The organism is Caulobacter sp. 10L414 (assembly GCF_056395525.1).
Genome location: NZ_JBFTJR010000002.1, coordinates 109465 through 151057, shown reverse-complemented (window position 1 = coordinate 151057; position 41593 = coordinate 109465). Strand labels below are relative to the sequence as shown.

At 69.7% G+C, this 41593-nt stretch carries 40 protein-coding genes, 2 tRNA genes and 1 pseudogene (1 of these 43 cut by a window edge); 16 read left to right on the top strand and 27 right to left on the bottom strand.

The genetic code is table 11. From position 1 onward, the window contains the following. Positions 1 to 46: 46 nt before the first annotated feature. Together AC1DCG_RS01515 and AC1DCG_RS01510 are read right to left on the bottom strand one after the other, a co-directional pair. Positions 47 to 478 carry an acyl-CoA thioesterase gene (locus AC1DCG_RS01515; protein WP_477028305.1) on the bottom strand — a complete coding sequence of 144 codons (432 nt, stop codon included), beginning with the start codon at positions 476 to 478 and terminating at the stop codon, positions 47 to 49. A gap of 15 nt (positions 479 to 493) precedes the next feature. Beyond that, positions 494 to 775, bottom strand: a complete 282-nt coding sequence (locus AC1DCG_RS01510; RefSeq protein ID WP_165261635.1) for a zinc-finger domain-containing protein — start codon at positions 773 to 775, stop codon at positions 494 to 496. A gap of 144 nt (positions 776 to 919) precedes the next feature. On the opposite strand from AC1DCG_RS01510, the gene AC1DCG_RS01505 reads away from it, so the two are divergent. After that, positions 920 to 1882 carry an ABC transporter ATP-binding protein gene (locus AC1DCG_RS01505; protein ID WP_165261633.1) on the top strand — a complete coding sequence of 321 codons (963 nt, stop codon included), beginning with the start codon at positions 920 to 922 and terminating at the stop codon, positions 1880 to 1882. A gap of 67 nt (positions 1883 to 1949) precedes the next feature. Here AC1DCG_RS01505 and AC1DCG_RS01500 read toward each other — a convergent pair whose 3' ends face one another. After that, a complete protein-coding gene (locus AC1DCG_RS01500) occupies positions 1950 to 2855 on the bottom strand; it encodes a 5'-methylthioadenosine/S-adenosylhomocysteine nucleosidase (protein ID WP_477028306.1) in 906 nt (301 codons plus the stop codon). Between the two features lie 138 nt (positions 2856 to 2993). On the opposite strand from AC1DCG_RS01500, the gene AC1DCG_RS01495 reads away from it, so the two are divergent. The 4 genes from AC1DCG_RS01495 (at position 2994) to AC1DCG_RS01480 (ending at position 5605) form a co-directional block, all read left to right on the top strand. Beyond that, positions 2994 to 4052: a purine nucleoside permease gene (locus AC1DCG_RS01495; RefSeq protein ID WP_477028307.1), complete on the top strand. Its 1059-nt coding sequence runs from the start codon at positions 2994 to 2996 to the stop codon at positions 4050 to 4052. Between the two features lie 3 nt (positions 4053 to 4055). Next, positions 4056 to 5372, top strand: a complete 1317-nt coding sequence (locus AC1DCG_RS01490; protein ID WP_477037157.1) for an NCS2 family permease — start codon at positions 4056 to 4058, stop codon at positions 5370 to 5372. Between the two features lie 58 nt (positions 5373 to 5430). Then, positions 5431 to 5507 (top strand) — tRNA-Arg (locus tag AC1DCG_RS01485). Between the two features lie 21 nt (positions 5508 to 5528). Further along, positions 5529 to 5605, top strand: a tRNA-Arg gene (locus tag AC1DCG_RS01480). A 131-nt stretch (positions 5606 to 5736) separates the two neighbouring features. Here AC1DCG_RS01480 and AC1DCG_RS01475 read toward each other — a convergent pair. Beyond that, on the bottom strand, positions 5737 to 6171 hold the full coding sequence (locus AC1DCG_RS01475) for a hypothetical protein (protein ID WP_165261625.1): 435 nt from the start codon (positions 6169 to 6171) through the stop codon (positions 5737 to 5739). A 57-nt stretch (positions 6172 to 6228) separates the two neighbouring features. Continuing rightward, on the bottom strand, positions 6229 to 7221 hold the full coding sequence (locus AC1DCG_RS01470) for a hypothetical protein (protein WP_477037158.1): 993 nt from the start codon (positions 7219 to 7221) through the stop codon (positions 6229 to 6231). Positions 7222 to 7350: 129 nt separating this feature from the next. Here AC1DCG_RS01470 and AC1DCG_RS01465 point away from each other — a divergent pair, with 129 nt between their 5' ends. Further along, complete coding sequence (locus AC1DCG_RS01465; protein ID WP_165261621.1) at positions 7351 to 8148, top strand: Stf0 family sulfotransferase; 798 nt, start codon at positions 7351 to 7353, stop codon at positions 8146 to 8148. Between the two features lie 40 nt (positions 8149 to 8188). Here AC1DCG_RS01465 and AC1DCG_RS01460 read toward each other — a convergent pair whose 3' ends face one another. The 7 genes from AC1DCG_RS01460 to AC1DCG_RS01430 all read right to left on the bottom strand — a co-directional run bounded on the left by AC1DCG_RS01460 (position 8189) and on the right by AC1DCG_RS01430 (position 17275). Next, a complete protein-coding gene (locus AC1DCG_RS01460) occupies positions 8189 to 9406 on the bottom strand; it encodes a DUF6817 domain-containing protein (protein ID WP_165261619.1) in 1218 nt (405 codons plus the stop codon). A 55-nt stretch (positions 9407 to 9461) separates the two neighbouring features. Next, positions 9462 to 9992: a DUF6932 family protein gene (locus AC1DCG_RS01455; protein ID WP_477028311.1), complete on the bottom strand. Its 531-nt coding sequence runs from the start codon at positions 9990 to 9992 to the stop codon at positions 9462 to 9464. Between the two features lie 118 nt (positions 9993 to 10110). Continuing rightward, positions 10111 to 10974: a Fic family protein gene (locus AC1DCG_RS01450; protein WP_477028312.1), complete on the bottom strand. Its 864-nt coding sequence runs from the start codon at positions 10972 to 10974 to the stop codon at positions 10111 to 10113. A 2-nt stretch (positions 10975 to 10976) separates the two neighbouring features. Beyond that, the gene (locus tag AC1DCG_RS01445; protein ID WP_477028313.1) at positions 10977 to 12404 is read right to left on the bottom strand and encodes a TolC family outer membrane protein; all 1428 of its coding nucleotides are present in this window, start codon (positions 12402 to 12404) and stop codon (positions 10977 to 10979) included. A 50-nt stretch (positions 12405 to 12454) separates the two neighbouring features. Then, the gene (locus tag AC1DCG_RS01440; RefSeq protein ID WP_165261611.1) at positions 12455 to 14590 is read right to left on the bottom strand and encodes a peptidase domain-containing ABC transporter; all 2136 of its coding nucleotides are present in this window, start codon (positions 14588 to 14590) and stop codon (positions 12455 to 12457) included. Positions 14591 to 14592: 2 nt separating this feature from the next. Next, the gene (locus AC1DCG_RS01435) at positions 14593 to 15879 is read right to left on the bottom strand and encodes an HlyD family secretion protein (RefSeq protein ID WP_477028314.1); all 1287 of its coding nucleotides are present in this window, start codon (positions 15877 to 15879) and stop codon (positions 14593 to 14595) included. A gap of 211 nt (positions 15880 to 16090) precedes the next feature. Next, complete coding sequence (locus AC1DCG_RS01430; RefSeq protein ID WP_477028315.1) at positions 16091 to 17275, bottom strand: glycosyltransferase family protein; 1185 nt, start codon at positions 17273 to 17275, stop codon at positions 16091 to 16093. Between the two features lie 215 nt (positions 17276 to 17490). On the opposite strand from AC1DCG_RS01430, the gene AC1DCG_RS01425 reads away from it, so the two are divergent. The 3 genes from AC1DCG_RS01425 to AC1DCG_RS01415 all read left to right on the top strand — a co-directional run bounded on the left by AC1DCG_RS01425 (position 17491) and on the right by AC1DCG_RS01415 (position 19605). After that, positions 17491 to 18147 carry a hypothetical protein gene (locus tag AC1DCG_RS01425; protein WP_165261383.1) on the top strand — a complete coding sequence of 219 codons (657 nt, stop codon included), beginning with the start codon at positions 17491 to 17493 and terminating at the stop codon, positions 18145 to 18147. A gap of 196 nt (positions 18148 to 18343) precedes the next feature. Continuing rightward, entirely contained in the window at positions 18344 to 19006 is a 663-nt protein-coding gene (locus tag AC1DCG_RS01420; protein WP_165261381.1) for a hypothetical protein, read from the top strand. 137 nt (positions 19007 to 19143) lie between these two features. Further along, on the top strand, positions 19144 to 19605 hold the full coding sequence (locus AC1DCG_RS01415) for a low molecular weight protein-tyrosine-phosphatase (protein ID WP_477028317.1): 462 nt from the start codon (positions 19144 to 19146) through the stop codon (positions 19603 to 19605). A 106-nt stretch (positions 19606 to 19711) separates the two neighbouring features. Here the strand turns inward: AC1DCG_RS01415 and AC1DCG_RS01410 are convergent, their stop codons facing one another. Beyond that, a complete protein-coding gene (locus AC1DCG_RS01410; RefSeq protein WP_477028318.1) occupies positions 19712 to 20353 on the bottom strand; it encodes a TetR/AcrR family transcriptional regulator in 642 nt (213 codons plus the stop codon). A gap of 168 nt (positions 20354 to 20521) precedes the next feature. On the opposite strand from AC1DCG_RS01410, the gene AC1DCG_RS01405 reads away from it, so the two are divergent. The 5 genes from AC1DCG_RS01405 to AC1DCG_RS01385 all read left to right on the top strand — a co-directional run bounded on the left by AC1DCG_RS01405 (position 20522) and on the right by AC1DCG_RS01385 (position 27656). After that, positions 20522 to 20698 (top strand): hypothetical protein, encoded by a 177-nt coding sequence (locus AC1DCG_RS01405; protein ID WP_477028319.1) that lies wholly within the window; start codon positions 20522 to 20524, stop codon positions 20696 to 20698. 62 nt (positions 20699 to 20760) lie between these two features. Beyond that, complete coding sequence (locus AC1DCG_RS01400; protein WP_477036746.1) at positions 20761 to 21936, top strand: efflux RND transporter periplasmic adaptor subunit; 1176 nt, start codon at positions 20761 to 20763, stop codon at positions 21934 to 21936. 187 nt (positions 21937 to 22123) lie between these two features. Next, positions 22124 to 25309, top strand: a complete 3186-nt coding sequence (locus AC1DCG_RS01395; protein WP_477028321.1) for an efflux RND transporter permease subunit — start codon at positions 22124 to 22126, stop codon at positions 25307 to 25309. Between the two features lie 76 nt (positions 25310 to 25385). Beyond that, entirely contained in the window at positions 25386 to 26783 is a 1398-nt protein-coding gene (locus AC1DCG_RS01390) for an efflux transporter outer membrane subunit (protein WP_477028322.1), read from the top strand. 222 nt (positions 26784 to 27005) lie between these two features. Beyond that, entirely contained in the window at positions 27006 to 27656 is a 651-nt protein-coding gene (locus AC1DCG_RS01385) for a flavin reductase family protein (protein ID WP_477028323.1), read from the top strand. Here AC1DCG_RS01385 and AC1DCG_RS01380 read toward each other — a convergent pair. From AC1DCG_RS01380 to dnaN, 9 genes are all read right to left on the bottom strand, one after another. Next, positions 27653 to 28504, bottom strand: a complete 852-nt coding sequence (locus tag AC1DCG_RS01380; RefSeq protein WP_477028324.1) for a hypothetical protein — start codon at positions 28502 to 28504, stop codon at positions 27653 to 27655. The genes AC1DCG_RS01385 and AC1DCG_RS01380 overlap by 4 nt on opposite strands. Positions 28505 to 28577: 73 nt before the next feature. Beyond that, complete coding sequence (gyrB, locus tag AC1DCG_RS01375; RefSeq protein WP_165261587.1) at positions 28578 to 31028, bottom strand: DNA topoisomerase (ATP-hydrolyzing) subunit B; 2451 nt, start codon at positions 31026 to 31028, stop codon at positions 28578 to 28580. Further along, positions 31025 to 32203, bottom strand: coding sequence for a DNA replication/repair protein RecF (recF, locus tag AC1DCG_RS01370; protein ID WP_477041345.1), 1179 nt, complete (start codon positions 32201 to 32203; stop codon positions 31025 to 31027). The genes gyrB and recF overlap by 4 nt, the downstream gene beginning before the upstream one ends. A 54-nt stretch (positions 32204 to 32257) precedes the next feature. After that, positions 32258 to 32407, bottom strand: coding sequence for a hypothetical protein (locus AC1DCG_RS01365; protein ID WP_165261583.1), 150 nt, complete (start codon positions 32405 to 32407; stop codon positions 32258 to 32260). 283 nt (positions 32408 to 32690) lie between these two features. Then, a complete protein-coding gene (locus tag AC1DCG_RS01360) occupies positions 32691 to 33068 on the bottom strand; it encodes a VOC family protein (protein WP_165261581.1) in 378 nt (125 codons plus the stop codon). Positions 33069 to 33163: 95 nt separating this feature from the next. Next, positions 33164 to 33526: a hypothetical protein gene (locus AC1DCG_RS01355; protein ID WP_477028326.1), complete on the bottom strand. Its 363-nt coding sequence runs from the start codon at positions 33524 to 33526 to the stop codon at positions 33164 to 33166. Then, on the bottom strand, positions 33523 to 35481 hold the full coding sequence (locus AC1DCG_RS01350) for a S9 family peptidase (protein WP_477028327.1): 1959 nt from the start codon (positions 35479 to 35481) through the stop codon (positions 33523 to 33525). Before AC1DCG_RS01350 ends, AC1DCG_RS01355 begins: the two co-directional genes overlap by 4 nt. Before the next feature lie 19 nt (positions 35482 to 35500). Next, on the bottom strand, positions 35501 to 35788 hold the full coding sequence (locus AC1DCG_RS01345) for a GIY-YIG nuclease family protein (protein ID WP_477028328.1): 288 nt from the start codon (positions 35786 to 35788) through the stop codon (positions 35501 to 35503). Between the two features lie 139 nt (positions 35789 to 35927). Next, entirely contained in the window at positions 35928 to 37046 is a 1119-nt protein-coding gene (gene dnaN / locus AC1DCG_RS01340; RefSeq protein WP_101716762.1) for a DNA polymerase III subunit beta, read from the bottom strand. Between the two features lie 223 nt (positions 37047 to 37269). Between dnaN and AC1DCG_RS01335 the strand changes: the two are divergent. Then, a pseudogene (locus AC1DCG_RS01335) lies at positions 37270 to 37437 on the top strand (DUF2061 domain-containing protein); the annotation flags it as partial. 206 nt (positions 37438 to 37643) lie between these two features. Here AC1DCG_RS01335 and grpE read toward each other — a convergent pair. Together grpE and hrcA are read right to left on the bottom strand one after the other, a co-directional pair. Beyond that, positions 37644 to 38264, bottom strand: a complete 621-nt coding sequence (grpE, locus tag AC1DCG_RS01330) for a nucleotide exchange factor GrpE (RefSeq protein ID WP_165261573.1) — start codon at positions 38262 to 38264, stop codon at positions 37644 to 37646. Positions 38265 to 38276: 12 nt separating this feature from the next. Continuing rightward, a complete protein-coding gene (gene hrcA / locus AC1DCG_RS01325; RefSeq protein WP_165261571.1) occupies positions 38277 to 39353 on the bottom strand; it encodes a heat-inducible transcriptional repressor HrcA in 1077 nt (358 codons plus the stop codon). A 138-nt stretch (positions 39354 to 39491) separates the two neighbouring features. On the opposite strand from hrcA, the gene rph reads away from it, so the two are divergent. Next, complete coding sequence (gene rph, locus AC1DCG_RS01320; protein WP_165261569.1) at positions 39492 to 40208, top strand: ribonuclease PH; 717 nt, start codon at positions 39492 to 39494, stop codon at positions 40206 to 40208. 220 nt (positions 40209 to 40428) lie between these two features. Here the strand turns inward: rph and AC1DCG_RS01315 are convergent, their stop codons facing one another. The 3 genes in view from AC1DCG_RS01315 to AC1DCG_RS01305 are tightly spaced (at most 53 nt apart) and all read right to left on the bottom strand, a layout consistent with a single transcriptional unit that may run on beyond the window. Then, a complete protein-coding gene (locus tag AC1DCG_RS01315; RefSeq protein WP_477028329.1) occupies positions 40429 to 40752 on the bottom strand; it encodes a hypothetical protein in 324 nt (107 codons plus the stop codon). A gap of 8 nt (positions 40753 to 40760) precedes the next feature. Then, positions 40761 to 41108, bottom strand: coding sequence for a RidA family protein (locus AC1DCG_RS01310; RefSeq protein ID WP_477028330.1), 348 nt, complete (start codon positions 41106 to 41108; stop codon positions 40761 to 40763). A gap of 53 nt (positions 41109 to 41161) precedes the next feature. Next, a protein-coding gene (locus AC1DCG_RS01305; RefSeq protein ID WP_477036742.1) for an FAD-binding oxidoreductase crosses the window boundary here: on the bottom strand, positions 41162 to 41593 show its final stretch. The gene runs 1035 nt beyond the window's last position; the window shows 432 of its 1467 coding nt (coding positions 1036–1467); the start codon falls outside the window, past its right edge; its stop codon occupies positions 41162 to 41164.

The window sequence follows — 41593 nt, the reverse complement described above, 5'->3', positions numbered from 1 at the left end:
CCCCTCAGTCGCTCCGCGACAGCTCCCCCAGAGGGGGAGCATCTTCCTACGGCAACGGCCTTGGCTTGCGGTCTTCGCCGATGGCGACGAAGGTGAACACGCCTTGGGTCACCTTGTGGGCCTTCTCGCCGTCGCGGCGGCGGCGCCAGGCCTCGACCTCGACCTTCAGCGAGGTGCGCCCGGTGTGGATGATGCGGGCGAAAAGGCTGACCTCGTCGCCGACGAACACCGGGCTGATGAACACCATGCCGTCGACGGCGATCGTGGCGCAGCGGCCGGCCGCCCGGTGAAAGGCGATCGAGGCCGCGGCCAGGTCCATCTGCGACAGCAGCCAGCCGCCGAAGATATCGCCTTCGGGGTTGGTGTCGGACGGCATGGCGATGGCCCGCAGCACCGGCGGGTCGTGCGGCCATTCGGCGGCTTCCCACGCCTTGGCGAGGGTCTCGGCGCGGGGGCCGGAGAGCGAGGAATCGTCCATCTCGGCTAGTCGGCCTTAGTGGCCGCTCGGGCCTTCATAGACGCCGGGAGCCAGGCGTTCGTCCTCGTCGTGGCCGGCATGCTCGGCGGCGATGAAGCGACGGTCGCAGTAGGGGCAGTCGACCGAGCCGGCCGCGCCCATCTCCAGCCACACGCGCGGATGGCCCAGCGCGCCGCCGACGCCGTCGCAGGCGATGCGGTGCGAATGGACATGGACGATCTCGGGCGCCGGGCCGGCGACGGCGGCGACGTCCATGGCGGTGGGGGCGGTCGGAGCTTCGGACTTGGCCTTGGCCATGGGGGAACTACCTTCGAATTCTGAGCGCGGCCTTGGCTAGGCGGCGAACGAGGCATACCTATGCGACGCGTCGGTGCCGCGTCAATTCGACGAAGCCGCGCACGCCTCTGTTTTCAAAGCCTTCGGCCCCCGATTGGACGCTTCATGGACCTGCCTGCCTACGCGATCGAAGCCGAGGGCCTGTTCAAGACCTACCCCGCCACCAAGACCGCGCCCGAAAAGCGCGCGCTGAACGGCATCGACCTGAAGGTGCCGCGCGGCTCGATCTTCGGGCTCCTTGGTCCCAACGGGGCTGGAAAGTCGACCTTCATCAACATCCTGGCCGGCCTGACCCGCAAGTCGAGCGGCACGGTCAGGATCTGGGGCCGCGACATCGACGAGCGCCCGCGCGACGCCCGCGCCGCCATCGGCGTGGTGCCGCAGGAGCTGGCCGCCGACGTCTTCTTCACCCCGCGCGAGTCGCTCGAGGTGCAGGCCGGCTATTACGGCGTGCCCAAGAACGAGCGCCGCACCGACGAGCTGCTCAATGCGCTGGGCCTGGGCGACAAAGCCAACGCCTATGTCCGCCAGCTGTCGGGCGGCATGAAGCGGCGCCTGATGGTGGCCAAGGCCATGGTCCACCAGCCGCCGGTGCTGATCCTCGACGAGCCGACCGCCGGCGTCGACGTCGAGCTGCGCCGCCAGCTTTGGGAATATGTGAAGGGCCTGCACGAGCTGGGCGTGACCATCGTGCTGACCACCCACTACCTGGAAGAGGCCCAGGAGCTGTGCGACCAGATCGCCATCGTCAACCGCGGCGAGGTGGTGGTGTGCGAGCCGACCCCGACGCTCCTGGGTCGGATGGACATCCGCAACGTGGTGGTGACGCCGGAGAGCCCGCTGGCGACGCCCCCGGCGCTGGAAGGCTTCGAGACCAAGGGCCGCGCGGGCGGCGCCTTCTCGGTCAGCTACCGCACCGGCCAGTCCAGCGTCGAGCACGTGCTGGCCGCCGTGCGCGGCGCCGGCGTGTCGATCAAGGACATCGCGACGGAAGATCCGGACCTGGAGGACGTCTTCGTGTCGCTAACCTACGGCGATCCGAACGCCAAGGATCCGCTGAAGACGTAAGGTCGCCTCCCCCGGGAAACCTCTCCCATGGGGAGAGGCGGATCTGGGGCTGGGAGAGGCCTGCCTCTTAAGGCAGCGCCTTCACGAACGCCCGCACCACCGTCGCCGAGTTGTCCGCCGCCAGGCGCAGGAACACCGGGAACTGGTTGGTGGCCGGGTCGCCGCCGGCCAGGTCCGACAGGCTGCGGAAGGCGATGAACGGGGTCTTGTTCACATAGGCCACCTGCGCCACGGCGGCGCTTTCCATGTCGAGCACGCGGGCGCCGAAGGTCTTGTGGGCGTAGTCGCGGAAGGCGGCGTTGTCGACGAACACCGGGCCCGAGCCGCCGGCCCCGCCGACCACCACCTTGGGCGGCTTGGTCAGGCACTGGTCGGCCGCGCAGCGCTTCAAGGCCAGGCCCTCGACGCTCTTGCGCGCCAGGGCGATCAGCGCCGGATCGGCGGCGAACGACAGCCGGTCCTCAGGCTTGGCCGGGTCCTGCGTCACCGTCACCGCGCGCGGATGCATCATGCCGAAATTGGGCAGGTCGCTGACCAGGCCCGGCGTGGGGGCGAAGCCCCCCGGAACCTCGCGGGCATAGGCCATCTCCGAAGTCTGGGCCCAGGTCTCCGGCGCCACCACGTCGCCGACCTCGAGGTCGGGATCGGCCCCGCCGGCCACGCCCGAGAACACGATGCGGGTGACGTGGAAACGGTCGAGGGCCGCCTGGGTGGTCATGGCCGCGTTGACCATGCTGATCCCCGACAGGAACAACACCACCGGCTTGCCCTCCAGCGTGCCGGTGACGAAACGCGCGCCGGCCGCCGTGAACTCCTGCTTGCCCGAGGTCGCCGCCTCCAGCGCCGCCATCTCCGGCGGGAAGGCGCTGACCACGGCCGTGCGCGGCGCGGCGTCCAGCCGTTCGGCGGCGCTGGCGGCAAGGGGCGACAGCAGGACGGCCCAGGTCAGGGCGAGGGGCGCGGCGATACGCATGGGCGGAGGCTTCCGATGATCGATTCGGCGGCACCCTAGCCTCGGGCGCGCCATGGCCGGAAGGGCCGACGGCCAGGCTGTTGCATCGCCGGCCGCTTCCGACGATTTTCGCGCCGTTTTTAAGTGAGCGGGGCAGGCATGAGGGCTTGGATTCTAAGAACATTGGTCGTTTTGGCGGCCCTTCTGGGCGCGAGCGCTCCGGGGCTGGCCCAGGCCGCCTCCAAGCCGATCCCGATCAAGGTGGTGGTCGTCACCACCTTCGAGATCGGGGCGGATGCCGGCGACGTGGCCGGCGAGTTCCAGCCCTGGGTCGAGGGCTGGCCGCTGAAGCAAGAGATCAAGGTGCCGGGCATCCGCCACGTGGCCCGCTATTCCGACGACGGCGTGCTGGCCATCGTCAGCGACATGCGCGGCCGCACCCGTGAAAGCGTGGCGGCCCTGATCCTGTCGAACCAGTTCGACCTCACGAAAGCCTATTGGATCGTCAGCGGCATCGCCGGCGTCGATCCCGCCTCGGCCTCGGTCGGCAGCGCCGCCTGGGCCCGCTACGTCGTCGACGCCGACCCGATCTACGAGGTCGACGACCGCGAGATCCCGGCCGACTGGCCCTACGGCCTCTATTCCAACGACGCCGACCGCCCGAACGTGAAGGGCAAGGCCGAGGGTTCCAGCGCCATGGTCTGGACGCTGGACCGCGGCCTCGTCGACTGGGCCTACGACCTGACCAAGGGCTTGAAGCTGCCCGACAACCCCGACCTTGCGAAGCTGCGCGCCGGCTATGTGAAGGAGCCGCAGGCCCTGCGCCCGCCGTTCGTGCTGCAGGGCGACGCCCTGGGCGCGGTGCGCTTCTGGCATGGGACGCACCGCACCCAGTGGGCCCGCGACTGGGTCAAGCTCTGGACCGACGGCGCGGGGACCTTCACCATGAGCGACTGCGAAGACCAGGGGATCCTCGACGTGCTCGACGCCCACGCCGACAGCGGCCGCATCGACCGGCGCCGGGTCCTGGTGCTGCGCACGGCCAGCAACTACACCCGCCCGCCGCTGGGCGAGCCGACCTTCCCGCGCGTGCTGCACGACGACGGCGCCAAGGCCGCCTTCGAAGCCGAATTCCTGGTCGGGGGCGTCGTCGCCCGCGATCTCGTCAAGAACTGGGACCGCCACGCGCTGGCCCTGCCCCAGGTTGGAGCCCGATAAGCCATGCTCGAACGCCTCTTCAAGCTGCAGGCCCAGGGGACCAACGTCCGCACCGAGGTGCTGGCCGGCTTCACCACCTTCATGACCATGGCCTACATCGTCGTGGTCAACCCGGCGATCCTGGGCGAGACCGGCATGCCGATCGCCGCCGTCGCCGCCGCCACCTGCCTGGCCGCCGGCCTCGGCTCGATCCTGATGGGCCTGATCGCCAACTACCCGCTGGCCCTGGCCCCCGGCATGGGCCTCAACGCCTACTTCACCTACACCGTGGTCAAGGGCATGGGCGTGCCGTGGGAGACCGCGCTGGGCTGCGTGTTCATCTCGGGCGTGGCCTTCCTGATCCTGACCGTGGCCGGCATCCGCCAGATGATCGTGGCGGCCATCCCCCGGCCGCTGTTCTCGGCGGTCGCCGCGGGCGTCGGCCTGTTCATCGCCTTCATCGGTCTGAAAAGCGCCGGCGTCATCGTCGCCAACCCCGCCACCGCCGTGGCCCTGGGCGACCTGACCACGCCGTCGGCCGCCCTGGCCCTGATCGGCCTCGTGCTCATCGCCGCCCTGCAGGCCTGGCGAGTGAAGGGCGCGATCCTGATCGGCATCCTGCTGGCCGCCGTCGCCGGCTGGCTCCTGGGCCTGTCGAAGTTCACGCCCGGCGCCTACAGCCTGTCGGACCTGTCGGCGACCTTCTTCAAGATGGACGTCGGCGCGGCCCTGCACCTGCAGGGCGGCATGGGCATCGCCCTGCTCGAGATCATCTTCGTCTTCCTGTTCGTCGACCTGTTCGACAATGTCGGCACCCTGGTGGCCGTCACCAAGAAGGCGGGCCTGGTGGAGCCCGACGGCACGATCCCGCGCCTCAACCCCATCCTCACCGCCGACTCCGCCGCCACCATGATCGGCGCCGCGGCCGGCACCAGCACCGTCTGCAGCTACATCGAGAGCGCATCGGGCGTCACCGCCGGCGGCCGCACGGGCCTGACCGCCGTGGTGGTCGGGATCCTGTTCCTGATCACCCTGTTCTTCGCCCCGCTGGTGCAGGCCATCCCGGCCGCCGCCACCGCCCCGGCCCTCGTGCTGGTGGGCGCGCTGATGATCGGTTCGCTGGCCGAGGTCGACTGGGCCGATCCCACGGTGGCCATTCCGGCCTTCCTGACGGTGATCACGATCCCGCTGACCTTCTCGATCGCCAACGGCCTGGCGTTCGGCATCACCAGCTACGCCGTGCTCAAGGCCGTGACCGGCAAGCTGCGCAAGGGCGACTGGCTGCTCGTCATCCTCGCGGCGCTGTTCGTGATCCGCTTCGTCTATCTGGCGAAAGGCTGACCAAAACCCTTTGCGCGAGCGCGGCTTTCGGCTAAGACCGCGCTTCCGCAAGGCGGATGCACCCGTAGCTCAGCTGGATAGAGCGTTGCCCTCCGAAGGCAAAGGTCACACGTTCGAATCGTGTCGGGTGCGCCAGTCCTACTTGCCGAAAAATGCGCGCCCGTAGCTCAGCTGGATAGAGCATCAGACTACGAATCTGAGGGTCGGACGTTCGAATCGTTCCGGGCGCGCCACTTCGGTCTTGGACCGTAAATTCCCACGACAAGCCCAGTCACCGCGATCGTCGACCGCGGCGCCGTCATGCCCTGGGCTATCCGAACATCCCTTCCCCGCCCCTTGCCGCATGTCGGCAGGCAGGCCGCGCCTAGCGGTAGGAGAAGCCCTCGGCCGTGCCCTTCTGGCCGCCTCGGTCGGTCAGCTTGCCCTGGCCGTCGACGTCGAAGGCGTGGACGTCGAAGGACAGCGCGCCGTCGGCCGTGCCCGAGACGCGGTTCAGCTTGACGTGGAAGGCGCCGCCCCGGTCGCAGACGGCCGCAAAACGGTAGGCCGAGCGGTCGGCCGACAGGAACGCCAGGGCCGCCGGCGGCAGGGCGACGTTCTGGCCGTCGAGCTTCAGCAGGGGGGCGTCCGAGGTCGGGCGGCGGGCGCCGGCGCCCTGCAGCGCGAGGGTTCGGCCTTCGCACCGCGCCTCGAAGCCGGCGCTGAGAAGCTCGGGCGGGCGGGGCTCGGTGATCGTCAGCAGCGGGGGCTCGGCCTGGGCCGGGGCGAGCAGAGCGATCAGGGCGACGAGACTGGTCATGGACGGTGCTTTCCTCTCTCAAACACGGCGTGACTTGGGCGAACGGGCCCTCGGCGCTCAGGGCGCGGCGGGCGGTGCGAAGGCCTTCCGCGGCGCCAGACCGACCTGGCCGGCCTTGGCGTCGTACAGCACGGCGAAATCGTAGAACGGCAGGACCCCCGCGTTCAGCCCTTCCCACGGCAGGCTCGCCGGCGGCGTGGAGAACTGCAGGCGTGCGCCCGCCCCCCGGCCGATGACGAAGTCCTGGGAAGGCCCCGGCGCGTCCGGCGGCCCGAACGTCAGGCCCGCCTCGGCCCCCGCCGGCCAGTCGGAAGGCGTCTGCGGCGCGCGGGACACGAAGTTCAGGGTGGGGCCGCCGCTGTCGAGCAGGGTCGGGGCGCACAGGCGCGCCGCGCCGCTGGTCAGGCAGGCGGGAATGGCGTTGTCGGCCCAGTGGCCGCGCCCGCGCGGATCCTTCTGCAGGGAAAAGAGCGTGAACTTCGCACGCTCCTCGGGGCTGGGGTTGAGGATCAGCCTGCCCGGCGCGGCCTCGCCCGGCCGCGGCAGCAGCACGATCCAGGCCTGGTCGCGGGCGTGCGTCAGCGGGTTCTCGGCGTCGCTGGCGCGCAGGCCCGCGCCGAGGATGCCCTCGAAGCCGTTGGTGGGGCCGGACCCGCCGATCCTGAACCGCTCCGGCGGCAGGCCCGCGGCGGGACAGCTGGGGCGATCGGGCGCGCAGCCGACCGTGGCGGTCGCGCTGACGTCGGCCTCGGTCTCGAAACCGCCGATCGCCAGCCTGGTCCGCACCACCTGTCCCTCGAGCACCACGCCGTTGCGGTAGGCGTAGCGCTGGGCGCGCTGGCCCTTGCCGGCCGGCGCGGCCGTCGGCAGCAGGCGCAGGCCCGTCGAGCCGGTGTCGAGCATTACGTCGACCGGGGCGCGCCCCTCGATGGAGACCGGAACCGAGTATCGTATCGGCCCGCCCTCGAAGCGGTTCTGCCGGATTTCAATCTCCACCCGCCCCTCGGGCTGGGCGGACGCCAACGCGGCGATCAGAAGAAAAAGCGGCACGCTTCACAACTCGACCGTGAACAGGGCCAGTGCAGCCTAAGCGGTCTTTACTCAAAATACCACCTTGAGAAACAGGCCCGTTCTCGACGACCCTGGAGCTTCGAACCGTCCGAAAGACCCGCGTCCGACATGCCCGATCTTCACGACCTCTACGACGCCGCCCACGACTTTCCCCGCCGCGACGGCGCCCCTCGCCTGAGCTACGTCATCGCCAGCACGCCGCGCAGCGGAAGCACGCACCTGGCCGCCTGCCTCTGGCGCGCCGGCGACCTGGGCGCGCCGCTCGAATATCTCAATCCGCTGCACATCGAGCAGATGTCGCCGCGGCTGGGCGCAGCCGGCCGTCCCGACTACTGGCGCGCCCTGTGGGCGCTGCGCACCTCGCCCAACGGGGTCTTCGGCCACAAGCTGTTTCAGCCCTACTACGTGATGGCGGCCCGCGAGGAGCCCGGTTTCATGCCGATGCTGGCGGCCGACCTGACCGTGCACCTCTATCGTCGCGACAAGGTGGCCCAGGCCGTATCCCTGGCCCGGGCCCAGCAGACCCAGGCCTGGGCGTCGTGGGGCCAGGAGAACGGGCCGCCCGGCTACGACCGCGACCTCATCGGCCGCTGCCTGACCAGCATCGCGCGGCAGGAGCAGTGGTGGGCGACGGTCTTCGCCCTGGTCGGCGCGCCCAGCATCTCGATCGCCTACGAGGACTGCGTGGGCCGTGAGGACGAGGTGGCCGGCCAGATCAGGGCGGCGCTGGGCCTGCCCGAACGCGCCGACTGCCCTCCGGTGCGGATCCAGCCGCTGGCCCGCCAGGCCGACCAGACCAGCGCCGAATGGATCGAACGCTTCCGCGCCGAGGTGAACCAGCGCCTCGACGCCGCGGGCCGGCGCCGCGACCTCTCCGCGCTGGCCCGCGCCATCGCGCCGCCCTGAGGCCTTCGGAAGGCGGCCAGGCCGCCTTCCCCTTCCCCGCCTACAGCAGGCTGGGACCGTCGTGGGCCTTGCGGGCGCGCGACTTGAACACCAGCACGGTGCGCAGCGCGGGGCAGTCGCGGCTGGGCGTGCGGGCGGCGTGCGGGATGTCGCCCGGGAACACCGCCAGCCGGCCGGGGATCGGAAAGACCGAGCGGATCACGTCTCGGCCGCCCTGGTCGAAGAAGACCGTCTCGCCGCCCCAGTTGGCCTCCCACTGGGGGTGGGCGTAGTAGATGGTGGTGAAGTAGTCGGGCTGGGCGCTGTCGGTGTGCATGTGACCGTCGCCCCCGAACGTGTGGCCGTTGGCGTAGACCCGCACCGGCACGTGGTCGCCCACCACCTGGTCGCAGATCAGCTTCCACAGCGCGATCACCGGCGTGATCAGCGGGCGACCCAGAAGCTCCTTCTCGCAGTTGTCGAGGCTGTTCTCGTCGCCGCCGCCGAAGTGCGAGTGCCAGAAGCTGTGATTGACCTGGGTCGAGTTGGCCCGCCAGCCGTAACGCCAGATGTTCCGGTCCATCAGCCCCGAAAGCTGCAGCTGCAGGTCGGTCGGGACGATGCCCTCCAGCGTGCGGATCTCGCCGGCCCGCGGCGCGCCGATCGGCCCGCGCACGACGCGGGACGACGCATCGAAGCCGTAGGTGTCCGACAGCGCCTTGTGGCCGGCCTCGTCGAGCCAGGCCAGCAACCCGCGCAGGCGGGGCCCGGCGTCGGCCCGCTGGCGCGGCTGCATGCGGGGAAACTGTTCCAGCCAGTTGGCGGTGAAGATGTGCGCCAGGTCCTTCAGGTCGCTGCGCGCCACGGGCTCCTGGCGACCGTCCTGCAGCGTCAGCATGCCTGGGCCGCGCGGCGCCAGGGCCAGCATGAAGCTGCGCTTGGTCATGGCCCCGAACAGGTAGGCCAGCCGCTCGGCCCGCTCGCCGATCACCGCGGCCACGTCGCCGCGGCGGTCCAGCGTGAGGATGGCGCGCTGGAAGCTCTCTGTGCCGTAGACCGAATGGAACAGGCCCGCATCGCGCACCGCCTCGTCCACGCCCCAGGCTTCCAGCAGGGCCGCGGTGCCCTTCAGGTGGTCGAGCAGGACATGGCCGGAATGCCCCACGCCGCCAGCCCCGAACTGGCTGAGGAACTGCAGCTTGGCCTCGAAGGACGGCTCGGAGGGGGCGGCTTCCGGCGCGGGACGATCCAGAAGCGAGACGTCGGAAAGATCGCTCATTGGCTTACTCGGTTTGGGCGGGAGAAAGGGGGGAGGTCGGCCGACGCCGCGCGCGTCATGACAGGCAGTCGACCAGGACGAGGCCGCGGATGATCGTCCGCTCGCCCTCGTTCTTGCTGTAGAGCATGCTGAAGAACGACACCGTCTTGATCAGCAGCAGCGGATCGCCGTCCACCGGCAGCAGCCTCAGGTCCAGGCCGCGCGCCTTGGCCGATCTCTGCAGGCGCGCCAGGGCCGCGACGTCGGCGGTTCCGGCGCTCCATCGATAGAACAGCGCGCAGTCGAGATCGCCGGGATTGGGCTTGGGTCCGATCGCGCTGCCGCCGAGCAGGGCCGCGACGCCCTGCCCGCCGGCGTCGGAAAGCTCATCCAGGGTGACGGCCAGCTCGTCGATGAAGCGCTTGCGACGGGCCAGAGCCTGCCCCGCGACCAGGGCCGAGAGACTGACCAGATAGGGGGTGGCGTTGACCGGCGTGCTCTGCCGCTCGGTGGTCACGAAGGGCGGGAAATCAAGCGCCTCGGCCTGCCTGAAGCAGGACTCCATCACCTCGCGGAAGGTTTGCGGCGCCGCCGCCAGGCCGGTCACTTCGACGCCTCTGCGACAGGTCGAAGCTGAAGAAACAAGCTCGCTGACACGCCCCGCGGATCCTACGCCTGACGCCGCGCTCACCCGTGCGAGGTCGTCGATCAACGCCACTCTAGGTTTAATCTTGAATCGCGCGCAAGACGCCAAAAGGCAATTCTGAGTTGATTTCCACAGGCGCCGCCGAAAGGGGCCTTTCCGGCCGAAGATCGCCGGTCATGAGGAAGAGGCAGCGCTCGACGAAGCGGAACAGCGGCGCCCAGCGACCGTGCACCTCGGCCTCGCGCAGGGCCAGCGTCAGGCTGCCCCCCGAGAGGGTCGTCAGCTCGTGCAGGGGCGCATAGAAGGCCGGCCGGCCATAGGCGCGCCGGACCACCGCGCTGAACAGCATGCGCGCGGTGCGGCCGTTGCCGTCCTCGAAAGGGTGGCAGTTGGAGATCGCCGCCATGCCCACCGCCGCCCGGTAGAGGGCCGGAACGGTTGCCTCGCCCAGCCGGCCATGAACCAGCGCCAGGCGCTCGGCGATCTGCTCGGCCGGCGGAAAGGCGATCTGCTCGCCCTCGAGGTCGCGCTGCGTGCCCACCAGCCTGCGGCGGGGGCAGACCCGCCGCCCCAGCCCGTGGCTGGCCAGGGTGGCCAGGCCGCGCGTGAAGTCGTGGGGATCGTCGGCGACGATCGCATCGGCCAGGCGCTCGCCGAACTGGTCGAGCACCCGCCGCTCCCGCAGCGAGCGGCCGTCCTCGACGGGCCGGGGCGCGAGCCGGGCCGAGAAGCGCTCGGCCAGCGGATGGGAAAGGCCGAGCTCGGCCGGATAGCCGGCGCCGGTCGCCAGCGGCCTGGTCGCCAGCCACGCCTCGGTCCTGGCTTCCATCTCGGGCGGGGCGGCGTTCAGATGCTGCTCGCCCAGCCGCACCAGGGCGATGGTCTCGTCCGACGCCGCGCGCCACTCGGGCCAGGCAAACAGCGAACGCCGGCGCAGGCCCACGTTCAGGGCCCGTCCTGCGACGCCGGCGGCAAGGCCAGCGACCGGTCCGGCCGCCCCCCGGACCGGGCGACGACCGTCTCGATCGGCGCGGGATCCGAAGCGCCGATCGAGTCCACCTTGTCGAGCACATGGACCCAGGGCGCATGGAAGGCGCGCCGCCGCGTGGGCGAGATCTCCTGCAGCCCCGGCACGAAGTCAATGAACCGCAGCTCGCCCATCGCCGCCAGCAGCGCGGTCGAGGCGACGTATTCCTGATAGGTGGTCTCGACCAGGCCGAACTTGGCGTCGCGCAGCTCCTGCTCGGCGTTCAGCACCTCCAGCACGGTGCGGAGGCCCAGCCGCTGCTCTTCCTTGACGCTGTCATAGGCCGTCTGCTGGGCCCGGATCTCCAGCCGGCGCGCCGAGACCGTGGCGCGGGCCGCCGCCAGCTGGTTCCAGGCCTGCGACACGCTGCGGATCGCCTGACGCCGGGCGTCGTCGATCAGCAGCTCGTCGCGCTGGCCCTGGGCCTCGGCCGCGACGATCCGTGATCGGACAGCCCCGTTCGGGAAGGGCTGACGAAAGACCAGGCCGGCCGTCGTGGCCCGCACGCTGTCGACCGGATTGAAGCTGTTGAGCGGCGACTCGGCGTTCTGCACCTGCAGCGACACCGTCGGCCGGGCCTGGGCCTTGGCCATCTCCAGTCGAGCCTGCGTCTCCTGCAGGGTGTAGACGGCGATGCGCAGGTTGCGATTGTTGCGCTCGGCCCGGCTCAGGGCGTCGTCGATGGTCGCCGGCAGGTTGGGCGTCACCGGCGGCGGCGCCAGTTCGCCGGGGTTCTGGCCGACCACCGCCAGATAGTCGCCGCGGCTCTGGGCCAGCTGCCCTTCCCGGGCCAGCAGGCGCGCGCGCGCCGCGGCCAGGCGCGCCTCGGCCTGCGAGCGATCGGTGATCGTCACCTCGTAGAGCGCGAACTTGGCCTCGGTCTCGCTCAGCTGCTGTTCGAGCACCTGGACGTTCTCGCGGGCGATGGCCACGCCCTCCTCGTCGCGCCGGACCGCCGAGAACGCGACGACCAGGGCCTGCAGGATCTGCTGCTCCGATTGCAGCAGCGCCTCGCGGCCCGAGGCGGCCTGCGCCAGGGCCAGCTTCAGGCTGGCATGGCCCGCGCCGCCCAGATAGAGCGGCTGCTCGAGCGAGAACTGGTCGGAAGCATAGCTCGCCTCGACGTCCAGGTCGGGAACGTCGGTGCGCGTCCTTGAGAACCGCGCCGACGCGGTGGGCGCAAACGCGCCGAGCGCCTGGTGGTAGGCCTCCTGCACCGCGCGCAGCTGGGCGCGCTGGGCCAGGAGCTGGGGGTTGCCCTCGTAGACCAGCGAGGCGGCCTCGGCCAGGGTCTCGGCCCCTGCCCCGCCGGCCACGCCCAGCAGGCCGCTGGTGATGACGCCCAACAGCCACCCTCGCGCGAAGGGTCTGCGCCTTGCGGTCTTGCCCATGCCGATCAAGCCGCGTTCACGGGGGGCTGCTCGCCCTCGGCCGGGCCGGTCGACGACACCCGCGTCATGCGCCGGTCGGCGATCGCCGTGCCGTCCTGGATCATGATCACCCGATCGGCCGCCGCGATGGTCTCGGGCCTGTGCGCGACGACCAGGCGCGTGATCTTCAGGTTCGACAGCGAGGTGTTGACCAGCCGCTCGCGCGCCACGTCCAGGTGCGAGGTGGCCTCGTCCAGGATCAGGATGCTGGGCTGGCGATAGAGGGCGCGGGCCAGCAGGACGCGCTGCTTCTGCCCGCCCGACAGCGACGAGCCCATGTCGCCGACGAAGGTCTCTGTCCGCATCGGCATGCGGTTGACGTCTTCCTCAAGCCCGGCCAGCCGCAGGCACTCGTTGACGCGGTCGATGTCGACCACCTCGTCGAAGAAGGTCACGTTGTCGGCGATCGACCCCGAGAGCAGTTCGTCGTCCTGCAGCACCACGCCGATGTTCCGGCGCACGCCGCGCGGCCCCCAGGCGCTGAGGGGCATGTCGTCGATGCACACCTGCCCGTAGGTCGCCGGATAGAGGCCGCACAGCACCTTCATCAAGGTCGACTTGCCCGAGCCGGAGGGGCCGACGACGGCTACGAACTCGCCGGGCTCGATGGTGAAGGTCAGGTTGCGCAGCACCGCCGGCTCGTGCGGGGCGTAGGTGAACCCGACCCCTTCCAGGCTGACCTTGCCCTTCATCTCGGGCAGGCCGCTGGTCGACTTCTCGATGTCGGCCTCGGTCGGGGTCAGCACGATGTCGGCCAGGCGGAAGGTGTAAAGGTCGAGCATCTTCCAGGCCACGCCCTGCTCGATCAGGTTGGCGCCGCGGTCGAGGAACTGGGTGTGGTAGGCCATGAAGGCGTACAGCACGCCGATCGACATCTGGTCGGTCATGATCATGCGCGCGGCCAGATAGATGACCGCGATGCTGGCCAGCCCCCGGATCAGCCGCTGCACGCCGTTGATCCCGACATTGGCGAAGGCCGAAAGCTGGCTGGCGCGAATGCTGTCGGCCATGCGGTTGGACCAGTCGGCCTGGCGCTCGGGCTCGGCGCCCATGACCTTGATGGTCTGGATGGCGCGCAGGGTCTCGATGCGCTTGCCGTTCTCGGCGATGCTGGAGGTCAGCGCCTTGGCCGCATAGTTCATGGTCAGCGGGATCGAGATCAGCCGCACGACGAGATAGAGCAGCAGGCAGGCCACCGTGACCCCGGCCAGCACCGGCGCGAACACGAACATCATCACCGCCGTGGCCACCGAGAGCACGCCGTCGAGCATCACCGCGATCAGGCCGCCGGCGATCAGGTTGCGGATCGGGTCCAGTGCCTGGAAGCGCATCAGGGCGTCGGCCAGCCGCCGGCGCTGGAACCACGGCAGCGGCAGCCGGATCAGGTGGTGGAACAGCCGCTGGGTCATGTCCCAGTTCATCAGCGCCGACAGCTTCTGGGTGGCGAAGCCGCGGAGCGTCTCGGCCCCGACGTTGAAGATCGCGAACACGCCGAACCCGATGGCCAGGCCCGTCAGCAGGTCGAAGTCGCCTTTGAGGACGGCGTCGTCGACGACGAACTGCATGTAGAACGGGCTGACCAGGATGTAGGCCTGCAGCACCAGCGACAGCACCACCACCTGGCCCAGCCCGCTGCCCAGGCCCGGGGCCCAGCGCACCACGCTCCACATGTTCAGGGGCGAGCGCTCGCGGCGGCGCTGGAAGGCCGGCGTCGGCGACAGCTCCAGGGCCGCGCCGGTGAACTTCTTGTCCAGGTCCTTGAGGCTCACCTTCACGTGGCCGCGGCGAGGATCGAAGATCTTGGCGGAGTCGCGCTTGACGCTGATCAGCACGACGAAGTGCGACAGCCCCCAGTGCAGGATGGCGGGGCACTTCACGTCGACCAGTTCGTGCGGATCGCAGCGCAGGGGCCTAGCCGACATGTTCATCGAGCCGGCCAGGTCGATGATGTCCTTGAAGGACATGCCGCGCGACGACATGGGGAAGCGCTTACGCAGGGTCGCCAGGTCGGTCTCGTCGCCGAAGATCTGCGACACCGCCGCCAGGCACGACAGGCCGCACTCCGCCGCCTCGGTCTGCTGCAGTCTGTAGTCGGGTGTCATGGCTACTGGGCTTTCGAACGCGCGCGCATGGCCAGGATGGGATCGAACAGCGCATCGATGAGCGAGTGGCGATCCAGGACGATCTCCGCCTGCAGCCGCATGCCGGGCATCAGCGGCCATTCGCGGCCGTAGGCGGCGACGCTCTGGCGATCCAGCTTGGCGACGATCCGGTACAGGGCCTCCTTCGACTCCGGCCCGGCCACGCCGGCGGGCTGGTCGGCGGGCGCGACCGGCGCGTCTGAGATCTCGGTTATGGTCGCGCCGCCCACGCCGAAGCGCTGGTAGGGGAAGGCGTCGTAGAGCAGCCTGACGCGGTCGCCCTTGCGCACGAAGCCCACCGCCTTGGACGGCACCCACAGTTCGGCCGTCTGGTGAGCGTTGGTCGGCAGCAGGATGGCCAGCTGCCCGCCCGGCGCAGCGGTCTGGCCGGGGCGCGCGGCCAGGGCGGCCACGCGACCGGCCCGCTCGGCGGTCAGGATGATCTGCCCCTCGCTGGCCAGGGCCGCCCGGCGCTCGAACAGTTCGGCGCGGGCCTTGGCGATGTCGGCCTGGGCCGAGGCGCCCTCGGCCTGGGCCCGCCGCGTCTCGATCCTGGCCTGCAGCAGGCTGGTGCGCGCCTCGACCAGCTGGCGCTCCAGGTTGGCGACGCTGATCTTGGCTTCCAGCAGGCTGTCTTCGCGCTGGCGCAGCTGGATCGCCGGCATCAGCCGCTTTTCGAACAGCTCGCGCGCCGAGGCCACGCTCTGCTCGTTCAGCGCCTGGCGGCCGCGCTGCAGGTCCAGCTGCTGCTCCAGCTGGCCGATGTTGGCGACCAGCCCGTCCTGCTTGGCCAGGCTGTAGGCCTCGGTCTGCTGGGCGCTGGCCCGGCGCGCTTCGGCCTGGGCGCCGATCGCCTGCTCCTGCTGGGCGGTGGCGGCCGAATAGAGGCCCGAGACGTGACCGCCCTCGACGGTGGCGTCCAGCGCGATCTTCATCAGCGGCGCGCCCGCCGTGATCGCCTGGCCGTCCTTGACGTAGACCTCCGAGATCACGCCGGCGCGGGTCGTGGTCAGCTTGATGGCGCCGGCGTCCGGCTGGATCAGTCCGGGCGCGCGCTCGACGCGGGAATAGCGGGTGAGGATCAGGAAGGCGAAGCCGGCGACCAGCAGCGCGCCCATGAAGCCGGTCAGCAGCCAGCTGCTGACGCCGAACGTGCCGCCGGGCGATCCGATGCGCGAACGGGCGGCCTCGACGGCGCGCTCGCGAAACAGAGGCGACGGCTTGGCGTCGTCGGCCGGGGGCGGATGCATCGGGGAACCGATATTCTTCACGACCCGCTCGCCGCCCGGGTTGCACGCCGCAGCAAGCCCTTGGCGACCAACGCAGCTGAACCCAAACTCACGCTCAAACCCCCGATCAAGACCATCGGCTAACTTCCGACGACGCGTCCTTGCGAAACACCCTAAGTGTGCATTTCAGCAATAATCAACACAAAGTAGCGTCGGCGCGGCAACCTTTCTGTCAGCGCCCGGCGACCGGCTGTTGCAGCCGCTCGCGCATGGCGCGCGCGAGGTTCAGCGCGCCGGCCACCGGAGCGGACCAGTCGCCGAGCGCGGCCTGCTGGAAAACCTCGGTCTGACCGTACCAGAGCGTGGCCCCGCCCCCGCGACGCCAGCGCCAGTCGACGCTGGCGGCGGCCAGCAGCAGCGCGGTTCGCCGCCCCATGCCGCCGGCCAGGTGGGCCACGGCGGTGTCGACGCTGACCACCAGGTCGAGGTCGGCGATCACCCGCGCGGTGTCGGTCAGCGACGCCGAATCGTCGAGCGGGGTGAGCATCCGGGCCGCTTGCGGGGTGGCGGCGATCTGGGCCGCCCCGGGACCGATCTGCAGGCTGACCACCTGCAGGTGCGGCATGGACAGCAGGGGCGCGAAGGCGGCCAGCGGGGCCGAGCGGCGGGCGTCGTGCGGGTGGTCGGGATTGCCCTGCCAGCTGAGGCCGACGCGCAACGGCCCCGGCCGGCGATCGCCCGCGGGCGCGAGGTCCTGGAAGAGATAGGGCGGACGGACGAGGTCGGCCTCGTGGTCCAGCCCCAGCAGCGCCGGCAGGCTCATCAGGCAGCACCATCGCCCGGCCCGCGACGTCAGCGGCCGGCCCAGCGGCGAGAAGTCGGGCGCGTTGCTCAGGCTGGCGATCGCCGGCTCCAGATACGGCCGGCCGACAACGGTGACGGCGACCCCGCGCCGGACCAGGTCGGGCAGGAAGCGCGCGAACTGCAGGGTGTCGCCCAGCCCCTGCTCGGGAAACACCAGCAGTTCTTCGGGGACGGGCTCGCCCCGGCGCCAGCGCTCGACCGAGCGCCCGCTCTCCTTGCCGCGCAGCTCGGCGAAGGGGGTCAGGCGCAGGGCCTCGAGGCGATGCTCCATGTCGCCCCAGCCGTCGCGCCAGTCGCCCAGCCGCAGGCGGGCCAGACCCCGGTTCATCAGCATTTCCGGCGACGCGCCGGGCTCCACCGCCAGGGCGTAGGCCCGCTCGGCGGCGTCGGCCTGGCCCCAATAGGCCGCGTAGGCGCCGAAGGCCGAAGCCATCTTGGGCGGCACGCGGTGCCTGGAGGTGATGTCGTCGAACAGTCGCGCGCTCGCCTCGAAACCGGCCTCGCGCATGCTCCGGGCGAGCGCCTCGCCGAGGTTGCGGGGCGCGATGGGCAACGGCGCTGGCGTCAACGGAATCCCCTCTCGAAGCCGACAACCTATGGGCGTACATGAGTCTTTGGCAACCGGATTGTCGGCGTCGTCCACAGCGCCGCCCTCGATCACAGAGACGTGATAATGCAACCATAAAATGTTCTCTGTGAAATACGCGGAAAGCATGCGTCAAAGAGCGCGTCGCCCAGGAAGGGCGAGGCTCCAGACAGGTGTGATGAATGCGTGAGCTGACCTTGGAAGAGCTTGAACTGATCAGCGGCGGTATCGATACGCTCGAGACGATCACGGTCACGGGCACCCGCGACGGCGACGGCTGGGATGGCTGGGACGGCTGGTGGGACGGCGGCTATGACGGCGGCGACGGCGGGTACGACGGCGGCGGCGGCGACGGCGGCGATCCCCCGGCCGAGGAGTATCCGCCGTGCGTCGAAGCCTCGCCCGAGGGCGTGGCGCCGGGCGCGATCCTGGACGCGGCCCGCAACGCGGCCAGCCAGATCGCGGCCGGCAACGACGAGACCTACGAGTACGGCGCGCTCATCTACGAGCTCAACGGCGTTGTCGGCGTGGGCAACATCTACACGCAGAACAACACCGGCCAGGTCCAGATCGGCGCCGGCGGCGTGCCGGACGGCGCCCGCATCGTGGGCTACATCCACAACCACCCGGACGTGGGCGGCATCGACGACCGCACGCCTTCCGACCACGCCGGCGGCGACTGGGATCAGTACAATGGCCTGATCAACAGCACCTCGCTGCCGCGCGGCATCACCGCCGACCCGAACATGCTGCTGTTCATCTACACCAACGAAGACGGCAAGGTCCGCGCCTACGACAAGACCGACGAAGGCACGACCACCGCCAGCTGCGCCGTCTGACGCGCTCAGCCTGATGCGGACGGCGAGCCRCACTTTCGGCTCGCCGTTTCGCGCCAAATGCGTATTTTTATAACTGCAACCCAGGATAACGATATTGTTATCGCGCGGCCCGCATAGGCGCCTCGCAAGCTCGACCTTGGCATGCATGATTTCACAACACCCGCTTTGAGGGTGTTTCCAGACAGGTGGATTCTGTATGCGTGAGTTGACCCTAGAAGAGCTCGACTTCGTCACCGGCGGCGCCGACGAAGTCGACGGCATCACCGTCACGGCCGACGGCGGCGACGGCGACGGCTGGGACGGCTGGTGGGACGGCGGCGACGGCGGCGACGGCTGGTGGGATGGCGGTGACGGCGGCGTCGGTCCCGACGGCGGCGGCGACGGCATCACCGAAGAATATCCGCCCTGCGTCGAGGCTTCGCCCGAGGGCGTGGCGCCGGGCGCGATCCTCGACACGGCCCGCTCGGCGGCCGCTCAGATCGCCGCCGGCAACGACGAGACCTTCGAGTACGGCGCGCTCATCTGGGAGCTCAACGGCACGGTCGGCATGGGCGCCATCTACACCCAGAACGACACCGGCCAGGTCCAGATCGGCTCCAGCGGCGTGCCGGACGGCGCCCGCATCGTCGGCTACGTCCACAACCATCCGGACGTCGCCGGCGTCGACGACCGCACGCCGTCGAACCACGTGGGCGGCGACTGGGACCAGTACAACGCCCTGGTCAACAGCACCACGCTGCCGCGCGGCATCACCGCCGATCCGAACATGCTGCTGTTCATCTACACCAACGAAGACGGCAGCCTGCGCGCCTACGACAAGACCGACGAAGACACCGAAACCGCCAGCTGCGCCGTCTGACGCGCGCAACTGCCGTTTCATGAGACGGGCGACGAGCCGGGCTTCGGCTCGTCGCCTTTACGGCGGGGCGAAGCCCCCTGGGAGCCATCCAAAAATAGGCGTTGTCGGCGCGGCGGGTTTGGCCCTAGCGATTGCGCATGACCGTTTCCGTGCTGTTCGTCTGCCTGGGCAACATCTGTCGCTCGCCTCTGGCCGAGGCCGCCTTCCGGCAGGAAGCCGAGCGGCGGGGGCTGGACGTCGTTGTGGATTCGGCCGGCACCGGCGGCTGGCACGCGGGCGATCCGCCCGACCGGCGGGCGCAGGCGACGGCCCGGCGGCACGGGGTCGAGATCGGCCACTATGCGGCCCGCCAGGTGACGGCGGCCGATTTCGAGCGCTTCGACCACGTTGTGGCGCTGGACCTCGACAATCTGCGCAACCTGCGGCGGCTGGCGCCGGCGGGAAGCCCCGCGCGGCTGAGCCTGCTGCTCGACCATGTCGACGGACGCGCCGGCCAGGCCGTGGCCGATCCCTATTACGGCGAAGACGCCGGCTTCGAGATCACCTGGGCCGACGCCGTTGCGGGGGCCCGTGGCCTGGCGGCGAAGATCGCGGGCTAAGACCCCCCCTCAGTCGGCTTCGCCGACAGCTCCCCCAGAGGGGGAGCATCTGCRGCGATAGATCCTCCCCCTCTGGGGGAGGTGGCCCGGAGGGCCGGAGGGGGCCCTACCCCAGATGCACGCGGATCAGGCTCCGCGCGGCGCGGGCGACCGAGCGGGCCGGACCGTCGGCGCCGAGGGTGACGCGGGCGGTGTAGGCGCCCTCCATCAGCAGCATCAGGGCGTCGGCCAGTTCGTCGTCGGCGGCGTCGGCGCGGCGGCACAGGTCGATCAGCCGGCCGTGCAGCGAGCGCTTGTAGTTCACCGACACCTGCTGGGCCGGGTGGTTTTCCTCGTGCAGCTCGATGGCGGCGTTCGACAGCGGGCAGCCGTGGACGTTCATGTCGCAGGCCTTGGTCTCGAAGGCGTCGAAGATCGCCTCCAGCTGGGCGCGCGGGTCGGTGCAGCAGCACGCCGTCACCCCGTCCCACCAGGCCCAGTACTCGCGCTCCTGCTCGCGCAGGACCTCGGCGACCAGCTCGTCCTTCGACGGGAAGTTCCGGTACAGCGTCATCTTGGTGGCCTCGGCCTCGGCCGCGATGGCCTCGACGCCGACGGCCCGGATGCCGTGCTGGTAGAAGAGCTCGCGGGCCGTCTCGAAGATCCGGTCGCGGGCGGGCCTCTTGGACGCTGGCGGGCCGTCCGGCGCGCACGCCGTCCCAGCTCCCAGCTCCCCCGAGCCGACCTCCCCAGATTTTCTCGCAGCCATTTTCGCAGCACCTCGCCTTGACGTGAGAGTTACCGGTCAGTATCTCTCCGCCAGGGAGTGATACCGAACGGTATCGTCACATCCTAAATCGTCATTCCGCCGAGCCAAGTCAAGCAACAGACCCTGCGACATTTCTCCCCCTCTTACCCCTTGAACGGAGCGCAAGCCATGCCGAACGCGAGCGACATCACCGCCGCCCCCGAAGCCGCCACGGCCTGCGCCTCCGGGTGGCTGGCCAACGCCGCGCGTCACGGCCGTTCGATCCAGCGTTGGATCGGCAAGGCCGCTGCGCCCAAGCCCCGCACCCGGTCGTCGCGGCCCTATCGCCCGCCGACCTGGGAATAGTCGTCCCGAGCGTCCCCTCCCCGTCCGCTCCTCCCCGAGCGTCTCTTTCGACAGGTCTCCCGATGCGCCAAGCCATCAACACCTTCGCCGGCCTCGCCGCGCTGGCGGTCCTCACCGCCTGCAGCGCCCAGGCCAAGCCCGAACAGGGCCCCGCTCCCGCCGTGCAGGTCACCGTCGCCGACGTGGCCTTCAAGCCGCTGCGCCAGTGGGACGACTTCACCGGCCGCCTGGAAGCGGTCGACACCGTCGACATCCGGCCCCGGGTCGGCGGCTATGTAAACGCGGTCCGCTTCGCCGAAGGCGCCTATGTCCGCAAGGGCCAGGTGCTGTTCGAGATCGACCCGCGCCCGTTCCAGGCCGAAGCCGCCCGCGCCGGCGCCGAAGTGGCCCGCGCCAAGGCCGGCCTCGACCTGGCCGTCGTCAACCGCGAGCGCGGCCAGCGGCTGATCGACCAGAACGCCCTGGCGCGCAGCGAATTCGACCGCCTGGCCTCGGAAGAGAAGGCCGCCCAGGCCAACCTCGCCGCCGCCCAGGCCGCCCTGCAGACCGCCCGCCTGAACCTGGAATGGACCCGCGTGGTCTCGCCGATCGACGGCCGCGTCTCCAAGGCCCGCATCACCCGCGGCAACCTGGTCACCCAGGCCGACATGCTGACCACGGTGGTCTCCGACGCGCCGATCTACGCGGCCTTCAGCGCCGACGAGCAGACCTTCCTGAAGTACGCCGCCGCCGAACGCGGCAAGGAAAGCCCGGTCTATATGGGCCTGATGACCGAGGACGGCTATCCGCACGAGGGCAAGCTGTCGTTCATCGACAACGCGCTGGACGCCAAGAGCGGCACGATCAGCGGCCGGGCGATCTTCGCCAACGCCGACGGCAAGTTCACGCCGGGCCTGTTCGCCCGCATCCGCCTGGTCAGCGCCGCGGCCCAGACGGTGGCCCTGGCCCCCGACCGCGCCATCGCGACCGACCTTGGCAAGCGCTACGTGATCGTCGTCGACCAGGCCAACAAGGCCCAGTACCGCCCGGTCGAGGTGGGTCCGCTGGCCGGCAACCTTCGCGTCGTCCGCCAGGGCCTCAAGCCCGGCGACCGGGTGATCGTCGGCGGCCTGCAGAAGGTGAAGCCCGGCGACACCGTCGCCCCAGTGGCCGTGAAGACGGAAGCCGCCGACCTCGGCCAGCTGGAAGTCGGCCCGCAGAAGGTGGCCGCGATCGCCAGCCCCGTGCAGCAGAACTGACGGCGGAGCGCGAAACCCTCGTCCTCCGACAAGCTCGGGATGAGGGTTTCAACTGACCCGCCCCTCGCAAAACCAGCCCTCATCCTGAGCCTGTCGAAGGACGAGGGCGGCCCCTCTGAACGCTCTCCTCCCCCATCAAGGGGGAGGGAACGGCCCCGTACGTCCCTCACCTCCCCGGACGCCTCCCATGAATTTCGCAAAATTCTTCGTCGGACGACCGCGGTTCGCCGCCGTCCTGTCCATCGTCATCTTCATCGCGGGGCTCGTGGCCCTGCCCAACCTGCCGATCAGCGAGTACCCCGAAGTGGTGCCGCCGACGGTCGTCGTGCGCGCGGCCTATCCCGGCGCCAACCCGTCGGTGATCGGCGAGACCGTGGCCGCCCCGCTGGAGCAGGCCATCAACGGCGTCGAGGGGATGATCTACCAGTCGTCCCAGTCGGCCTCGGACGGGGCCATGATCCTGACCGTGACCTTCGCGCTGGGCACCGACCTGGATAAGGCCCAGGTGCAGGTGCAGAACCGCGTGGCCCAGGCCCTGCCGAAACTGCCCCAGGAGGTGCAGCGCATCGGCGTGACCACCAACAAGGCCTCGCCCGACCTGACCCTGGTCGTGCACATGGTCTCGCCCAACAACCGCTACGACATGCTGTACCTCAGCAACTACGCGCAGCTGAACGTGCGTGATCGGCTCAAGCGCATCGACGGCGTGGGCGACGTGCAGATCTTCGGCGCCGGCGCCTACTCCATGCGGGTGTGGCTGGATCCGGAGAAGGTGGCCGCGCTCGGCATGACCGCCGGCGACGTCGTCCGCGCCCTGCGCGAGCAGAACGTGCAGGTGGCCGCCGGCCAGCTGGGCGCGCCGCCCAACGCCGGCTCGGGCGCCGACTTCCAGCTGTCGATCAACGCCCCCGGGCGCCTGACCGACGAGGACCAGTTCCGCAACGTCATCATCCGCTCGGGCGCCGACGGCCAGATCACCCGCCTGGGCGACGTGGCCCGCGTGGAGCTGGGCGCCAACAACTACGCCCTGCGCAGCCTGCTCGACAACAAGTCGGCCGTGGCCGTGCCGATCTTCCAGCGCCCCGGCTCCAACGCCCTGGAGATGGCGGCCGAGGTCAAGAAGACCATGAAGGAGCTGAAGAAGGACTTCCCCGAGGGCGTCGACTACGAGATCATCTACGACACCACCGCCTTCGTGCAGGAAAGCATCGACTCGGTGGTCCACACCCTGATCGAGGCCATCATCCTGGTGGTCATCGTGGTGGTGATCTTCCTGCAGGGCTGGCGGGCTTCGGTGATCCCGCTGCTGGCCGTGCCGGTGTCGCTGATCGGCACCTTCGCGATCATGCTGCTGCTGGGCTTCGGCCTCAACGCGCTGACCCTGTTCGGCCTGGTTCTGGCCATCGGCATCGTCGTCGACGACGCCATCGTCGTGGTCGAGAACGTCGAGCGCCACATCGAGAACGGCCTCTCGCCGCCCGAAGCCACCCGCAAGGCGATGAGCGAGGTCACCGGCCCGATCATCGCCGTGGCCCTGGTGCTCTGCGCGGTGTTCATCCCCACGGCCTTCATCACCGGCCTGTCGGGCCAGTTCTACCGTCAGTTCGCCCTGACGATCGCCATCTCGACGATCATCTCGGCCGTCAACTCGCTGACCCTGTCGCCGGCCCTGGCCGCCGTGCTCCTGAAGTCGCACCACGCGCCCAAGGACCGCTTCCAGAAGCTGATCGACCGCCTGCTGGGCTGGCTGTTCGTTCCGTTCAACAAGGTCTTCCACCGCGCCTCGAACGGATACGTCCGCGGCGTGAAGGCGACGCTGGGCCGCTCGACCGCCTCGCTGTTCGTCTATGGCGGCCTGCTGGTGCTGACCGCTCTGGCCTTCGCCCGCACCCCGTCCGGCTTCGTGCCGCAGCAGGACAAGGCCTATGTGGTCGCCGTCGTGCAGCTGCCCGACGCCGCCTCGCTGGACCGCACCGAGGCCGTGATCAAGCAGATGGGCGACATCGCCATGAAGACCCCGGGCATCGAGCACTCGGTGGCCTTCCCGGGCCTGTCGGCCAACGGCTTCATCAACAGCCCCAACGCCGGCGCGGTGTTCTTCCCGCTCAGCGACTTCAAGGACCGCCGCTCCAAGGACCTGTCGGCCGGCGCCATCGTGGGCCAGCTGAACCAGAAGTTCGCCGCCATCCCCGACGCCCAGATCGCGGTCTTCCCGCCGCCGTCCGTGCAGGGGCTGGGCACCATCGGCGGGTTCCGCATGCAGATCGTCGACAAGGCCGGCCTGGGCTCGGACGAGCTCTACAAGCAGACCCAGGCGATCATCGCCAAGGCGCAGAAGGATCCGGCCCTGGCCGGCGTGTTCTCCAGCTACCAGGTCAGCGTTCCGAAGATCCAGGCCGACATCGATCGTGAGAAGGCCCGGGCCCAGGGCGTGTCGCTGACCGACCTGTTCGAGACCCTGCAGGTCTATCTGGGCTCGCTGTACGTCAACGACTTCAACCGCTTCGGGCGGACCTACGAGGTCAACGTGCAGGCCGACCAGGACTTCCGCCTGCAGCCCGAGCAGATGCTGCGCCTGCAGACTCGCAACGGCGACGGCCAGATGATCCCGCTGGGCGCCTTCGTCAGCTTCAAGGAGGCCACCGGTCCCGACCGCGAGATGCACTACAACGGCATGCTGACCGCCGAGATCAACGGCGGCCCGGCCCCCGGCTTCTCGACCGGCCAGGCCCAGGCGGCGCTGGAGAAGATCGCGGCCGAGGAACTGCCCAACGGCATCGGCTTCGAATGGACCGAGCTGACCTACCAGCAGATCCTGGCCGGCAACACGGCGATCTACATCTTCCCGCTGTGCGTGCTCTTGGCCTTCCTCGTGCTGGTCGCCCAGTACGAAAGCTGGAGCCTGCCGCTGGTGGTGATCCTGATCGTTCCGATGACCCTGCTGTCGGCCCTGGTCGGCGTGCTGGTCACCGGCGGCGACAACAACATCTTCACCCAGATCGGCTTGATCGTGCTGGTGGGGCTGGCCTGCAAGAACGCCATCCTGATCGTCGAGTTCGCCCGCGAACGCGAGATCGAAGGCGACACGCCGCTCCAGGCGGTGCTGGAGGCCTGCCGCCTGCGCCTGCGTCCCATCCTGATGACCTCGATCGCCTTCATCATGGGCGTCTGGCCGCTGGTGGTGTCGCACGGGGCCGGGGCCGAGATGCGCCGGGCCATGGGCGTGGCGGTGTTCTCCGGCATGCTGGGCGTCACCGTCTTCGGCCTGATCCTGACGCCGGTGTTCTACTACGTCATCCGCCGGCTCTCGGGCCGCAAGTCGCTGGCGACCGTCAAGACGGCCCCGGCGGCGGAGGCGAAGGCCCACGGCTGATCGCCTCGCTTCCCAACCCAAGCACACCCATCCCTGTCCCTTCCCCCTCGGGGGAAGGGAGACTTCCGAGGCTCCCATGACCCTCCTTCGCACAGCCCTGATCGCCGGCGTCTCGCTGCTGGCCACGGCCTGCGCCGTCGGCCCGACCTACAAGGCCCCGACGCCCGCTCCCGTCGCCCTTCAGAACGCGACGCCCGCCGTCGCCTCCACCGCCGCCAATCCCGAGGCCCAGTGGTGGAAGGCGTTCGGCGACCCGACGCTCGACGCCCTGGTCTCCCAGGCCCTTGCCGCCAATCTCGACCTCAAGGTCGCCGTGGCCCGCGTCGACGAAGCCCGCGCCCTGTTCAAGGACGCGCGCCTCGACCAGATCCCGCGCGTCACCGCCTCGGGCGGCTACACCGACACCAAGCAGCAGCAGCCCGGCTTCTCCGACCAGCGGGTCGAGGTCGAGAGCTATCGCGCGGGCCTCGACGCGGCCTGGGAGATCGACCTGTTCGGCCGCGTGCGCCGCGGCGTGCAGGCCGCCGGCGCCGAGGCCGGCGCGGCCCAGGCCGACCTGCGCGACGTGCAGGTCAGCGTCGCCGCCGAGGTGGCCCGCAACTATCTGGAACTGCGCGGCGCCCAGGCCCGCCTGGCGGTGGCCCGCCGCAACCTGGAGACCCAGCGCGACACCCTGCGCCTGACCCGCGTGCGGTTCGAGGCCGGGGCCGGCGGGGCGATCGACGTCGCCAGCGCCGAGGCGCGCCTCAACGCCACGGAAGGCACGATCCCCGACCTGGTCACCGCCGCCACGCGCGCCAACTATCGCCTGGCCGTTCTGACCGGCCAGCGCCCGGGCGCGCTGGACGCCCAGCTCGCGCCCCGCGCCGAGGAGCCCACGCCGCTGGTCGCCGCCCTGCCGATCGGCGAGGCGTCCGAGTTCCTGCGCCGCCGGCCCGACGTGCAGGCGGCCGAACGTCGCCTGGCGGCCCAGACCGCCAAGGTCGGGGTGGCCACCGCCGACCTCTTCCCGCGCGTGCGGGTCAGCGGCTTCGTCGGCTTCCTGTCGGGCACGTCGTCGGGCTTCGGCAACAGCGCCAGCCAGGCCTGGTCGGTCGCCCCGGCGGTCAGCTGGCCGGCCCTGGACCTGGGCGGCGCCCGGGCGCGGCTGAAGGCGGCGGAAGCCCGCAACGACGCGGCGCTGGCGGCCTACGACCAGACCGTGCTGGCGGCGATCGAGGACCTGGAGACCGCGCTGGTCTCCTACGCCCAGCGCCAGGCCCGTCTCAAGAGCCTGGCCGACCAGGCCGCCGCCTCGCGCCGCGCGGCCGAACTGGCCCGCATCCAGTACAAGGAAGGCGGCATCGACTTCCTCGTGCTGCTCGACGCCGAACGCACCCTGCTGGCGGCGGAAGACGCGCTGACCGTCGCCGAGACCGGCGTCAACACCGACGTCGTGGCCATCTACAAGGCGCTGGGAGGCGGGTGGTCGTAAGGAAACACCTCTCCCAGAGGGAGAGGGAGGGGCCCATGCGCAGCATGGGAGGGTGAGGGGTTGCACCGCCTGCGGTCCCCTCCCCTGAACCCCGCGCCGTCGTTCAAGCCATGAGCGGGCCGGCGCCTTACCCCCTCACCCTCCCACGCCTGCGGCGCGGGCCCCTCCCTCTCCCCATGGGAGAGGTTTATATGGCGTCCGCGCCCTTTACTCGGAGCCCGCATGGCCGCCGCCGACGCCTACCTCTACCATCCCCGCGACGGCCACGGCCTGGCCCACGATCCGTTCAATTCCATCGTCGGCCCGCGCCCGATCGGCTGGATCTCCAGCGTCGACGCCCAGGGGCGGCGCAACCTGGCGCCCTACAGCTTCTTCAACGCCTTCAACTACACCCCGCCGATCGTCGGCTTCGCCTCGACGGGCTGGAAGGACACCATCGCCAACGTCCAGGCCACCGGCGTGTTCTGCTGGAACCTGGCGACGCGCGAGCTGGCCCAGGCGATGAACATGACCTCGGCCCCCGCCGCTCCCGGCCAGGACGAGTTCGCGCTGGCCGGGCTTACGCCGGTCGACAGCACGCTGATCGCCGCGCCGCGCGTGCTGGAGAGCCCGGTCAATTTCGAGTGCCGCGTCACCCAGTCGTTCCAGCTGACCACCGCCGCCGGCGAGACGGTCGAGACCTGGATGACCTTCGGCGAGGTCGTCGCCGTCCATATCGACCGCCGCCTGATCCGTGACGACCGCGTCTACGACGCCCCCGCCGGCCGGCCGATCCTGCGCTGGGGCGGCCGCGGCGACTATATCGCCGTCGATCCCTCGGCCATGTTCGAGATCTTCCGCCCGACCAAGGCCGACATCCCGCCCGCGGACTAGGGCTTGGCCCGTCCGTCGCGCTCGGCGCGCATCGTGGTGACCACCTGGCCGATCTGCGAGCCGCCGGGCGAGTCGGGCTTCACCGTCTGCAGGCCGCGCAGATAGGCCCGATCCATCGGCGAGGCGTCGGTCCTGCCCTCCTCGGTGAAGAGGTTGAGCACGGTGTTGAACCCCTCGTAGTCGCGATCGGCGCGCGCCGAGGCGACGCCGGCCAGCGCCACGTAGTCGGCAAGGCCGCCCAGCTTGCGGCCGCCCATCCGGCGGCGATCGACCACCACGAACTGGTCCTGGATCACGCCCACCACCGAGGTGCGCACGCGCGAGCCGGCGCTGCTGGTGGTGAACATCAGCAGGTCGTTGCCCAGACCGTCGGCGCTGACCGCCCCGCGCATCACGTCGACCTCGGCGAAGTTGGTCCACACCCGCACCGGACGATCGGTGGTGGCGTAGCGCTCGAAGCTCAGCGGCCGTTCACGGTCGACCCAGAACTTGCCCGCCGCCCTGGCCTTGCGCACCAGCTTCTCGGGCTCGTCGGCCAGCACGACGATGAGGTTCGGCTGGCAGCCCTTGGCGGCCATACGCACCTCCGCATCGCGCGCCATCTGGCTGATGCGGTCATGCAGGTAGCGGTTCTCTTCCGTGCGCCCGCCGGCCACGTAGGGGCACAGGGGGCCGGCCCACATCATCACCTTGCCGGCCGGCGTCAGGGGCGTGGCCCGCCGCACGAAGCCCGGATAGGGATCCACGCCCTGGGGCGAGACCTCGACCTCGTCCACGGCCGGCGGCTGCGCCGCGCCCTGCGCGACCGACAGCCCCAGCATCAAGGCGGCCAACACCGAAACCGACATGAAAAACCCTCCCAGGTCGCTCAACCTGGGAGGGTTTCACAGAACATCGCTCACCCACAAGGGTGAAGCTTCGTCAGACGTCGACTTCGGCGTCCAGGGCGTTTTCCTGGATGAACTCGCGGCGCGGCTCGACCAGGTCGCCCATCAGGCGGCTGAACATGTCGTCGGCGTCGTCGGCGTGGTTGACCTTGACCTGCAGCAGGGTGCGGGCGTCAACGTCGAGCGTGGTCTCCCACAGCTGCTCGGGGTTCATCTCGCCCAGGCCCTTGTAGCGCTGGATGGTCAGGCCCTTGCGGCCGGCGTCGAGCACGGCCTGCACCAGGTCGAGCGGACCCCGGATCGTGGTGCTCTTGTCCTTGCGGCGGAAGACGGCGGCCTTTTCGAACACCTCGGCCAGCTTGGCCGCGCGCTCGGCCAGGCGGCGGGCGTCGGCGGCGTGCAGCAGCACGTCGTCGAGCACGATGCGCTCGGACACGCCGCGACGCACGCGGCTGAACACGAAGCCGGTGTCGGCGCGCTCGCCCGACCACGGACCGTCGCCCTCCTCGTTGTAGAGGTCGAGGCGGCGGGCGGCCTTGGCCGCTTCGGGGCTTTCGCCCAGCAGGCCGGCCAGCGCCGCCTGCTCGATGGCCGAGGCCGGGGCGCGGGCCGCCAGGCGGTCGATATTGGCCTTGGCCGAGCGGGCCAGCTGCACCAGGGCCAGGAGGTCCTGGCCGATCAGGCGCTCGCCCGAACCCAGGTCGAGCTCGGCGCCGTCGACGCCCTCGTCCACCAGGAAGGCGTCCATCTCGGTGTCGTCCTTAAGGTAGCGCGACGACTTGCCCTTGCTGGCTTTGTAGAGCGGCGGCTGGGCGATGTAGATGTAGCCGCGCTCGATCAGCTGCGGCATCTGCCGGTAGAAGAAGGTCAGCAGCAGGGTGCGGATGTGGGCGCCGTCGACGTCGGCGTCGGTCATCAGCACGATCTTGTGGTAGCGCACCTTGTCCGGGTTGAAGTCCTCGCGGCCGATGCCGGCGCCCAGCGCCGTGATCAGCGTGCCGATCTGGTCGGACGACAGCATCTTGTCGAAGCGCGCGCGCTCGACGTTCAGGATCTTGCCGCGCAGCGGCAGGACGGCCTGGTTGTCGCGGTTGCGGGCCTGCTTGGCCGAGCCGCCGGCCGAGTCGCCCTCGACGATGAAGATCTCGGACTTGGCCGGATCGCGTTCCGAGCAGTCGGCCAGCTTGCCGGGCAGGCTGGAGATTTCCAGCGCGCTCTTGCGGCGGGTCAGTTCACGCGCCTTGCGGGCGGCCTCGCGGGCCGCGGCGGCCTCGGCGATCTTGCTGACGATCTGCTTGGCTTCGTTCGGGTGCTCCTCGAACCAGGTGGCCAGGCCTTCCTGCACCATGCTTTCGACGGCGGGGCGCACTTCCGACGAGACCAGCTTGTCCTTGGTCTGCGAGCTGAACTTGGGATCGGGCACCTTGACCGACAGCACGCAGGTCAGGCCCTCGCGGCTGTCTTCGCCGCCCAGGCTGACCTTCTCCTTCTTGGATATGCCCGAGCTCTCGGCATAGGCGGTGATCACCCGGGTCAGGGCGCCGCGGAAGGCCGAAAGGTGCGTGCCGCCGTCCCGCTGCGGGATGTTGTTGGTGAAGCACAGCATGTGCTCGTGGTAGCTGTCGTTCCACCACATGGCGAGGTCGAGCTCGACCTTGTCCTTGGTCCCGCGCACCGTGATCGGGGCCTTGAGCAGCGGGGCCTTGGCCTTGTCGAGGTGGCGCACGAAGGCCTCGATGCCGCCCTCGAAGAACAGCTTCTCTTCCCACGGCTCGGCGTCGCGATGGTCCTTGAACCAGATGGTCACGCCCGAGTTCAGGAACGCCAGCTCGCGCAGGCGGTGCTCCAGGGTCTTCCGGTCGAACTCGATGAACGCGAAGGTGTCCTTCGACGGGAAGAACGTCACTTCGGTGCCGGTCAGGGTCTCGCCGGCCTTGGGGCCGTCCTCGCGCACCGGCGACTCGCCGGTCACCGCCAGCGAGGTCACCGCGTCGCCGCGCTCGAAGCGCATCTGGTGGACCTTGCCGTTGCGGTGGATCAGCAGCTCCAGCCAGTCCGACAGGGCGTTCACGACCGAGACGCCCACGCCGTGCAGGCCGCCCGAGACCTTGTAGCTGTTCTGGTCGAACTTACCGCCGGCGTGCAGCTGGGTCATGATGACCTCGGCCGCCGAGACGCCTTCGCCCTCGTGGATGTCGGTGGGGATGCCGCGCCCGTCGTCGGTGACCGTCACCGAACCGTCGGCGTTGAGGATCACCTGAACCTTGGTGGCGTGGCCGGCCAGGGCCTCGTCGATGGCGTTGTCGACCACCTCGTAGACCATGTGGTGCAGGCCCGAGCCGTCGTCGGTGTCGCCGATGTACATGCCGGGACGCTTGCGCACCGCATCCAGGCCCTTGAGGACCTTGATCGAGTCCGCGCCGTATTCGCCGGCGACGGCTTCTTCGGGAGCTTCGGGAACTTGGCCTTCGGTATTCTCGGTCATTCGTCTTCCAGAGCCGTAAACTCAAGGGGGGTCAGGCCGGCCTCGCTGACGCGAACGCCCAACGCCCGACCCTTGAGGTGGTCGAACAGCGACTCGTCCGTGCCGGTGAGGAAGGCCTGGAGCTTGAGCGCCGTGAGTTCATCGGCCAGAGCGGCTCGCCGGGTAAGGTCGAGATGCGCGGCGACTTCGTCGAGCAATACTATAGGATTCGGCGCGGATTCCGCACGCGAAAGTCTCGCCGCCTGGGCCAGAACCAGGTTCAAAATCAGCGCTTTTTGCTCACCGGTGGAGCATTCCGAGGCCGGACGGTCCTTGTCGACGTGGAACACCGCCAGATCGCCCCGGTGCGGCCCGGTCAAGGCCCTTCCCGCGGCCCCGTCGCGCGGCCGCGCCGCGGCCAGCGCGCCGGCCAGCTGAAGCTCGATCTCGGCGTCCGAAACCCCGTCCAGCGCCATCTGCTCCCAGGCGCCGGTCAGGGTCAGCCGGGCCTGCGGGAACGGGCGGTCGCCGCGTCCGTCGATCTCGGCCTGCAGGGCGACGAGCGTGCGGGCCCTGGCCTGCGCCATCAGCGCCCCGGCCGCCGCCAGGCGGGCCTCCAGCACGGTCAGCCAGGCCGGATCGGCCGGCGCCCCGCCGTCGGCGGCGTCGGACAGCAGCCGCATGCGCTCGCGCTGGGCCTTGTCGTAGGCGTTGGCGTGGCTGGCGTGGGCGGGCTCGGCGGCGAACACCAGCCGGTCGAAGAACTTGCGCCGCTCCGAGGCGGCCTCGAGGAACAGGCGGTCCTGGGCGGGGGTCAGCCACATGGGCCGCACGTGGTCGGCCAGGCGGCCTGGCGCGACAGTCTCGCCCTCGATGCGGACGATCCGGCGCGAGGCGCCGGCCAATTCGGTGCCTGTGCCGACCTTCAGCGCCTCGCCGTCGGCCTGCTCGACCTCGGCCGCCACGGCCCAGGCCCGGCCCACGCTCTCGCCCGGCAGGCGGCGCCCCACCTCGGCCAGGCTCGATCCCCGCAGCCCCTTGCCGGGCGACAGCAGGCTGACGGCCTCCAAGAGGTTGGTCTTGCCCGAGCCGTTGGGCCCGAACAGGTAGACGCTGCGCCCGCCGGTGATCAGGTCGGCGCGCTCGTAGGATCGGAAGTCGGTGAGCCGCAGGCGGGCGATGGTGGCGGACGCCATGGGCGTCTCATACGGTAGGTCGCCCGCTGCGTCACGCGCCGGCTGGCCCGCCCGTCAGCCCTGCCAGCGCCGTCCGCCGGCATGGGCCAAGAGGCGCGGCGCGCTCCGCAGGCCGTGCATCAGGTGCGGACCGGCCAGCAGAACCAGGGCCCAGGCCCCGGCGCTCACCAGCACGACGGCGATACGGTCCCAGGCCAGGCGCATGGGTGTCTCCAGCAGAGAGGAAGAAGCGACACCGCCGCGCTACGCCCGGATCAGGGCGGAAAGGGGGCCGGGGGAAACCTCTCCCGGCGGGGCGAGGAAAGCGCCCGCGCGCCGTATCTCTCTTCCCGTCATTCCCGCCCTTGTGGCGGGAAACCCTGGTTCCGCTCGCACGTGAAGTGAAAGCGACGTGCCGAGCACGCCGCCCCATCCGCCCTTGCGGCTGACAGAGGGCTTCCCGCCACAAGGGCGGGAATGACGGGAGAATTTGAAGTTCGCGGTGGGCCTATTCCCCCAGCCGGTAGGCGCACAGCTTGTTGCCGTCCAGATCCCGGAAATAGGCGAAATAGGCCTTGGGCATGCGCTCGCCGGGCGCGCCTTCGCAGGTCCCGCCCAGTTCGATGGCCTTGGCGTGGAAGGCGTCGACCTCCTCGCGGGTTTCGAAGTCGAAGCCGCCCATCATGCCGTTGCCGATGCAGGCCGGATTGCCGTCATACGGGCCCAGCACGCCGAACATGCCCACGCCCTTGCCGCGATAGAGCCGCCCGCCGGACGGATGTTCGAACAGCGGCCGCATGCCGATCGAGCCCAAGAGGGCGTCGTAGAAGGCCTTGGCCTCCTCCAGCCGGTTCGAACCGACGGTCATGTAGCTGATCTTGGCCATGGCAAGCCTCCCGTTTTCTTATGAAACGGACGTTGGCATGCCGCCGTGGCGAGGAGCAAGGGCGCTGTAAATCCCTATCTGGCCATAGGATTTCGCTAGAGGAAGTAGCTCCGCGCCACCTCGACCTCGGTCAGCCGCCACACCCCCGCCGCCCCGAGCAGCACGCGGCGCATCTCGACCTCGAAGACCTCGCGGGCGACGGCGCGGTTCACCAGTTCGCGCACCGGAGCCTCGAACGGCGCATCCACGGCGATCGCCCGGTGCACGGCGGCGTTCATGGCCGCCAGGTCGACCGCCCCCTCCAGCGAGGAAAAGGCGGCCGCGACCGCCTCGGAGCGCTCGAACCAGGTCGCGCAGTCCGAGAAGTCGATCGCCGCCCACAGGGTCAGCATCCGCTCGAAGAGGTCGTCGAAGCGGTCCTCGCGCAGCAGGCCGGCGGGACCGCCCCGCGAACTCACTGGGCGGCGCCGACGCCCAGCACCTTCTGCAGGAACTGGGTCTCGACCTCGCGGCGGCGGTCGTTGTTGATCTTCTTGGCGAAGCCGTGACCCTCGTCCTTGAACTGGACGTACCAGGTCTCCACGCCCTTCTCGCGCAGCTTGGCGACCACCTGGTCGGACTCCGACTTGGGCACGCGCGGATCGTTCCAGCCCTGCATGACCAGCATCGGCTTGGTGATCTTGGAGACGTTGTTCAGCGGCGAGATCGTCTCGAAGGCCTTCAGCATCTTCGGGTCGCGCTCGTCGCCGTACTCGGCCCGGCGCAGGTCGCGGCGATAGGCCTCGGTGTTCTGCAGGAACGAGACGAAGTTGGAGATGCCGTAGCGCTCGACCCCGCCGGCCAGGCGGTCGGAATAGTGGGTCATCACCGCCAGCGACATGTAGCCGCCGTAGGACTGGCCGTAGACGACGACGCGGTTCTGATCCAGGTCCGGCTGGGTCTTGATCCAGTCGAGCAGCGCGCCGATGTCCTTGACCGAGTCCTCGCGCTTCTCGGCGTTGTCGAGGTTGAGGAACGTCTTGCCGTAGCCCGATGAGCCGCGGACGTTGGTGACGATCACCGCCGCGCCCAGTTCGGCCGTCGTGTGCTGGTGGAACGGGTTGAAGGTCGGCCGCGACTGGCCTTCCGGGCCGCCGTGGATGTCGATGATCACCGGCGCCTTCTGGCCGGCGGCCAGCTTGGGCTTGTAGACGAAGGCCGGGATCGAGCGCTTGTCGAACGAGGGGAAGCGCACCAGTTCCGGGCTGACCAGGGCCTTGGCGTCCAGGCCGCCAAGCTCCGAGGCCGTCCAGCGCGTGACCTGGCCGCTGGCCAGATCGAAGCTCCAGGCGTCGCTGGAGGCCGTGGGCGTGGCCAGCGAGAAGCCCAGCTTGCCGCCGTCGGCCGAGAAGGCCAGGTTCGAGACCACGCCGCCCGGCAGCTCCGGCTGCGGCAGGGCGCGGCGGGTGCGGAAGTCCTGCACGATCAGCTTGGAATAGCCGTCTTCGTTGACCACGTAGGCCAGGACGCGGCCGTCGCCCGACAGCTTGAAGTCCTCGACGTCCCAGGGGCGCTCGCCCGAGACCAGGGCCTTCTTGCCGGTCGTCAGGTCGAATTCCACCAGGCGCATGAAGTCCGAGCCCTCGTCCGACAGCATCAGCACCGACTTGCCGCCGGGCGTGAAGACGCCGCCGTCGTAGGAGACCTTGCCCTTGACCGGGTTCAGTTCGGTGGTCTTGCCGGTGGCCACGTCCAGCAGCCAGCGCTTGCTTTCGCCGATCGAGAAATAGCGCCCCAGCAGCACGGTCTTGCCGTCGGGCGAGACGTCGATCGGCGAGACCTGGCCCTCGCCCTGGAAGATCACCCGGCGACCGCCCGGGGCGGCGGGGTCGCGCATGACGACGTCGTAGTTGGCCGAACCCTTGGTGGCGCGGCTCCAGACCAGCACCTTGCCGTCGCCCGACCAGGCCGGCGACTGGTTACGGGTGCCCGCTTCGGTCAGTTGGGTCTCCTTGCCCGAGGCGTCGCGCACGAACAGCTGGAACCACTCGTCGCCGCCGGTGTCCTTGGAGAACAGGATTTCGCCAGTAGACGTCCCATTGGCGGGCAGGGTGTGGACGCCGCTGACCGGCTCGTCGTGGAAGGTCAGCTGGCTGCGGTCGGCGCCCGGGGCAGCGACCTGGTGGATCTGGTTGGTGTTGCCGAAACGCGTGACGATCAGCATGCCGCCGCCGCTGGCCCAGTCCTGGAAGCTGGCGCTGCGGGCGTTCTGGTAGCGCGCCAGGCTGGCCCGGATCGAAGGATCGGCCGTCGGCACGTTCTCGAGGATCTGATTGCCGATCTCGCGGCGCTCGACCGGCTGGGTCTGAGCCAGGGCCAGGGTCGAGGTCGACAGCGCCAGGGCGGCGGTCAGGACAAGCAGGCGGGATTTCACGAGGGCGTCTCCGGTCGATCTAGCAGTTCAGATCCTGGGCCAGATCGCGCCAGCCCGGGTTGGTGCGTTCGATGAGTTCCAGCTTCCAGAGCCGGTGCCATTTCTTCATCTGGCGCTCKCGGATCAGGGCGGACTCGCGGCTGTCATGGACCTCGTACCAGACGAGGATTCCGACGTCGTACTTCTTGGTGAACCCCGGCCGGACTTTCTCCTGGTGCTCCCAGACGCGGCGGGAAAGGTCGTCGGTGTGGCCGATGTAGAGCGTGCCGTTGCGGCGGCTGGCGACGATGTAGACGTAGAACGCCATCCCCCTCCCCGTAAAATCCCCGCGAAAGCGGGGACCCAGGTGTTTTATCGTCGAGCGCCGCGCGTTTCAGAAAAAGCCTGGGTCCCCGCTTTCGCGGGGATTTTACGGAAGAAGAGAGAGAGAGAGAGAGACCTAGGTCTTACACCCGCAGCGGCATCAGCACGTACTTCACGCCCGGGTCGGTCGGGTCGACCACCAGGGTGGGCGAGGCCGGGTCGGCGAAGCGGAACTCGGCCTGGGGGCCGCCGATCTGGCCGCAGACGTCAAGCAGGTAGCGGGCGTTGAAGCCGATTTCGAAGGGCTCGCCGTCGTAGTCGACCTCGACCTCTTCCACGGCCTGGCCGGCTTCCATGTTGCGGACGGTCAGGGTGATACGGCCCGGCTCGATGGCCAGCTTCACCGAACGGCTCTTCTCGGCCGAGATGGTGGCCACGCGGTCGACGGCCTTGGCGAACAGGTCGTTGTCCAGCGTCAGGATCTTGGCGTTGTCCTTGGGGATCACGCGCATGTAGTCGGGGAACGAGCCATCGATGACCTTGGAGGTCAGGGCGGCGCGGCCGAACTCGAAGCGGACCTTCTGGGGCGAGACCTGCAGGTCGATCGACTCGCCGGCGTCTTCCAGCAGGCGGCGGGCCTCGGCGATGGTCTTGCGCGGCACGATCACGCCCGGCAGGCCGGCCGAGCCTTCCGGCGCCGGCATCTCGGCCAGGGCCAGGCGGTGGCCGTCGGTGGCCACGGCGCGCAGCTTGGTCTCGCCGCCCTCGTTGACCGTGTGCAGGTAGAGGCCGTTCAGATAGTAGCGGGTCTCTTCGGTCGAGATGGCGAAGCGCGTCTTGTCGATCAGGCGCATCAGCTCGTTGACGTCGACCGCGATGCGGCTCGACAGGCCCTCGTTGCTCATCACCGGGAAGTCGCCGGCCGGCAGCACCGGCAGGTTGAAGCGCGAGCGGCCGGTCTGGATCACCAGGCGCGGGTCATCGCCCGAGAAGTTCAGGGACACGTCCGAGCCGTCGGGCAGCTTGCGGACGATCTCGTACAGGGTGTGGGCCGGCGCGGTGATCTGACCGGGCACGTCGATCTGGGCCAGGCCCTCGTCGATGATCTCCATGTCGAGATCGGTGGCCGAGAACGAGAGGGTGTCGCGATCCGCCGACAGCAGGATGTTGGACAGGATCGGGATGGTGTTGCGGCGCTCGACGACGCTCTGCACGTGACCCAGCGCCTTCAGCAGCGCCGCCCGCTCGATGGTAAGCTTCATTTCTCGGTCCAAGCTGGACGCAGGGCCTGGTCGATCAAGAGAATCCCCCTCGCGCAACGGCCCCGTCGTCAATGGACCACGGACATTACCGTAATCGGGCCGACAGGGAAGAGCCTGACGCGGCCTTTTGGCGCATCCGGCGGTGGGCGAATCCCGTTCGGAACCCTTGCAGGGTCAAGTCAATTTCTTATATTGATAATCAGTCGCAACAAGAGATCGCACCATGCGCCTCGCCATCAAGACCGCCACCTACGCCACCATGCACCTGACGGTGGCCATCGCCGTCGCCTACGCCCTGACCCGCGACTGGCGCGTGGCCCTGGCCGTCGGCATCGTCGAGCCGCTGGTCCAGACCGTGGCCTTCAACCTGCATGAGCGGCTGTGGAGCAAGGTGGGCAAGGAAAAGGCGGCGGCTTGAGAACTTCCCTCTCCCCCTGCGGGAGAGGGTGGCCCGCGCAGCGGGTCGGGTGAGGGGTCGCACGAACGAAAACGCCGTGACAGCGGCAAGGCTGTCACGGCGTTTTGTTTCTGAGAGACCCCTCATCCGTCGGCTATCGCCGACACCTTCTCCCGCAAGGGGAGAAGGATTCGGAGTCATCAAGCCTTGGTGTCGAACGCCGAACCGCCGGCGTCCTCGCCCGAGGCCTTGTAGGGGTTGGCCGCGGCGGCCGCCGGTTCGGCCGGGGCCGGGCCGGTGGAGCCCTTGGCGGCGACGGCCACCATGGCCGGGCGCACCAGACGGCCCAACAGCTCGTAGCCGACCTGCAGCACGGCGACGACGCCGCCGGCGGCGACTTCGTCCGAAGGCTGCTCCATCACCGCCTGGTGCAGGTGGGGATCGAACTTCTCGCCCTTGGTCGGGTCAACCTTCTTGAGGCCGTTGCGCTCGAAGGCCGCCTGCAGCTCCTTCTCGGTCATCTCGACGCCGACGATGAAGTTCTTCACCGCCGCGTCCTGCGAATCGCGCGGGCTGGCCGCGGTGGCGCGCGACAGGTTGTCGGCCGCGCCCAGCAGGTCGCGGGCGAACTTCTGGATGGCGTAGGCGCGGGCGTCGTTCATCTCGCGCTCGGCGCGACGCTTGACGTTCTCGGCCTCGGCCGCATAGCGCAGCGCCTGGTCCTTCATCGCGGCGATTTCGGCCTTCAGGGCCTCGATTTCCTGCGCCAGGTCCTCGGCTTCGAAAGCGACGTCTTCGGCCGGCGTTTGCTCGTCGGTCATTTCAAACAGTCCTCATCCATCGATCATCCGGCCGAGCACGCGGGCGGTATAGTCCACCAGCGGGATCACCCGGGCATAGTTCAAACGCGTGGGGCCGATCACGCCGATCGCGCCCAGCACCTTCTGTCGCCCCGTCATATAGGGCGCCGCGATCACGGAGGAACCCGAAAGCGAAAAGAGTCGCGTCTCGGCCCCGATGAAGATCCGCACGCCCTCGGCGTCGCGCACGTCGTCCAGCAGGCCGATCAGCTGGCCCTTCTGCTCCAGGTCGTCGAACAGCTGGCGCACGCGCTCCAGGTCCTCGCGAGCGCCCGTGTCGGCCAGCAGGTTGGCGCGGCCACGCACGATCAGCGCCCGCTCGGCCCCCTCCCCGCCGCCCCAGGCGGCCAGGCCGTCCTCCACAAGGCGCGCGGCGGTCTCGTCCAGCTGGCGGCGAGCGGTTTCCAGTTCGGCCCGGATCTCGTCCTTGGCCTCGGTCAGGGTGCGGCCGCGCAGGCGGGCGTTGAGGAAGTTCGACGCCTCCTGGAAGGCCGAGGGCGTCAGCCCCGCCCCGCCGCGCATCAGCCTGTTCTCGACCGTGCCGTCCTCGAAGACCATCACCGCCAGGGTCTGGCCGCCGCCCAGGGCCACGAACTCGACGTGCTTGACCCCGCCCTCGCGCACCGGCGTGACGACGATGCCGGCCCCGCCGGCCAGGCCCGACAGGATGGCCGAGGCCTCGTTCAGCGCCTCCTCGAAGGTGCGGCCCTTGGCGTAGAGGCGGCTTTCGATCTCGCGCCGCTCGTCCTCGCCGACGTCGCCCACCTCCAGAAAGCCGTCGACGAACATCCTAAGGCCCGCGTGCGTGGGCATGCGCCCGGCGCTGGTGTGCGGCGCATCCAGCAGGCCGAGCTGCGCCAGGTCCTGCATGGTGTTGCGGATCGAGGCCGGCGAAAGCTGCACGCCGCCCTTCGACAGGGTGCGCGACCCGACCGGCTCGCCGGTCTCCAGATAGCCCTCGACCACCCGGCGGAAGATGTCGCGGGCGCGGGCGTCGAGCTCGGTAAGGCCGGGCGTCCGAGCGATCGGTCCCGGAAAAAGCTGCGTCATGGCCCTTCGAGATAGGAACGAGAGACGAAAAAATCGAGCAGGGACTTGGAGGTTCCCGCCTGGGGGAGGATAAGCGGCGCCTTCAGATACGACCAGACCCTTCGGCTCTCCTGGAGCCCACTAGACCGGAGTTTGCCCATGCGTCCGTCCGAACGCGCCCCCGACCAGCTTCGCGCCGTCACGCTTGAGACTGGCGTCAACCGCTACGCCGAAGGCTCGTGCCTGATCGGTTTCGGCCACACCAAGGTGCTGGTCACGGCCACGGTCGAGGAGAACGTCCCCGGCTGGATGCGCAACAAGGGCGCCGGCTGGGTCACCGCCGAATACGGCATGCTGCCCCGCGCGACCCACACCCGCGGCCGCCGCGAGGCCGCCACCGGCAAGCAGACCGGCCGCACCCAGGAGATCCAGCGCCTGATCGGCCGCAGCCTGCGCGCCGTCGTCGACCTCAAGGCCCTGGGCGAGCGCCAGATCAGCCTCGACTGCGACGTCATCCAGGCCGACGGCGGCACCCGCACCGCCGCCATCACCGGTGCCTGGGTCGCCCTGCGCCTGGCCACCAACTACCTGCTGGAAGAGGGCGTGCTGAAGGCCGACCCGATCCTGGGCCAGGTGGCGGCCGTCTCCTGCGGCGTCTTCAAGGACACGCCGGTGCTCGACCTCGACTATGAGGAAGACTCAAACGCCGAGGCCGACGGCAACTTCGTGCTGACCGGCGGCGGCGACATCGTCGAGATCCAGGCCACCGGCGAGAAGCGCGGCTTCACCCGCGGCGAGTTCGACACCCTGTTCGGCCTGGCCGAAAAGGGCATCGGCGAACTGTTCGCCTTCCAGCGCGCCGCGATCGGCAAGTAAGCGGGCGCGCTTCCCCCTTCCTCCCGTCATTCCCGCCCTTGTGGCGGGAAACCCTGGTTCCGTTCGTACGTGAAGCGCCAGCGACGTGCCGAGCACGCCACACCATCGGCGCCTGCGGCTGATAGAGGGGTTCCCGCCACAAGGGCGGGAATGACGGGAGTTTGGGGACGCCGCGACGTAACCTCATCCACGCGGCCAGGATCCGCCAGCCGCGCCGACTTCAGTCCCGCCAGAACCACACCTCGAACTCGACGCCGTCCTCAAACGCCATCGCCCCGTAGTTCTCTTTGGCCCGCTCAGCCGCGACATCGGCTCGCGCCGGGAGGTCGCCCGCCATGCGCTCCAGATCATCGCTCTCGATGTGGAAGCCCCAGTCGGGCCTTGGCGTCCAACCGCAGTCGCACGTCGCATCGATGGTCGAAACCGACAGGCCGCGTGATCGGCCAAGCTCGATCAGCGCCATCATCCGCTCGAACGACAGGCGACCAGAGCCCTTCGCGGTGAGCGCGGCGGCAATGGCGGTCTCCAGGTCAGCAGGTATCATGGCGCGCCCTACCTCGCCGCGACCACCGTCACCTCGACGGCGTAGTCAACACGGGCCAGGCGGGCCTCGACCGTGGTGCGGGCCGGCGGATTTTCGCTGTCCACCCAGGCGTCCCAGGCCTGGTTCATCTCGTCGAAGCCGGCGATGTCGGCCAGGTAGATGGTGGCGCTGAGCAGCTTGTCCTTGCTCGAGCCGGCCTCGGCCAAGGTCTCGTCGATCTGGGCCAGCACCTCCTTGGTCTGCTCCAGCACCGAGCGGCCGCGAGTCTCCTCGGCCACGTGGCCCGACAGGAACACCACGCCGTTGAAGGCGACCGCGTCGCTCCACCGCTTGGCCTTGCCGATACGTTCGATCATCTGAAACCTCATCGCTTCGCTCACGGCGGCAAGACCGCCTTGCGCCCCCGCCGTCAAGCCACGCCGGCGAAATAGCGGTCCCACATGGTGTTGCGAAACAGCCCGCCCGGATCCAGCCGCCGCTTCTCGGCCACGAACCGCGACAGGCCCGGATAGGCCCGCGCCAGCTGGTCTGGCCGCGCGTGCAGGCGGTAGGGCAGGTAGAACGAGCCGCCGCTGGCCAGGGCCGCGTCGATCAGCGCCTGGGTGACGGGCTTCATCGCCTCGTCGGCCTTCTGCGTCAGGGGTTGCGAGAACGACATCACCGCCGCCACCCGGTCGGTCGGGGCGAAGGCCATGACGCTGGTCCGGTCGGCCGCCACGTAGCGCAGCGTCACGTTCAGCAGATCGAGGCCCGACTTCGGAATGATGCCGCGACAGGCGGCCAGGAAGCCGTCCAGCCCTTCGGGCGGCAGGAAGTATTCATGCAGGATGTCGGTGCGGCG

Coding starts and splice junctions, on each gene's coding strand:
- AC1DCG_RS01505 (WP_165261633.1), top strand. CDS start 920: ATGGACCTGCCTGCCTACGCGATCGAAGCCGAGGGCCTGTTCAAGACC.
- AC1DCG_RS01475 (WP_165261625.1), bottom strand. CDS start 6,171: ATGACCAGTCTCGTCGCCCTGATCGCTCTGCTCGCCCCGGCCCAGGCC.
- hrcA (WP_165261571.1), bottom strand. CDS start 39,353: ATGACGCAGCTTTTTCCGGGACCGATCGCTCGGACGCCCGGCCTTACC.
- AC1DCG_RS01435 (WP_477028314.1), bottom strand. CDS start 15,879: ATGCATCCGCCCCCGGCCGACGACGCCAAGCCGTCGCCTCTGTTTCGC.
- recF (WP_477041345.1), bottom strand. CDS start 32,203: ATGGCGTCCGCCACCATCGCCCGCCTGCGGCTCACCGACTTCCGATCC.
- AC1DCG_RS01515 (WP_477028305.1), bottom strand. CDS start 478: ATGGACGATTCCTCGCTCTCCGGCCCCCGCGCCGAGACCCTCGCCAAG.
- gyrB (WP_165261587.1), bottom strand. CDS start 31,028: ATGACCGAGAATACCGAAGGCCAAGTTCCCGAAGCTCCCGAAGAAGCC.
- AC1DCG_RS01460 (WP_165261619.1), bottom strand. CDS start 9,406: ATGAGCGATCTTTCCGACGTCTCGCTTCTGGATCGTCCCGCGCCGGAA.
- dnaN (WP_101716762.1), bottom strand. CDS start 37,046: ATGAAGCTTACCATCGAGCGGGCGGCGCTGCTGAAGGCGCTGGGTCAC.
- AC1DCG_RS01405 (WP_477028319.1), top strand. CDS start 20,522: ATGCCGAACGCGAGCGACATCACCGCCGCCCCCGAAGCCGCCACGGCC.
- AC1DCG_RS01440 (WP_165261611.1), bottom strand. CDS start 14,590: ATGACACCCGACTACAGACTGCAGCAGACCGAGGCGGCGGAGTGCGGC.
- AC1DCG_RS01465 (WP_165261621.1), top strand. CDS start 7,351: ATGCCCGATCTTCACGACCTCTACGACGCCGCCCACGACTTTCCCCGC.
- AC1DCG_RS01500 (WP_477028306.1), bottom strand. CDS start 2,855: ATGCGTATCGCCGCGCCCCTCGCCCTGACCTGGGCCGTCCTGCTGTCG.
- AC1DCG_RS01385 (WP_477028323.1), top strand. CDS start 27,006: ATGGCCGCCGCCGACGCCTACCTCTACCATCCCCGCGACGGCCACGGC.
- AC1DCG_RS01410 (WP_477028318.1), bottom strand. CDS start 20,353: ATGGCTGCGAGAAAATCTGGGGAGGTCGGCTCGGGGGAGCTGGGAGCT.
- AC1DCG_RS01360 (WP_165261581.1), bottom strand. CDS start 33,068: ATGGCCAAGATCAGCTACATGACCGTCGGTTCGAACCGGCTGGAGGAG.
- grpE (WP_165261573.1), bottom strand. CDS start 38,264: ATGACCGACGAGCAAACGCCGGCCGAAGACGTCGCTTTCGAAGCCGAG.
- AC1DCG_RS01390 (WP_477028322.1), top strand. CDS start 25,386: ATGACCCTCCTTCGCACAGCCCTGATCGCCGGCGTCTCGCTGCTGGCC.
- AC1DCG_RS01510 (WP_165261635.1), bottom strand. CDS start 775: ATGGCCAAGGCCAAGTCCGAAGCTCCGACCGCCCCCACCGCCATGGAC.
- AC1DCG_RS01420 (WP_165261381.1), top strand. CDS start 18,344: ATGCGTGAGTTGACCCTAGAAGAGCTCGACTTCGTCACCGGCGGCGCC.
- AC1DCG_RS01415 (WP_477028317.1), top strand. CDS start 19,144: ATGACCGTTTCCGTGCTGTTCGTCTGCCTGGGCAACATCTGTCGCTCG.
- AC1DCG_RS01425 (WP_165261383.1), top strand. CDS start 17,491: ATGCGTGAGCTGACCTTGGAAGAGCTTGAACTGATCAGCGGCGGTATC.
- AC1DCG_RS01395 (WP_477028321.1), top strand. CDS start 22,124: ATGAATTTCGCAAAATTCTTCGTCGGACGACCGCGGTTCGCCGCCGTC.
- AC1DCG_RS01315 (WP_477028329.1), bottom strand. CDS start 40,752: ATGATACCTGCTGACCTGGAGACCGCCATTGCCGCCGCGCTCACCGCG.
- rph (WP_165261569.1), top strand. CDS start 39,492: ATGCGTCCGTCCGAACGCGCCCCCGACCAGCTTCGCGCCGTCACGCTT.
- AC1DCG_RS01495 (WP_477028307.1), top strand. CDS start 2,994: ATGAGGGCTTGGATTCTAAGAACATTGGTCGTTTTGGCGGCCCTTCTG.
- AC1DCG_RS01380 (WP_477028324.1), bottom strand. CDS start 28,504: ATGTCGGTTTCGGTGTTGGCCGCCTTGATGCTGGGGCTGTCGGTCGCG.
- AC1DCG_RS01310 (WP_477028330.1), bottom strand. CDS start 41,108: ATGATCGAACGTATCGGCAAGGCCAAGCGGTGGAGCGACGCGGTCGCC.
- AC1DCG_RS01365 (WP_165261583.1), bottom strand. CDS start 32,407: ATGCGCCTGGCCTGGGACCGTATCGCCGTCGTGCTGGTGAGCGCCGGG.
- AC1DCG_RS01400 (WP_477036746.1), top strand. CDS start 20,761: ATGCGCCAAGCCATCAACACCTTCGCCGGCCTCGCCGCGCTGGCGGTC.
- AC1DCG_RS01490 (WP_477037157.1), top strand. CDS start 4,056: ATGCTCGAACGCCTCTTCAAGCTGCAGGCCCAGGGGACCAACGTCCGC.